The sequence below is a fragment of the Aeromonas sp. R2-3 genome (assembly GCF_040908375.1).
Lineage (GTDB): Bacteria > Pseudomonadota > Gammaproteobacteria > Enterobacterales > Aeromonadaceae > Aeromonas > Aeromonas veronii.
Window position 1 is genome coordinate 1 of sequence record NZ_JBFODP010000008.1, and the last position, 57,671, is coordinate 57,671.

Below are 57,671 nucleotides of genomic sequence, written 5' to 3' on the forward strand. Positions count from 1 at the left end.
AGCGGCTACTGAGGCGCAGATCACCTCGTTGTCAGCTGACAATCGCTGCCAGCCAGCAGCTTGGTTTCCATTTCTCGATACCGATAATGCGGTTTGCAGCGGCTACTGAGGCGCAGATCACCTCGTTGTCAGCTGACAATCGCTGCCAGCCAGCAGCTTGGTTTCCATTTCTCGATACCGATAATGCGGTTTCCAGCGACTACTGAGGCGCAGATCACCTCGTTGTCAACTGACAATCGCTGCCAGCCAGCAGCTTGGTTTCCATTTCACGATACTTATAATGCAGATGACTGCGGGCACTGATGTACTGATCACTCCGTTGTCAGCTGACAATCGCCATCGCTGGACAAGCCGAGTTCCATTTCACGCTACCGATAATCCATCTGCCAGAAAGCACCGAGCCAAAGATCGGCCAGCAGCCAGGCTGATAGCTATCTTAGCAGGCGTTACGCCGCAGTTCCCGATAGACAGTGGAACGATAACACCAATGGAGTGAGCCATGGCGGCAACGGATATCCTTTGCCGATATCTGGTATCGTTGCCCTTCAGTCACCTGCTGATAACTCATGGTGATACTGCTTCTACTTTGGCGAGCTGAAGCGTACCACCGTCAGCAGTTGACTACCTCTCACCGCTTAACCATGAGTGTCGCACTTATTATCTGAATTCCCGGGCTGCCTTGAAAAAATGCCTGAGGGTGGTAGAAATACCCGCTATCAGATCAAAATTTCTCTGTAACCGTTTTCGCCATCCGTACCGGTAAAATCAATTTAAATATGACCATTTATTGCGGTCAAAAAATGAGCAATCACGCCATTGATATAGCTATCATAAAAACTAAAATTACGAACCTAGAAATTTACTCATAAATAATTTTTTAGAAATCAATAATTATTTCATTGGGAGGGTTGATATCATTTTTATAATTTGCAATAATTAAAACAAGATTATTGATTTAGACTTTTCCTTGTGGCTTAACATCAATATTTATGACAGATTACATTTAAATTATTATGTTCTGGATAATTTTCCTTACCAGCTATATTTAGGTGGCTACTTATCTGGTCTTATTGATCACAGATAGGCACAAAAACACTAATAACAACTATAAGAAGGTGTTTATGATAAAAAGGCAAAAATGGGGTAGACCCCCAAAAATAGACTCGGACAAACGCATCCTGCGAGTTCGAGTTTCGTTTACAGCGGACGAATATCAGAAATTACAGGCACGATGCCATGCATCCGGGGTAGCTAAAATTAGCGAACTCGTTCGCGCAATTGCACTCAACGAGAAACACATAGACTCGGAACCAGCTATCCGTCATGTAGAATTGATCCATTGGTTAGCTCAGCTAAATAGGCTGACGGCAGATATCAACGAATTCATTTTGGAGTGTAGACTCCATTTACATTCTGATGAAGTCAAAAATAATCACTCCAAAAATGTTTTGATCCTCCAGAAAATCCAATCCGTCTATAAATTACTGATAAATATTTCAGGCGTAGCACATGCGGAGGGCAAACATGATCGGTGAGGTTTTTGATCTGACGCCAGGTTTTTCTGGGAGACTAAATTATATATTCAGGAATTCTCCATTTAAAAATCCTAACAACAAAAAGAAAGACCATAAAAAACAGGCCACAGCACAGATAAATTATCTTGGCGGAAATGTATTCAGCTACCCAGAGTTGGCGCTCACTGAAAGCGGTAAAAATTATAATGTCAGTGGGCTGCTCACAGAACTAGAGCAGCAGGCGAATTTGTATTTGGGTTCTGGAGAAATGAAATGTGCGCATTATTCAATTTCGTTACCTGCTGGTGATAGCCTCAGCCCATATCACTGGTTCGTGTCAGCTCGAATTTTCATGGATCGGATGGGATATGGAAATGACACGAAATGGACCTCTGTAATACACAATGACGCTCATTGCCAACATATCCATATCGTTGCATGTCGCGTAAAACTAGATCGCACTCTAGTCAATACCTACAACGATTATGACCGTTGCATACAGGCGGTGCGAGATATAGAAAAAATTCTTGGCCTCGTTGAACAAAAAAATCCCGATGAAAACTGGGGAATTGAATATTCTATCACAGACATGAAAACCGGCATTGGTAGAGGAACATTGTCAGCCCAGCAAGATCCAAAAAATCTTATAAGATCTGTTTTAGATAGAGTGTTTGAATGTAGACCGAGCACCATCTCAGGACTCGTAAAAAAATTGCGGGGCTATAATGTGATGGTTGCCGTGCGTAGAAAAAATGGTGTCCCAACAGGCATTATGTACAGTGTTGATGGACTGATATGGATTTCAGGAACGCATGTTAAACGCCGCCGTGCGGCTTGGGGCAGGCTACTAGAACAGGGTATTACATACTCACCAACTAGAGATGATAAAATTTTAGAGTTACGTACTCACAATTTAGAGGAACAAAAAATAAAAATTGAACTTCAAAAATACAATAAAATTTCACCAGAGCCAAATTTACATTTAAAACAAACCATCCCTATAGCATCAAAGGTTAGTTTAAATGAAAGAAAACATAACCAAAAATCACTAACATCTAAATGTGACACTTATATAGAAAATTTCATAGCATTGGTTCGCTGTACTCAAAAGCAATATAAGAAAATTATAGGTAGGGTTAAGTCATACATATACAGGGATAAACGATTTAACGCTCATAGCCTGCTACAACTGAATTTTTCATGTGAATGGAAAGAAAAACCTTCCGATTCAGTGATTGAGGAGTTCTTAGCCGCGATAACGGCTGCATTAAAACGTATATTCAAGAATGGTTTTGAGTCAGTTAATCACGGATTGGAACCAAATCTACCCGATGGGTACGTTATGGATGCAGAGACACAGGCGCCAAACATCGTTGTGATTACATCATCCAATCAGGAGAAGTTAGTCACGTCAATTCACAACGCTAACAAATGGATTGATGATTGGACTGGAAGAACCATCCCAAATGGCATTGAGTTATTAAAGATAAAATAATAAAAACAATAAATTATGAGGTTAGTTATATGGCAATAGCAAGATTGAATTCAAATTTAAAAACAATCACATTCAGTACAACAATCAGCATTCAAGAAAATTTAGAACTCAAGGACGGAACCATTAGGTCAATATATAAATCCAAACATGAGCACCTTGGCACTGTTGATATAAACTCTGATTACTCACTCATTTCAAGTCTAACACAGGATGAAGTGATAAAATTTACCGAATGGGCTAAACAGCAACAAAATGACGTTAAAAATTCCTATCTCGCGAATCATGCCAGAGGGTTTTGGGGTGGTTATCCCGTTATAAAAAGATCAGTTTCCGATGATGAAAAATATCGCGATGAATTTGGGTTTATTCAAAATAGACGTATAGGTGAGTTCATAGGTGTTATTGCTGATCCGATAAAAATAAACCACCTCCCCTCGACATCAGAACATGGTAATTCATTAAATTTCCACCTTATACGTAAGGATGGGACACTGGTCGACATGCTAAGTCCGTTGTGTGATGAAATTATCAGATCTCACAAAAAAACAAAATTAAACATTGAGGAAGCTAAGAATATTTTCCAGGGATTGAAACCCATTACCTACCTGATAACTGAGGTTATTGGATTTAAACAATCCGACCTAGAAAAAAAACTACCTCCTGGTTACAGAGCAAAAACTGTATCATTGTTAAAAAATAAAACTAACGGTAAGTTTGGATAGTAAATACCGATAACAGGTCTGTCTAAAAACTAAAAAAATGATGAACAACGGATTGTATGTACGCAGGCATATTAAAATAATAGTATTTTATTATACTGGCATCCTGCCGTTGACTAACGGCAATTTAAAAAATTCTACACTGTGGGCATAGCGTCAAAACTTGCCCACTATTCAGCTGACAGACGGCGATTGTTAGGGAAGGTGCGAACAAGTCCCTGATATGAGATCATGTTTGTCATCTGGAGCCATGAAAAAGGGTTCATCATGAGTCATCAGCTCACCTTCGCCGACAGTGAATTCAGCAGTAAGCGCCGTCAGACCAGAAAAGAGATTTTCTTGTCCCGCATGGAGCAGATTCTGCCATGGCAAAACATGGTGGAAGTCATCGAGCCGTTTTATCCCAAGGCTGGTAATGGCCGGCGACCTTATCCGCTGGAAACCATGCTACGCATTCACTGCATGCAGCATTGGTACAACCTGAGCGATGGCGCGATGGAAGATGCTCTGTACGAAATCGCCTCCATGCGTCTGTTTGCCCGGTTATCCCTGGATAGCGCCTTGCCGGACCGCACCACCATCATGAATTTCCGCCACCTGCTGGAGCAGCATCAACTGGCCCGCCAATTGTTCAAGACCATCAATCGCTGGCTGGCCGAAGCAGGCGTCATGATGACTCAAGGCACCTTGGTCGATGCCACCATCATTGAGGCACCCACCTTGGCTTCAATTCCAGAGCCTATTCAACGTGCTGTAGGGGGTTATCCTTGCACACCTTTCCCTGTTGGTCAGCCTGCTCCTATGCATCCTCTAAAGCCCAATGAGCTCGCCTGGGGAGTGGTCATATCTCTAAATCCGATTTAACTGAATAAACTGATGCGTTTTTATACATAGAACCATTTGTGGATAGGATAGAGATGGCAAGAATCCTGATGACTCCCGCCCTTGATGGCCACGGTCATATCTACGATTCTCGAGAATGTCAAACTGTCTCTGACCAAGTGGTTTCTGGGAAAGCCGCGTGAAAAGATTTAACGGTATCAACGTTATTTTAAGCCTAACCGTTTAGCCAGTTTATGTAAATTACTTGGGTCAAGAACTAACCGACGAGCCACATTAGCCCAATTGCCCTGACAGGCATCCAAAGTCTGACTTATAACCTTACGCTGATAACCATCCACGGCAATCTTTAGCGATACAGTCTGTTCATCATGCGAAACCTGTGACAACAGTATATGTTCGGTTTTTGTCGAACAAATCGCGTTGGCATCCAATGCCAGATGCTCTGGTTCCAATGTGACAATTTCTGTTCTGACAGCTCCCCGACTGAGTGCACGCAAAGCAGCCCGGCTGATCACATGCTCTAGTTCGCGTACATTGCCCGGCCAGTCATAAGTAAACAAAGCCTGTTCTGCTTCGCGTGATAATCGCAGGCTACGAAAACCAAGACGGGCACGGTTTAGCTCTAGAAAATTCCCTGCCAGTAATAACACATCGTTATCACGCTTCCGCAGTGGAGGGATCGGCACTGGATAAACCGACAACCGATGGTACAAATCAGCCCGGAATTGCCCTTCTCTTACCTGCTCATGCAACTGTCGATTGGTTGCCGCAATGATCCGAACATCGACTTTCTGCTGCTGATCTGTACCGAGTCGTTGGATCTCGCCATTCTGTAACGTGCGTAGCAATTTAGCCTGCACAGTCAGTGGTAATTCACCAACCTCATCGAGAAAAAGCGTACCGCCATGTGCTGCTTCAAATCGACCGGGGCGATCGCTTATCGCACCAGAAAATGCACCTTTAACATGACCAAACAGTTCACTTTCCGCGAGTGACTCTGGTAATGCCGCACAATTGACATGGATCAGCGGTGCAATATGTCGTGGTGATTTACTGTGTAAGCGGCGAGCAAATAGCTCTTTTCCTACACCAGTCTCGCCCAGCAACAACACGGGAAGTTCGGAATCTGCTACCACATCCAGCTCATGCAATAACTTCAGCAAAATCGCACTTTGCCCAATGATTTCACCATCACTAGTATTTTGTTCACCCAGCAATAACGCTTCTGATGCTCGATTACCAACTCGTAACGCTAGAATCTCTTCTTCTAAACGGCTCATACGTATCACCACTTCAGTCAGAGAAGCACTGTGCGTTAATTTATCAACTGCTTCATCGTCAAAAACAAAACCCTCAAAAGCATCTAGCGTTAATGCGCCCCACAATTGCCCTCCTAGATAGAGGCTGATCCCCATGCAATCATGTACGGGTAATGGCAGCCCACGTTGTGAGTCCAGTAAACCATCATATGGATCAGGTAACAGACTTTCCGGTTCAAATCGCACTGCTGAACGACTGGATAAAATAGTGGCCAGACGAGGGTGCTGTGCCACGACAAAACGGCGCCCCAATGTTTCATGCACTAAGCCATCCACTGCCACAGGACAAAGGCAATCACCATCCAATTTCAATAAACCAACTGCACTACAACCAAAATTAGTTCGAATCGCGGAAACCAGCCGCTCCTGTCGAACGGAACGCGGTAGTTCAGTAGTGAGATCAAGTAACAATGATGTTTCAAACATGGTATTTATTACCAGAAATGGTTTTTTTAACCCTATCAGGAGATGGTAAAAAACACCACAAAAATATATAATCCATATATTTCAATGTGTTAGATATGGCATGATTTATGCTTTTACTTATCGAGATAAAATTACTCTATTATTTATCAAGGAGCGCTTTCATGGTCTTACTCGAACAAACTATTGCCAATATTGCTTGTGAAATTCCTGGTGCAACACGAGTATTCCACAAATTTAAACTAGATTTTTGCTGCGGTGGTCAACAACCGTTAAAAGATGCCATCGCTCACCGTAACCTCGATGCCACGCTGGTTATTACTGAATTAGAGCAAGTACAACAGTTACCAAGCCACGAAATTGATTGGCGTACTGCAACACCTTCTGCGCTAATTGATTTTATCCTGGAACGCTTCCATGCTCAGCATCGAATTCAATTACCAGAACTGATCCGCCTTACAAATCGAGTGGAACATGTCCATGCGGATAAAATAGGCTGTCCGTTAGGTCTGGGGGCTCATCTGGTTGATATGCTGCGGGAGCTGGAAGGTCACATGCAGAAAGAAGAGCAGATCCTATTCCCTATGCTGAAAAAGGGTCTTAACAACTCAGTACAAGGCCCAATTGCTATGATGCGTATTGAACATGAACAGCATGGTGAATGTTTGGACGAAATAATGCACCTGACCAATGACATTACGCCTCCGGTAGACGCTTGCGTGACATGGCGTGCACTCTATACCGGCCTGACACAATTGCGAGAAGACCTGATGCAACATATTCATTTGGAAAATAATATTTTATTCGCAAACGCCACCACCAATTAATGACCAGTCATCTATTATTCTCGGGGATATCTGCATATCCCCGTGGATTTGGTAGTCGCGTATTTTGGTTATGTTGACTTTGTGAGAAAATAAGAGAAAGCATTTGTTCAATGCATGTTCATCCATAATATCGAACTTAAAAATAGGTTTAATCGGAAACGAGAATTAAGGTTGGCAGCAAGAATCTCTTGTGGTCTCTTGTGGTAGTTATTGTTCATAAAGTAGGTAATGTTTACGATCCATCTTTTTTATCTATCAGTATCGCTCATAAACACACTTGCTTATATTGTCAACAAAAATATATATCTAATCAACTAATATGTTTATCACATTTGAATCCGTGCTGTATTAAAAATCACCCTACCTGGGCGGCTTCTGGATAGGCTGGAACCCATTTTTATTGTTTAGAACGCGCATAAATCACTTCATTTTATCTACGTTCCATAGTTTAATTGGCAACGTGAATGTTTTTAAATGCGCATTATTTTATTCGAGGTAACTTATGTTTGGCTTAAAGCTTAAACAACAATATCAGATCTTATCTGATGAAAATCAGATGCTAAAAGAAGAGATAGAGCAGTTACAATCCAGCTATAAGATAGCATGCGAAGAAAGTCAAGAAATTCAGATAAGGCTAAGGAATACACAATCTAGAGAGCGATTTTTCCTTGGAATGTTTACCAATATTGCAAATTTTGGGCAATCACTACATGGGCTCGGTGATTCTTTTTTGGGCCTAGCTGTACAGCTGAATCAACAAAAAATAACTGCTATTTCATCCTCTCGGGAATCAGAAACAAATCGTCTTGCTTTTCAGCAAATGGCTAACAATCTGCACACGATGTTTGAACAAATTACGGCAGCCTCAGAAAATGTGGCCTCGCTACATGAGCGCGCTAGTCAAATCAATGGTATTGTTCAATTAATAAAAGGTATTGCCGATCAAACAAATTTATTAGCGTTAAATGCAGCAATTGAAGCCGCCCGCGCTGGCGAACAAGGGCGCGGATTTGCTGTAGTGGCTGATGAGGTTAGAAGTCTGGCGGAGCGGACCAGCAAAGCGACAACAGAAATTGCTGGGTTGGTGAGCGAAATCCAGTCCGATACCCAACAGGCCAAAAACGTTATGGAACAAGGCGCCATCAATGCTCGTCGTTACAGTGCAGATAGTCTTTCTGCAACTAATGGCATGTCGCAATTAACGGAGCTTTCGCAAAATTTAGAGCAATCAATTACAGGAGCTTCGCTGCTTTCCAATGCGGAATTAGCCAATCTGGAAGAACTCAGTCTTAAATTAGAAGTGTATAAAGTATTAATGGGATTATCCAACCTAACTGCGGAGCAGCTTCCTGATTACACTGAGTGTCGACTCGGCCAGTGGTATTACGCTGGTGAAGGTAAAGCCAGTTTCTCTAAATCATCAGGTTATCGCGAGATGGAAAAACCACATCAAGCTGTACATGACAATGCCAGAAATGCGGTAGCTCGTTTCCATAGTGGCGATTACGATGGGGCACTTTCTGCTTTAGCTGCAATGGAGCAGGCAAATATAACGGTCATGAAGGGTATGAGCCATTTTCTAAAATTATAACTCTAACAACGATTCCTGATTACCCATGATTAGCAGTCACTCCGAACGGCGTTGCTTCCCAAATCAGTCGTAAAAACGTAGCTTCCCCAGCCCCAAGTGACCGTTACACTTGGGCTTTCTGACCGGCAGGCCAAGGTCGTCAGTTTGTTTATCACACTCACATACGCCATCACTTCCCCCACTTGGTCGTTGTAGTTTCGTTGACTGATTCTTCCCACCATCAGCTGTTTGAACCGGGACATCGCCGTCTCTACCAACGAGCGACGGAGATCTCGCCTGGATGCTCAAGCACAAGCTGCTGCAAGCGATGAAGGAGTCTGACGACAAGCATCCCATCAGCGGTATCATTCAACTCGATGATGTCTACTGGGGCAGTGAACGCCGTGGTGGCAAGCGGGGTTGTGGTACCGTTTGCAAGACACCTTTGTGGCGGCAGTGTCCCTGAAGAAGGAAAGAAATCCAATCAAAATGTGGATGACGGTGGTTGATGGGTTCAAAACTAAGACCATTGGCAAGTGGGCTAAACGACATCTTGCTAACGGGAGTGCCGTGATATCTGATGAGTTATCCCGTTTCAGGGCAGTCAAGGAAGCCAACTGTGAGTGCCTGAGTGTCGTCACTGGAGGCAACCTGGATTTACTGGAGCATCTTGCGTTCAACTGGGTAAGCACGATAATAGGGAATGTGCAGAACTCGCTGCGGAGCAGTTGCCATACGCTTGGAACCAAGCCTCTACCAAATCATCTGACGGAATGATGCTTCCGATTTAAGCATCGTTTTGGCATCAAGAGCATGCTGGTTGAATTGAACCACACGATAGAGGAAATCCATCTGATACCATATCGGGAAGATCATGGGTAATCGGATAGGTGGTACCCCATATCTATAGCCACGTATGAATAATACATACCGATAAATTTGAGGAGCAACCTCTTATAGAAGAGTTAATAACTGTGCGATTTCAAAAACAAGCCTATCCGCTTCATCAGAATCAAAATCTGTTTTCTGAAGTTTTTTGACTCCATGCTCATTCAATAAGACATGATTTGTAGGAGTGAGATTGTGAATAGCCAAACAACTTTTGACACATTGTAAAGGACATCCATCGATAGCAATGATCGATCTACCAGACTTTGCTATACGGACTAAATGCTTTACGTTTCCACCAACACCTGCAATGCAGGACATTTCTGCATCACCTCGTTTATCTAGCTGAATAGCCATATAGTTTGCCATCTGCGCTGCACTTGAACAACCAGAGCATGAATAAACCAATGGTAAAGAACGTAAACATTCACTCATAAAACATCCTTTAAAAATCATAGTCCCATGAAGATGCCCTTAATAAATAGGGCATCTGCGAAATCAATTATCAAATTTAAAGTTTCTACCAATAGCGCTGGTAATTCCGTGGTAACTCCTGAAATTATAAATCAGAGGGCTCCACAAATCCGCGTCAATAACGTCATCTTTTTTAAGTAAAGATGCATCTGCATGCACATGAGTGGCTCGCAATTCAACGATAGCAAAATTATTGCGCTTTGTTATATGTTCAACTACACACTCGACCTGAATTAAACATTCTTGGATACGAGATGGTTTAACGGTACAGGACGCCAGCTCTGTAAATCCACCAAGAGCAAATTTATTACCACAATAACTGAAACCTATCTTTTCAGATGGGACAGGATCCTTTCCGGTCAATTTGGCAATAGATTCAATTCTATCCGAAAGGTTGTCTGATGCAACATTCAATACGACTTCTGGACAATTCTCAATGTTTTCGATAGCCTTTGAATTTAGACTGAGGCCGATGACAATATTATTCGAAAGAGACCAACTCGATGATATTGGTGTAATGTTAGTTGTATCAGTATCATCGATGGTACTCAGTAGAATTACGGTGTTTCCCCAATAAAGTGATTTTGGGTGAACTTGCTTATGCATTGCCATCTCCTTTGTAACAGAAACACTACAAATTATATATCACAATGTGATATAATTGAACTTATTGTATTTCACCTAAGAAGTCAACAACCGAGTAAGCTATGTTAACAAAAGCTCAATTTGAGGCACTTTCTGAGTTTCGCTATCAGTTAAAGCGTTTTCTTCACTTCAGTGAAACTGCGGCCAAGGAGCTCGGGCTCACACCATTACAGTATTTATCCCTCCTGCACATTCAAGGATACCCAGGGCGCAACTGGGCAAGCGTGGGTGAACTAGCGGAAAGGTTACAAATGAGTCATCACGCTACCGTAGCTTTACTTACGCGATGTGAGGAGTTGGATCTCGTTGAACGGCGGAAAAATGAAAATGACAAGCGCAAAGTAGATGTGCATCTAACAGATAAAGGGAGAGAATATTTACAGCAATTGGCACAGCAGCATAAAACAGAATTGCAATCGCTTCAAAATACTTTCCAAGTGGCACGTATTACAGCACTGAATGAAAACTATGATGCTGACCAATAAAAACCTTATTTACTAAAAGTATGAGCAAGTGAATTGCTCATACTTAATGGTCAGAATACTCTAGTCATAATTCACATTGAACTGTTTACAATAAAATATGACTTGTGAATATATTTTTTCGTGGTCTTCAAAAAGAATTAAGTCAATAGTTTCGTTATCAGGAAGTATATGTAGCACTCTAGAGCCAGGCTTGCTTTCAATTAACTTAATTAAAGATATTTGGCGCCATGAGAAAAAAAGGTGTTTTTTATGGCAATGAAACTCAATGCCACTGAAACTCAATTCTAATTTTACTTTTCTTGCGATATAAATGTATCTTATATCTATTGCCGCCGTAATAATGAATATTAGCAATGAGAATAAAATTGTATTGCGATATAACTCTTCGGTTATTGGTAAACCAGTAACTTCAGATGCCAACAACAGCAGAGTTGGCCAGAAAATTGCAACAAAGAAAGGTTCGACTAACTTAGTCACAAACTGCTTATTTGATACGTGATATACCATACTACACCTGATAAATAGTAGTCGCAGTTTACACTGCGACTACTACCCTAATCATGTTACCGACGAGACCTTACGATCTGGATGCGTCTAGTTAAATATTCGAGCGGTACACTCCAAACGTGTACCAATCGACAGAATGGAAAGACAACAAACAAAGTCATACCTAAAATCATATGAATTTTGTAGATAAACGATACCCCTTCTAAATTTTTAGATGCCCCTGTTTGGAACGTTACAACATCTTGTGCCCAACTTACGAGCTTCATCATGACACTTCCATCAAGATGGAAAGCAGAAAATGGAATTGTCAGAAGACCAAGCGCTGCCTGGGAAACTAATAGCACTAAAATCAAAATATCCGCAGTCGATGATGTTGCTCTGATCCTTACGTTTGTCAGACGCCGCTTTAAGAGCAGATAACCACCGTACAACGTCATTGCACCAAAGATACCGCCAGCACACATCGCTATGAGTTGTTTTGATTGCAATGATAAGAATGACTCATATACCCAGTGAGGTGTCAGCAAGCCAAAAAAGTGGCCGAAGATGATACCAAGAATGCCAATGTGGAACAGTCCAGATGCCAGCCTCATATTCGAGTTATCAAGTAACTGGCTTGATCCTGCTCGCCAAGTGTACTGCCCATAATCGTAACGAACCCAACTACCAAGTAGAAAAATGGTAACTGCAATATATGGGTATATATCAAAGAAGAAGCTATGAATATAGTTCATTTGTTTGCCTCACCAATTTCAAGGTACTGTGGTACGACTGCATTCTTAAATCGGTTGCTATGAATCGATTGAATTGAACTGGGACATGATTCTCCTCCTAAAAACTTCACCTGCTCTTCCTCCCAAACAGCATCTAACGCAGCGGGTGTTGCATCATCAGCCTCTTTCATAACTTGTGTGCTTATAAGAGCGCTATCGTACTCTGTCATGGATAGATCAATTAGAACCCCAAATAGAACATGATATTTGCTTTCTCTTTTGAGTAGCCTCTCTTTAAGCAACCCCAAGATCGGAGTGATAAAACACAACCCCTCTATAATTTCAGCGTTATTTCTTGTTGAAAGGTATTCCAAGTAAACAGGAAGAAAATCCGGTAATTCTCTTTTGTTAAGAGAAAATCCTGCATCTTCATATTGCTTAAGCAGGTCTACCATTGCTTGTCCGCGATCACGCGACTCACCATGAACATGCTCAAAAAGAAGCAGAGAGGTGGAACGGCCACGGTCGAAGATATCACAATATATTTCTTGGAATGAAAGTAGAGAACGATCAAACGCATATGTTACAAAATCACATATTGATGATTTTTGTGCCGATGTCAGCTCATTACATTCAGCTATGCAATCAAAGATTTCATCCTTGTTTTCCCACAGATCAATATCTGGGTAGTCCAAGAGGATTGATATGATCTTTAAAGATTTCATTTTTTATCCTCACTTGGATTTGTAGATACATTAATGGCATTAATTCTCTGGCTATTAAACAGGTTGTACTTAGTGTCGCTACCTTTACAACCATCACCAAAGCTAAAGCCACACCCTTTAGCTTCAGGAAATGCTTCTCGTGCTAGCTCGCGATGACTGGAAGGAACTACAAAGCGGTCTTCATAGTTAGCTATAGCCAAATAACGATACATTTCCTGCGCTTGGTGTTCAGTTAAACCAACCTGCTCTAATGCGCTGGTATCCACCTTTTTATCTACAGTTTCAGCTCGCTTATAATGACGCATTGCCAACATACGATTCAGTGCACTCTTAACAGGTGCTATATCGCCAGCGGTCAACAGATTCGCCAAATACTGTAAAGGAATTCGCAAGCTAGAAATATCTGGTAGAACACCATCATCACCTAAATAGCCTGCATCTTTGGCTGATTGGATAGGGGAAAGAGGTGGTACATACCATACCATCGGTAACGTGCGATACTCTGGGTGTAATGGGAGTGCAAGCTTCCATTCCATCGCCATCTTGTACACAGGTGACTTCTGAGCAGCATCTAGAACATTTTGAGTGATGCCTTGCTTTAAGGCTTCTTCAATGATAGCAGGATCATGTGGATTTAAGAAAATCTCCAACTGCTTGTTGTATAAATCCTTGTCATTTTCAGTTGATGCTGCTTGCTCAATACGATCTGCATCATAAAGGATTACTCCCAGATATCTAATTCGTCCTACACATGTTTCAGAGCAGACGGTTGGTTGACCAGACTCAATTCTGGGGTAGCAGAAGATACATTTTTCAGATTTACCACTTTTCCAGTTAAAGTAAATCTTCTTGTAGGGGCAACCAGTAAGACACATACGCCAACCACGACATTTGTCTTGGTCAATAAGGACAATGCCATCTTCTTCACGTTTATATATTGCCCCACTAGGGCAAGTAGCCACACATGCAGGATTCAAGCAATGCTCACAAAGCCGAGGGAGATACATCATGAACGTATTTTCAAACTGTCCATACATCTCCTTTTGGATGTGGTTGAAATTGTAGTCTTGTGAACGCTTAGTGAATTCCCCGCCCAAGATTTCTTCCCAGTTTGGGCCATTGTTGATCTTGTCCATACGTTGACCAGTGATCAGTGAACGTGGACGTGCTATTGGCTGATGCGCACCTTGTTTAGCATTATGTAAATGCTCATAGTCAAAGGTGAAAGGCTCATAATAGTCATCAATAGTCGGCATGTCAGGGTTGTTAAAAATCTTGGCTAAAACGCCAATCCGGTTACCCATTCTTGGAACGATTTTTCCATTGATATTTCGAACCCAGCCACCCTTCCATTTATCCTGGTTTTCCCAATCGTTTGGATAGCCCACGCCTGGCTTGCTTTCTACGTTATTAAACCAGGCGTATTCCATTCCCTCGCGACTTGTCCATACGTTCTTACAAGTAACAGAGCAAGTATGACATCCGATGCATTTATCGAGGTTTAGCACCATTCCAATTTGCGCACGAATTTTCATTTTTACTTCTCCCCTGCCTTGTTACTGTACATATTGTCAGCCTGTGTATAGTCATTATTTTCGTCATCAAGCCATTTAACCTGATTCATGCGGCGGACGACAACAAACTCATCACGGTTAGAGCCCACTGTGCCATAATAGTTGAACCCATAAGCCTGATGTGCATATCCGCCAATCATATGAGTTGGTTTAGGGCAGACACGAGTAACGGAGTTATGAATCCCACCACGTTGTCCTGTTATTTCGGAGCCTGGAATATTCACCAGGCGCTCTTGAGCGTGATACATCATTACCATTCCAGCAGGGACGCGCTGACTCACCACTGCACGAGCAGTTAATGAACCATTGATATTAAATGCCTCTATCCAGTCGTTATCCTCAATTTTTAGATCTTTAGCATCATCTTCACTTATCCAAACAATTGGCCCACCCCGAGACAGTGTAAGCATCAACAAGTTTTCGCTGTATGTTGAGTGGATACCCCATTTCTGGTGCGGAGTGATCCAGTTCAGAGCTTTCTCTTTGTTACCGTTACCCTTCTTACCCATAATATTTTTAATAGTCTGGGTATTGATTGGTGGTCGATATGAAATGAGACTTTCGCCAAAATCACGCATCCATTGGTGATCCTGATACAGCTGTTGACGACCAGTAATGGTTCGCCATGGAATTAGCTCATGAACGTTTGTATAACCTGCGTTATACGAGACATGCTCGTCTTCCAAACCAGACCATGTTGGGCTAGATATGATTTTTCTCGGCTGAGCCTGAATGTCACGGAAACGAATTTTTTCCTCTTCCTTGTTGATAGCAAGATGTGCATGTTCTCGGCCAGTCAGCTTACTTAATGCATTCCAAGCCTTAACAGCCACATGACCATTAGTCTCTGGGGCTAAAGTAAGAATTACTTCAGCCGCATCAATTGCAGTGTCAATCTTTGGCCGCCCAGCATTCGCGCCATCATGGTGTGTGTAGTTAAGTTTTTTAAGAAGGTCTACTTCGGTTTCTGTGTTCCAATTAATACCCTTGCCACCATTTCCTTGCTTATCAAGGAGTGGACCTAACGATGTAAATCTTGCGTAGGTGTTAGGATAATCGCGCTCAACGGTCATTATATGTGGTGCAGTTTTTCCTGGAATGAGATCACATTCACCCAATTTCCAGTCTTTTACTTCAAACGCTTGGGCTATTTCTGCTGGAGAGTCATGCTGCATTGGCAATGTAACCACATCGGTTTCAACGCCAAGATGTCCTTTACAGAGCTCAGAAAACGCTTTTGCAATTGCCTTATAAATTTCCCAGTCGGATTTTGCTTCCCAGGCTGGATCTACAGCTGCTGACAATGGATGGATGAATGGATGCATATCCGAGGTATTCATATCATCTTTTTCATACCAGGTTGCAGTAGGCAACACGATGTCTGAAAACAGACAGGTACTCGACATCCGAAAATCTAGAGTCACAACGAGATCAAGCTTGCCTTGGGTTGGGGTATCTTTCCAATCAACTTCAGATGGTTTGCTATCACTGAATGAGCCGAGATCTTTTCCTTGAATGCCATGTTCTGTGCCCAACAGGTACTTGAGCATGTATTCATGACCTTTACCTGAAGACCCAAGAAGATTTGATCTCCAAATAAACATATTGCGTGGATAATGATCTTCGGGACACTCAGCAGCAAAACGAATACTGCCGTCCTTCAGCGAGTTAACCGTGAACTCTACAGGGCTTACCCCAAGCGCTTTTGCCTGTTCAGCAATACTCAGTGGATTAGTATTCAGCTGAGGGCTTGAAGGAAGCCAACCCAGCCGCTCTGCTTTCACGTTCATATCAATGAGATGCTTACTATATTTACTTGCATCAGCTAAAGGTGAAAGCAATTCTTGGGCATCTAACTTCTCATATCGCCATTGACTAGAGTGGTTATAGAAGAAAGACGTCCCATTCATGTGGCGTGGAGGCTTTTGCCAATCTAGGCCAAATGCCAACGGTTGCCAGCCCGTCTGGGGACGAAGCTTCTCTTGCCCTACGTAGTGAGCCCATCCACCACCGCTCTGTCCTACGCAACCACAGAATACCAGCATGTTAATCAAACCACGGTAATTCATATCCATGTGATACCAGTGGTTCATGCCTGCACCAACGATGATCATTGAGCGCCCATGTGTTTTGGCTGCATTGTCAGCAAACTCACGAGCGATGCGGATAATCTCATCTTGTGGTACACCCGTTATTTTTTCTGCCCAAGCGGGTGAATATGCCTTCACTTCCTTATAGGTATGTGCGCTGCTAGGGTCATCAAACCCTCTTTCTACACCATAGTTAGCCACGGTGAGATCGTAGACGGTGGTCACAAATTCTTGGCTTCCATCTGCCAACACGATGGATTTAGCTGGAATTTTTCTTCTGATAACTTCTTCTAATTCAACAGGTGTGAAATGCTCACTTTCCAATCCACCAAAATATGGGAAAGCCACCTCAACTAAATGTTGAGGTTCCTTTATTCCAACAGACAAAGTGACTGGTGTCTTGGACTGCCCAGCGGTCTCTTCAAGATTCCACTTTCCATCCTCTCCCCATCTATAGCCAATCGACCCTTGTGGCGCGACCAGATCACCAGAAACCTCATCAATCGCTATGGTCTTCCATTCAGGGTTGTTCTGTTCACCTATGTTATTGACCAAATCTGATGCTCTCAGGAAGCGTCCTGCTTCATAGCTACCATCTGGTCGTTTGGTCAATCTGACCAACATCGGAAAATCGGTATATTTCCTTGCGTAACTAACAAAATATTCATTTTTATGTTGAACGTGGAACTCGTTCAAAATGACATGGCCCATAGCCAATGCTAACGCGCTGTCTGTACCTTGTTTGGGGTTAAGCCAGTGATCACAAAGCTTAGCTACTTCAGCATAATCTGGAGTTATGGCGACAGTTTTGGTGCCTTTGTATCTAACTTCAGTAAAGAAGTGAGCATCAGGAGTACGAGTCTGAGGAATATTTGAGCCCCAGGCTATGATGTATGAGGAGTTGTACCAATCTGCTGACTCTGGTACGTCTGTTTGCTCTCCCCAAGTCATCGGTGATGCGGGAGGAAGATCACAATACCAGTCATAGAAGCTAAGGCAAGAGCCACCGATGAGCGATAAATATCTTGCACCTGCGGCATAGGAAACCATAGACATCGCTGGAATTGGTGAGAAGCCAACAACGCGATCTGGGCCGTGCTCTTTTACGGTGTAAACGTTTGCCGCTCCAATGATCTCATTAACTTCATTCCAGGTGCTACGAACAAAACCGCCTCTACCTCGGGCAGCCTTATACTTTTTGGATACATTCTGATCGGAAGCAATCGCACCCCATGCTAGAACAGGGTCTTTGTGCTTACTTTTTGCGTCTCGCCAAAGCTCAATCAACGCTTTCCTGACCATTGGGTACTTCAGTCGATTGGCGCTGTACAGATACCACGAGTAGCTTGCCCCTCTTGGGCAGCCGCGAGGCTCATGGTTTGGGAGATCTGGCCTTGTCCTAGGGTAATCAGTTTGCTGCGTTTCCCATGTAACCAAGCCGTTTTTTACATAGATTTTCCAACTACATGAACCAGTACAGTTCACGCCATGTGTTGAGCGTACAATTTTGTCATGTTGCCAGCGGTCTCTGTAACCATCTTCCCAATCTCTGTTCGTATTGTACGTTTGGCCGTGTTCACCAGAAAACTTTTCACCTAATGTCTTTAAATAGTTAAACCTGTCAAGAAACTTGCTCATTTTACTGCTCCATATGCATATGCATTAATAGTAACATTCTATTTATTGAGTTCTTTTCCATATACAAACCATGTTATTAGCCCACAAATAACATAGAAGACTAAAAAAGCTTTCATCGCATTAATTGGTGTTCCGCTGAGAGCTATTGATAAGCCGAATGCGTTTGGAATAAAGAAACCACCAATTGCACCTATTGCTGAGATGAACCCTAATGCTGTTGCTGTATCATTTGCTGATTTTTTTAAGGCTTGAGCTTCTGAATCATATCGCTGTAGATTCCTTTTTATCATCATCCCCCTAAACAAAACGGCGATCATTTGAAATGTAGAACCACTCCCAACTCCTGCGCATGAGAACAAAGCCATAAAGACAGCTAGAAAATAGGTGAAGTTGCCATGCCCTGCATCTGATGGAAGAGTTGAAAACAAAACCGCAACTAACGTAGCCATTAAGCAAAAGCTAACAAAGGTGACTTTAACACCGCCAAGCTTATCTGATAAAACGCCACCAACTGGCCTCATCAATGCGCCGAATAATGGCCCTATGAAAGCATATTTCATTATTTCAATATCAGGGAATTGAGTTTTAGCGAGCATTGCAAACCCCGCAGAGAATCCAATGAATGAACCAAAGGCAGCCAAATATAAAACACTCATAATCCAAAGATGTTTTTGTTTTAACACTACCCATTGCTCTTTAAACGAGGCTTTGGGTGCTGCAATATCATTCATAAAATGCCACGCTGCAATACTCAATATCAATATTACTGGCATCCATATTAAGGGTGCATTGCTGAGCCATATTGATGCATCAGGATTTCCTTGACCTAAACCGAAAGGGCCAAAGATATTTACAGAAATTACGATAGGTACAAGCATCTGCATGACACTGACACCCAAGTTACCTAGCCCCCCATTTAAACCAAGAGCCTTTCCTTGTTGAGTTTTTGGATAAAACAAGCTGATGTTAGCCATACTAGATGCAAAGTTGGCACCACCAAACCCACATAACAAAGAGATTATTAGAAATGTTGAATACGGCGTTGTGGTGTCTTGCACTGCAATGGTCAACCATGACATAGGTATCATAAGCAACAAGGTACTGAATGCTGTCCATCTCCGGCCACCAAAAACTGGGATCACAAATGAGTAAGGAATCCGTCCTAAAGCTCCAGTAAGTGACGGGAGTGCAGTCAGCAGAAACAGCTGGTCTGTTGTAAAGGTGAAACCAGCTAAAGGCAAGTTCATTGCTACTACGCTGAATATCATCCACACAGAGAATGAGATCAGTAGACAAGGGATAGATATCAGTAGGTTTCTTCTGGCAATATGAGAACCATTCTCAATCCAAAAGCACTTGTCATCAGGATTCCAGTCAACGAGCGTTTTGCTGTTATTTCTTTTATTTGTGTGACTGTCTTCACATCCATCTTTGTATTTTTGATATATGGACATTTTGCTCACCGGTTAGTGTTGGGGTACACAATTTCCAATAAACAATTTAAATGGATATTTTTTATTGACTTAGATCAACTGAACATATGTATTACAAATGATGAATATTTCGATAACTACCTACTACAGGGGGGGGCGGGTTGAAATTAACCACAACAAAATCATGCACTTAGCTTCAACAAGACTTTCTTTATCATGAGCTGGCTAATGTCTGGAATATTGTAGGTATTTACTTTGAGGTATTTTTATTAGGGTATCTAAAAGGTATAAACATCAGTAGTGACAATCTTAGGAAGTGTCAAATTCGTGAACATACTATTGAAGTATTGGAAGAAACTGTCTATTACAATTTCTATAACGTCAATTATATGTACACTATGCCTCATATCTATATTTAATATGAGTGCATCGATTTATTTGTCATCAAGCATCCAAGGGAATGCATATGTGATAAATAGTATTGGTTCAATTAGAATGAAAGTCTATGCACTCCTCTCAGGAACACTGTCTGTTGATGAAAAAGTGCAAGCGGTTAATAGCGTTGAATCAATTCTGCATGATCCTTTTTTTATTAACACGGCTGAAAAGCACAACCTTAATAAAGAATACATACAACTCAACAGTTTGTGGGATCCAAAATTAAAAAACATTCTTTCCCACTTAAAATCTGGTGATGTAGCAACACCATTAAGCATTAACCGCTCTAAAGAGTTTATTAGTTTGCTACAGAAGATAATCAAAAGCATTGAGAACAAAACAGAATCTAAGATCGTAGTGATTAATGGCCTTCAAAAAGCATCTTCTTTAATTGTTATATTGTTTTCCTTCATCGCAATTTATAGCTTAAATAAGCGTTTCTTTAGACCGTGGTCAAAATTATTGTTAATGGCTAAAAACATTCAGCATGGTGATTTTAGTTCAAAATTTGATTCTGAATCACATGATTACCGCGATGAGATGTGGCAGCTTGGCAATGCATTAAACAATATGTCAGAGGTTGTTAAGCATACCTACAGCGATCTGGAACAGATGGTAGCTGAAAAAACGCATAAACTTAACTTGCAGAATTTGCATTTAGAATTCCTTTATCGCAGTTGTAGATTATTTCAAAATCAAGAATTCAACTGCAAAGTTTTAGCTCCTTTCATGAAAGAATTAATCGGATACACTGGGGCTGGAAAAATAAAAGTATATATTCATGATCCACATAAAAATTCGGTCAAACATTTATACACCTTTGGTGAGAACGTGAGGCCATTACATTGTGCCTCTATGCGTTGCTCACTATGTATTAATAATGCAGATGTCACATCCCCTATTGAGAGTGAATATAATAATAGGTTATGGAACATTGGAGATGCGCATAATGATTATGGTTACATAGAATTTTTCTTTTCAAATGAAGTCACTATATTACATGATACAGAACAATTAATATTTGCATTTTGCAACTTGCTGTCTCAATCCTTATCTCTTTACTACAAAGAGCAACAACAACAACAACTATTATTATTTAAAGAAAGAAACACAATTGCTCAAACACTTCATGATTCGATAGCACAGTCTTTATCATACTTAAAGATAAAGATTAGCCTTCTTCAAAGGGATCCAATCATCATTAGTTCTTCTCAGGTTGATAATGTTTCAGAGATGAGGTGTGAGTTAAATGAAGCTTACTCAAACATCAGAAAACTAATTTCTACTTTTAGAATTCCATATAAGAAAATCGAAACGTTAATTTTATTAAAAGATGCGATAGCAATATTTAATGACACATATGGTTTTAACATTAGGTTGGAATATAAAGATTTTTATGAAGACTATTCGCATGAGCAGGAAATACTCATACTGAACTTCTTCAATAAATTATTCGAATGTTTAAGGATAAGTATGCCTCCATCACGGATTGAGCTGCATATAAAATCCCTAGCTGAATATGTCATTATCATCCTGAAGGGTGAAGCTGAGTTCGAGGATTCAATATCGAGCTTAGTTGTTTTTCTAAAATCAGAAAATATTTCATTCATTAATGAACGGACGCAAGTGAAAATTGATCTTCACGTAGTTTGAGGAACACACATGGAAAAAGCTTTAACAACCAACGCAGATGTTTTTTCAATTTTACTAATTGATGATCATCCTGTCCTACGGAGCGGGATTAAGCAACTTTTACGTACAAATCCCTTTTTAACTATTGTAGCTGAAGCCAGTACAGGACAAGATGGTGTTCAGCTAGCATTAGATTATGAACCTGACTTAATTTTGTTAGATCTTAATATGCCTGAGTTTAGTGGTATAGACACATTAAAGTCATTACGAGCGCATAATGTATCTAGCAGAATCGTAATCTTCACAGTATCAGATTATGAAGATGATGTTTCGGATGCTATCCTTGCTGGAGCAGATGGTTATCTACTCAAAGACATGGAACCTGAAGACCTGATTAGCTCGATTGAACAGGCGTGCATGGGAAAGCTTGTGATAAGCCCAAAACTAACTGCAATCCTTATTGAAAGTATGCAGTCAAGAAGAAAAAACCGCCTTAAAGACAAAAATCTCCAAGTGTTAAGCCATCGCGAAATAGATGTTTTGAAATTTATTGCTCAAGGCTTGCCTAATAAGGTTATATCAAGACGTTTATTTATTTCTGAAGGAACAGTTAAAGTTCATGTAAAAAACATTCTTAAAAAATTAAATCTTCATTCAAGAATTGAAGTTGCAGTGTGGGTTCATAATGAGAAGATTATTTTCGACTAGTAGTGATAACTACTGCGTTATTTAATCATTTGCAGAAATAAAGCGTCACCGAAAAGTGGCGCTTTAATAGCTATCACTCTAATGTGAAAGGCCAGGAAGGATTCCCAATAGATAACGGCGCTGTTCTAATGGTGTGTTGCTTGTCCAAAAATCGAAAATCACATGAGCTAGCAATGGCATTAAGAGAAGTAAAACACACAACATTGCAAGCAGTTTCTTTGCTGAAACCTTTTTATTCGCAGTGCCAAAATGAATAGCATTAGCTTGTTTTGGGCATGCAGAGATACAAGTTAAACAGTTTGTACACTCAAGATTTCTGACTGATATAAGTTCATGAACCTGTATTCTTGATGGACATGCTCTACTGCATTTATCACAATCGTATCCCTTGCTTCGTAAACAGCTGCTGGAAGACCTGCGAATACGCAATGGTGTCAGAAGCCCCAGCAAGGAAAGCCATCCACCATAAGGGCATAGGTATCTACAGAAGCCTTGCTTGAAAAACATCGTGATACTTAATACCCAAACAAAAAAAATACCTGATATAAAGTTCAAGTTGAAAAAGAAGGCTCCCATTTTCATGTCAGCAGCTTGGTGATACTGGCTCATCAAGTACCCTGGCAGTGCAACATTTGGAACAGCAAGAATAACTATGAACATCAGAAATGATAGAACTAGAAATTTTTGAGATTTGAGCAGTAGGTCTAGCCATTTTGGCGGAGCCCACTCACCTGGTAGCAGCAAATTTCGAAAATGATGCAGCCATTCACCGACAACCCCAAGAGGGCAAAACCATGAGCAGAAGGCACGACCTAAAATGAGTCCAGATAAGGAAATAACCAAGACTGTGATTGTTGCAGCTGGATGGTGGTAATCAGTAATGCCCAAACTCAACAACGCCCGCAAGCCAAGACCGCCCGCTATAGGTAGAAAGCCATCTACGATATCAGGTCTAGACAGCCAAGGTAGGTCACCCTGGTGGAGTTGAAAAATATAAACACCATACTGTATTGTTACAAATCCCCACGATGTAACTAAGAAATATCTAACTAAACTACGAAGTTGTTGATCTCTTGAATCATAAAATGCGGATATTAATTTATATCTATAAAGCATGACAATAGCGACAGCAAACACGATTAAACTACTTAGTGGTGGCTTGGCTGCTACCGTCAACCATACAGCAGCGGTTAGCATCATGAACAGCTGCCAAGACCAGCCTGAACGCTCATGCCACTGGAACAACAACAGATACACCAAGCCACTCAGCATGGTTATGGTTTCAATCCCACTCATCTAGCCAACCCCCATCGCAAAAACAGCCAATCATAAACAACATTACAGTTGTTTATTTTGATCTGGATGGGCAGTTGGCCTAGTTTGTGGCGATGACAAGATTGTAATTTATTCTCTTGTCTTAATGAGTGGGGTGTCTGAGCTTACGTTTTCAGCCCAAAAATGGATATTGAATCTAGCATCTTCAGACAGTTCAACCCTGTGCCAATACTGAGGTGGGCTGGTTGCAAACTCTCCGGCTCGGATTACAAGCGTAATTTCAGGTATCTTCGCTGTTTCATCAGCAAAACCGTAATATGTTACCGTCCCCTCCATTACACATAACTGACCGAATACGCCAGCAGCTGTATTGTGATGGGTTAATAGAGCCTGTGGTACGTTTTCATTTGTAAAGAATGGGGTTGAACGGCGAACAACCCAATGAGCTGGTATACTATGCAGTAGCGACATGTTTTATCCTTAATAATCTATGAAATTAAGTAAGGCTGAGCATATGCTCAGCCAGCAATTATTCATCTAGAAAGAAGGCGTAGAAGTGGGAATGCAGCTCCCATTTGGTCTCCACCTACGACAAAGCCGCACATTTCACCATCCTCGCTGCGAGCTTCTGCGACCATTCCATTTTTATTCCATCTAAACTGCCATGAAAGGTCTGTACCTTTTGTTCTACCAGCTAACTGCAAAGGATATTGAAGTGTTTTTACCTTCACTAGCATTGGAGGAAGCGTTAGTGGTGTTGGCTTACCAATCAGAGTTTTAGATAATGCATTGGCACCGAGAACAATTGGCTGCAAAAAGGGGCGTAATTCACCTTTCCACTCAACGCAATCACCAAGCGCATAAATGTGCTCACTCGATGTTCTCAGGTATTCATCCACTACAATTCCACGCCTTACAGCCAGTCCCGCATTCATCGCTAAGGATAGATTCGGTTGTAGACCTATAGCTGAAATGACAAGATCCTGTTCACTGAAACTGCTGTCAGTGAGCTCTATCGTAAAGGATTCGTTGGCATCTCCTCTTTGTATCGACTTGATACCTCGACCAAGTTTTAGGTCAACCCCCTGCTCCCGTAAGGCTTGCAGTAACGGTTGACTCAATGCAGCTGGCATTAATGTACTTAGGGGGCTGTCCGCCAGATCTACAAGCGTCACAATTCGGTCTTGGCCCACCATATCCATAGCCAACTCACAGCCGATCAAACCTGCTCCGAGTACCATAATGCGTTTTGCATTCTTAATTAATTGTTCGGCATTGGCATAATCATTTTGGCTATTGAGGGTTACCATTTTATCCGAGTTGGGAACGGGAGGCAGTATAGAACTGGCCCCAGTTGCCAGCACTAGCTGGCCATAAGAAAAATCGCCATTATTTGTGTGTACCATTTTGTTATTCGGACTAATGCTATGCACAATCGTATTAGGTGACAGAATGATACGTTGCTGTTCAGCAAATTGAGCCCCCGTCAACTTTGTCATTGCGCTGGCGGTGTAACCACGACTGACCACATGACTCAAGTCCGGTTTGTTATATTCATTGCCATTATCAGCGGTAATAAGACGGATCGGTCTTTCACCATCTAATTTACGCAAGCTTTTTACCAACTGCTGAGCGGCAAAGCCGCTACCGATGATGACTATATCCTGGCTGGAACCAGCATAATGCTCATTTAATGCGCTCATACACATGCCTCCACTGCGCATGGTTCGAATACCTCCTTGCCGATGCCGCAACCAGGGCAAAGGAAACTCTCCGGTACAAGGCTCCAGGGAGTGCCAACCGCAACCAATTGATCCGGTTCACCTAAGGCGGGGTCATAAACCCACTGGCAGACTGTGCAAAGCATTGCTTGCTCATCGTCTACTCCGGCTACAACTGACTGTGTGGTCTCCTCTACAGGGGAGATATCAACAGTGAATGGCACTTGATGGGCTGCTTTTTCTGGGCGAGGCACCTCAATAGGATGTAACGCCCATTGACGAGCGAGCTGGCGTCCATGCTCTCGGCACTCTGCCAGTGCAGAACCATCTGGTCGCCATTTGACTTTCAGAGAAATGCTGATATCAAAGCCTGCATCCATCAATCGGGTCTGGATACGATCTACTGCACCACCAGTCCAGCCGTAACTGCCGAATGCAGAAGCACGCTTGTTTCTAAAGCGCAGGCCAGTTATCTCCTCCAGCATGCCTGCCACCTTAGGCATCATGACGTTGTTCATTGTGGATGAGCCCACGAGTATTCCCTTGGAGCGGAACACTTGTGTCAGGATCTCGTTCTTATCGTGGCGGGCTACGTTGTAGATCTTGACTGCGACCCCAGGGTCAACTTCGTGAATACCCTGTGCGATGGCATCGGCCATCATACGGGTGTTGTTTGACATCGAGTCATAGAACAGGGTGATACGATCTTCTTGGTAGTGGTCTGCCCACTCCAGATACTTGAGAATAATTTGGGTCGGATCCTCACGCCAGACAATACCGTGGGAGGTTGCCACCATGCTTACTGGCAGGTTGAATCCAAGCACCTCTTTGATTTTAGCTGTCACAAGTGGGCTGAATGGGGTGAGGATATTTGCGTAGTACCGTTGGCACTGCTCCATCAATTCGGTTTGATCTACTTCGTCATTGAACAGATGCTCATCACAATAGTGTTGACCGAAGGCATCGTTAGAAAACAACACTGCGTCCTCAGTCATGTAGGTCATCATGCTGTCGGGCCAGTGCAGCATAGGTGTTTCAATGAACACCAGCTGCTTGCCATTACCGATGTCGAGACTGTCGCCTGTTTTGACTGGATGGAAGTTCCATTCAGGATGATGATGGTGTCCCGTGATTGAGTCGATAGCGTTGTGAGTGCAGTAAATCGGAGTGCCTGGGATACGAGCCATCAATTCGGTCAGTGCCCCTGCGTGATCTTCCTCAGCATGGTTGATCACCACATAATCGATAAGGTTAAGGTCGATCTCTGCTGCAAGGTTTTGAACGAACTCTCGGCTGAACTTATGATCGACTGTATCAATCAGCACGTTCTTCCCTTCACGGATGAGATAGCTGTTGTAGCTCGTCCCCTTGTTTGTCTTGTACTCAGTACCATGAAAATCTCGAACTTCCCAGTCCCGTTGGCCGACCCAGTGAATGTTGTTTTTGACATGAATGGTCATCTGGCAATTCCTCAGTATGTAATAGTTGGTATTTCTTGATATCAACTATTGCAGCTAACATGCCAACTCATAACTCATTGTTTTTATGAGGCTTAGTTTATTTTCTTGTTAAAATGACATAGTATTGATATTGTTTAAATGACAGCATTAATGTCATTTGGACACTAACAATGATTTCGACAGACAGTTTGGCTCGTATTGCTATAGACATACAGCTGGGGATTTCACATCAAGACAGATTCCACCGCCTTATCCAGAGTATTCGCAGCCTACTGAACTCAGATGCGTCAGCCTTGCTACGATACGAAGGAGGCCAGTTCATCCCGCTCGCCATCGATGGCTTAATGCAGGACGTATTAGGACGCCGTTTCGCCATCAAGGAGCACCCACGCATGGAGGCAATTGCCCGTGCTGGTGACGTAGTACGCTTTCCGGCAGATAGTAGCTTGCCAGACCCCTATGATGGCTTGATCCCTGATCATGCAGAATTTAAGGTGCATGCTTGTGTTGGTTTGCCTCTGTTCTCCGATCAAGTCTTGATTGGTGCATTGACCATAGATGGAATGAATCCTGCCCAGTTTGATGACATTAGCGATGAAGAGTTGCGTTTAGTTGGTGCACTAGCGGCAGCGGCGTTAAGTAACTCATTACTACTAGAGCGTTTAGCTCGCCAGAGCAGTGAGCCATTAATACCTTCAACACCAACAGGTGCAGATAGATTCGAGATAATCGGGCATTCTCGGGCGATGCAGCAGCTAAAGCATGAAGTAGATATAGTTGCTAATACTGATTTAAACGTCCTAATTTTGGGCGAAACGGGTGTAGGTAAGGAGTTAATAGCAAAAGCTGTACATCTTGGCTCGCCACGGGCAGATCGCAAATTGGTATATCTCAATTGCGCAGCTCTACCGGAATCCGTAGCAGAGAGTGAACTATTTGGACATGTGAAGGGAGCGTTTACAGGCGCTATTCATAACCGTGCGGGTAAATTTGAACTAGCGGATAAGGGCACATTGTTCCTGGATGAAATTGGTGAATTATCCTTATCATTGCAGGCAAAATTGCTACGTGTCATTCAATATGGAGACTTGCAGCGGATTGGTGATGACACTCCACTAAAAGTCAATGTACGTGTGCTTGCTGCAACGAATCGAGACTTGAAGAAAGCGGTCATCGATGGCGAGTTTCGAGCAGACCTCTATCATCGCCTGAGTGTTTTCCCTATACATGTACCAGCCTTGAGAGACAGAGAGGATGATATCTCCTTGCTGGCTGGTTACTTTTGCGAGTGCTGTCGAGTGAGTATGGGGTTAGAGCAACTGCGGATCCAACCTCAAGCACTGCATCTTTTGAAGGGCTATGACTGGCCTGGTAATGTGCGCGAACTGGAGCATGCCATTCATCGTGGTGCCGTATTGGCTAGAGCAGAGCAACGAAGTCCGGTTCTGACGCTTGCAACCCATCATTTCAGTATAGCTATACCACCAATGCCTCAATCTGGCATAAGTCCTACCGAAAATATGGATGACTTCGCTAGTAACCAAATGGGTTTGAGAGCATCAACTGATGCATTTCAGTCTGCGTTAATTAAAAAGGTACTAGCAGATCATAATGATAATTGGGCTGCAACAGCACGAGCCTTAGACATTGATTGTGGTAACTTACATCGTCTAGCCAAACGACTGGGGTTAAAATGATAAAGATACATAGCTATGGGCCATTATAGAGTTGCATCCTGAATATTGGTTAACGTGTTGATTTATAGTGTTTTTTTATGCACGTATGGTGTAATGTGACGCTAGCATGGTATTGAGAATGTAGTTATGGATAACAAAGTTTCAATCGAAGAAATGCAAGCATTAAAAGTATTGCTTGTAGATGACCACGCTATATTGCGGGCAGGAGTCAAAGCTACACTCTCAACAGATCACCTTATGAAGGTGATTGCAGAGGCTGGCAATGGTAAAGAAGGATTAGATCTGGCAGTAGAATATGAACCAGATTTAATATTGCTTGACCTTCAAATGCCAGTGCTTAATGGATTAGAAACGCTGAAGAGAATCAGAGCAAAGAAAATAAAAAGCAAGGTCGTTATCTTCACCGAGTCAGATTTGGAAATTGATGTTGTAGAAGCGTTTAGGTTCGGAGCAAATGGATATCTTTTAAAAGATATTGAACCGCTTGATTTAATCAGCTGCATTAAGAGTATATGTGCAGATGCATCAGTTGAAAGCCCTCAGCCAAAAAATAAACTCATGTTAAGTTTATCATCAGAAATAAATGTTGGCATTATCGAATCATTAAGCCATAGGGAAATTGATGTAGTAAAGCTTCTTGCTGAGGGCCACTCGAATAAAGTTATATCCAAACTTTTATTCATATCACCAGGGACTGTAAAAATACATGTGAAAAATATTTTAAGAAAACTTAATCTAAAATCAAGAGTCGCCGTCACTATATGGGCGCACAACAGAACTATTAAGTAGATTTAATAATCTGAATGAGCACAGATAAAAAAGTTCATGTTGCTCTTATCATTGTAACTAATTAATCTCCTGCTGAGAACACATAATTAATTTACCCATGGCTAGCATCTAATTTATCCATCTTGCTTGCAACGATACATTTCGTCATCTGCTAATCGAAGTAACATGTTTAGATCTGGTGGAGTCGTGGGATTATAGCTCACTATACCTACTGAGCAAGATAGGGTGTAGGCTTTACCGCTGTGTAAGTTGAATTCATCAAATGAGATATTTATCCTACTACGCATATATTGTAAATACTCATAGTTTGTCTCAGGAACTAAAACTACATATTCATCACCACCTAATCTTGCACAAATATCAGAGTTTCTAAAAACCATATTTATTAGTCTGGCAGCTTGGCACAATGCATCATCTCCCACATCATGACCAAAGCGATCGTTTATCGATTTAAAATTATTCAAATCGATAAACAATAATGAAAGACTTCTCTTTGTTCTAAATGCATGCTGCAAATATTTCTCAGCTAAAAGAATAAACCCTCGTCTATTAGTGATCCCAGTAAGTTCATCTATTGTAGCCATTTGTACAGCACGTAACTCGCTCTCAACTGTAGATGCTAAGTCAGTAAATAAACGTCTCTCTTTGTCACCAAAAACCCTTGGCTTCCGATCTATAATGCACAAGGAACCAATGTGCAGTCCATTCGTTATGACTAATGAGTGTCCAGCATAGAAGCGAATATATGGCTCCCCAATAACCATCGGATTCTCAGCATATAGGGGATCTTGAGTTGTATCCTCTATAACAAGCATGCTCTTTGTGAGAAACCCTTTTTTACAAAAGGAGATATTCGGAAGTGGTTCATGCATGTTTAAACCATAACAAGGTTTAGCCCATCCATGCTCATTATCTTCAAAGGATATTAGGGCAATAGGCACGTCAAAAATATTACGAGCCATCCTTGTTATACGAATGAAACGTTCCTCTGTAGGGGAATCAAGTGCTTGAAGACGGCGTAACGCATCTAGGCGTAGAAAGTCGGGATCTGAGGTTTCATGAAGAGGTTGCATCCTTGCTTCCTTTTTTCATATCGGTTTTAAACGCAAATAGTATGGCATTCTTTGAGATGCAACAGAATGGAATGTAGCATTACATATGACGGATTTTAGTTGTAGTGTGATCGTTAACACATTAGCTTCTCGCATGGGATTCAACTCGACAGGAGACCAAGCCAGCATCACATCATGAGCGGCCTCAATGGAAGCCTTGCGGCTAAGGGGAGACCATGGAGGATGATATTACAATGCGCGGCAAAAAATATTTCTAGTTAATCATGGTAGCAATATTTATCTTTCAACTGTTCAATCTTATTTTCCACTTTCATCATGTTTAGCGTAGAGGCTAATCTTTGTGCTAGCGTAAAATGCCTATTATTAAGATAGGCATAGCCTTCTAATTTATCTACAACGCCAGCCGAATGTACTTTTTCGTATTCTGGTGAGCTTTCAAGTAGGTCTTTTTTGTTTTTATCAAATACAAGGGTTTGCTCAATAAATATATCTGTACGCCCTTTTATCAGTTTTTTCAATCCCTGTTCTGTCGTATTCACATCAGTAAGTAAAGATGGTTTAATCAACTTTGAGAGAACCTCTCCTGCGCGCTTAGAACCTCTTCTAAACTCAATCTTTAAACCATCTTTGTTTAAGTCATCCCAAGAATTAAATTCTAACTTTTTATCATATACATATGCCTCGATAGTCACATAAAAATGTGACTCGTTCACTCTAATCATATTTTTTGTTTGTTGCTGATATTCTAATGGTCGATGTATCTCTCCATCGACACTTCCATTCTCAGCCAGAATTGGGGCTCGTCCACCAGGAACGCCACGATAAATTAGTTTATATCCTAGTCTGGAGAATGCCTCGCTGTAAATATTATGAAGCCAACATCCATACCTTGATTTGAAGGTGTCATCTGAACTCACCAAAACTATAGTGTTTTCAACAGCACTTACACCTAGCGAGAATATAATGAAAAAAATATAAAATATGTTTTTTATAAGGTTTTGTGAAAACATATAGATCTCACATTGACATATCATACGCTCAATATAGCTCAAAATTAAACTTTCTTCATTTTTAAATGAAAAATATATGATGACTACTGGATTGCTTTGTAATATTTACATATTTAACTTTAAAGATTACTCGCACGCCCTGTATCTAGAGTTACAACGCCGAACGACATAGAATGAATCGATGCCTATTATGAACGCAGCCCTTTGCATACATACATCTCCTCATCTGCTTGCCGGAGTAGTTGATCTAAATCAGGTGGAATACTAGCATCGTAAATAACAATTCCTAAGGAGCATGACAACTGGTATGGCTTACCACTATGACTATTGAAGTCATCTATTGCATGATTCAGCCGCTCTTTAATTCTCTGACAATGTTCACTACCAGTGCCAGGTAAAAGGACAACGAATTCATCCCCACCAAGGCGAGCGAATATATCAGCATCGCGGAATACTCGGCATAACAACTCGGCAATATGTCGCAACGCGTCATCGCCAATGTCATGACCAAACTTATCGTTAATTAGTTTGAAGTGATTTAGATCTAAAAAAAGTAAGGCCGCTGGGTGTTTTACACGAAATGCATATTTCAAACTTTTTTCGGCGAGCAGCATGAATCCTCTACGGTTAGTTATCCCCGTCAATTCATCTATGGTTGCTCTCTGAACGGCTTGTAACTCACTCTCAACCATGGATGCCAAATCAGCTAACAGCGCTTGGTCTCGTGGGCTAAAACCCCTGGGTTTAGAGTCTATGATGCACAATGTACCCAGCTTCAAACCGTTCCCAACTTCTAGTGGATGGCCTGCATAGAAGCGAATGTGTGGTTCCCCCGTGACTAAGGGGTTGTCAGAAAATCGTGGATCTTGGGCCGCGTCTTCAACTACAAACAGTTCTTCACCGAGAATTGCATGACCACAAAAAGAAATGTCTCGCGGTGTCTCCAATACCGGCAACCCACAACATGACTTGAACCACTGTCTGTTTTCATCCACCAATGAAACCAATGCGATGGGCACATCAAACATGTTGCGAGCCATCCTGGTAATCCGGTCAAAACGCTCCTCTGCGGGGCTATCAAGTATCGCTAAACGGCGCAATGCGTCTAAGCGAAGCGGTTCGTTATCCGGTACTACAGGGCTTTGCATCAACATCTCCTTGTTGTGTGGGCACTGTACGCTGCCAACATATACTGTGCATCTGTAGATCTGATGTACTGACAGTATATTACAGTAGGTAGACCTATGATTTCGAGCCATCTCATCTTTGATGACAGGAGCAGTGTTTGCACTCTTGGTAGCGTGGTTGTCGCTCGCTCGACAAACAAGAGCTCGCCTAGAATCCCCCTAGTTTTATTCGACCATCCTAGCAAAAAGCCATTCCGCAGTTAACTTGTTTGTCATTAATGAACTAACCTCATATCATCAAGTCTCCCAGTTTTTGCATCTGGATGTTTCACGATGGTCAGAGTCATTTTTCAAGCCAAGGTACATACCTCCGTTGACTCAGGCGGGTGGGTCGAAGTCCCACATTTATGCTTGCAACACTGCGTTATAGAGGACTTTAAGGCTCACCCTCGCTGGAGAAGATCCATCTCATCTTTAGAGCTGGATGAGATTCTCGAACAGCACACCACTAGGTTGTTTGGGGAGGCCAGGCGATTAGATCTGAACACTGTGCCTGAAGGTGTCTCTGTAGATGTGTTCGGGGCTTTGGCTATTGTTACTATAAATTTGATGCAGTGTGACACATACCATTGAAAATATAATATATTCAGACGCTTATGACTTTAAAGCTCAGGCCATCGTCTTCATCGTAGACAAACCTTAACGTTCAGATTGTATGAACGGTAGTAAGTAGTTATCGAGCAAGTCGTCCTGAGGGGGCTCGTTCAGGTTCGAGGAGGGTGATCACAATGATGGGCTCATTTAAAGCTTTCTGGTATGGTTAGCCCATCAGATTTTTTCAGACAGGATGTCTGTGTAATGAGTGATAAAACCCAGTGGAAAACATGGTCATTGATTTCCCGCATGCGTCTTGGGTTAGTTCTGCTTTTCGTCCCCATATTAATTCTCGGGGCCATTTATTACTATCATATGACCGTCACTCTGCAACGTGATTTACAGCAACAGTTAGTATCCAAGAATGATCAACTTCATAATGTTTTGATTAAGCCATATCTTGATACCCTCACAACACAGTTTGAGCTTATCTATCGCAAGGTTGATTATAAAGACTTTATAAATAATAAGATCACGCATCAATCTGAATACTTACACGACTGGCGGCGTTATCAGGAAACTGCTGGGCTACAATACATCTATGTTGGCACAGAGCATCGACAATTGCTTGTTCATCCTGAATGGCAACCAGACTCAAATTTTAACCCACGCATAAGGCCATGGTATCAACTTGCCGTTAAAAATAAAGGCAAGATGGTTTGGACTGAACCATATTATGACTACATTTACGGAACGCTATCCCTCTCATTAGCTAAAACAATTGAAGACCCGACAGGGAAGTTAGTTGGTGTCTTTTCAATTGATACATTACTTCAACCTATATCAAAGTGGCTTAATTATAAGCAAGATGCTGGGTATCAGATGTTGGTGAATGGGGCTGGTAAGATGCTAGTTCATCCTGATAAAGAACTAATGTTTACTCCCATGAAAGATATGACCTGGCTTTCAAAGTTCACAAAAGAAAAAGGCGTATTCCATGATAAAGAATCTGGGATGTTTGTGGCATATAACAAAGTCGATGGTCAAGACTGGATCTTGGTTAGTGTTGTTCCAGAATCTACATTACAAGGTGTCATTGAGAGTGTGTCGCTTAATGTTCAAGGTGTCATCGCGCTAACATGCATCCTTTATTTGTTACTCGCATTGTCATGGTCTCGTTATTTTCAACGCATGCTCAATGAGCTATACAATGTTATAAGGTCAAGTCGTAACAATTCATTAAAATCACCTAAGAATAGAATGGTTGAGTTATCACATGTGTATGACGAAGTGGCAAAATCGACACATGAATTATCAGAAGCTCGCTTACAGGCTAATGTTGACCAACTGACAGGTTTATACAACCGTAGATTTTTTGACATAAAGCTTTCTCAGCTATTAAAAAAGCAAGAGCCATTTTATTTAGCACTGTTAGATTTAGATGACTTTAAAAAAGTGAACGATACGTTCGGACACCAAACTGGTGACTCTGTATTAAAAAGAGTAGCGAAACTTGGAAATTCAATTTTTTATGAGCATGGCTGGTTCTGTCGATATGGTGGAGAAGAATTAGCTGTATTGTTTGAAGTGGGCTCTGGGAACTTGGCGATATCTTTACTGGAGGCATTAAGGCATGGTGTTGAGCATCTGGACTGGCGTGAAGATGCTCTTCGAGTAACACTCAGTGGTGGGGTTGCTGTTAGTAAAAAAGATATTAGTGCAAAAGAGCTTATAAATGCAGCTGACATTCAGGTTTACAACGCTAAACGCGATGGTAAGAATCGAATTTACGAGTGCATATCAATAACCACTGTTCATGACACCAAGTAGCGTGAATCCCGTATGATTGATATATGTGCAAGAATTAAATTGAAGTTTTACTATTCAGTGCCTTAGGCACTAATTTAACCAGTTATTGTAAGGGTATCTCCTTCGATAGAATTCGTTGTTAGATTGTTATGACATTCAATTATGAGTGTTTGTTGATGAAATAATAGCCGTGGGTGTACAAAACTGGTTTATCTTCGCTGCGTAGCAGCGGAATAATGGTGAGCTGCTTAAATTTCATTGAAGCTCTCATAATTAGTAAATGGACAGTTTTCCGAATTTTTCAAGTGGGGTAAATGAAATAAATTTCAAAAAATGATGGGGTTGATTGTTTTTTAAGCATTCCGTGGGGATTCGCCTATCAGAACCCTCGATTTAGTTGCACACCCCATGCTGAATCCGTCCCACCAAATTCACAACAGCCTGAACCCCCATCGGTGTATTCAGCAATGTGGCTGGAGCCACGCCACCGAGGCCCCAGGCTGGTCTGTTTAGCCATGACAACGCCTTGGCAGTATCGTTCTTGTTGAGGGATAGTGCCGCATCGAGGACCTGCACAACGCCGTATACCCTGGCGCCCTGAGCGGTTGATAGAAGAGCTCCAATCCTAAGCTTGTGAGCAACAGTACTCCGGTTCATGCCTGCTAAGCGGCATATCAAACCTATGTCTGCACTCATCAATTCAGCCAGTCGATGAATGCTGCCAGGAGCTACGCCAGCCACGATCCATAGATGTGCTCCTAGTGGGTCACGAGGAATACCAAGACCTTCTAGGAGACGGTTCGGAGTAACTGCATCACTACTAGGATGATAGGTTGCATAGGGCATCATGTAGCACTCCTCATTGTACAAACACGACCTCTCATGAGCTATCCTACCCCAAACTGTCGTTTTGAGTGGAAAATTAACAACCAAATGCCCCTACATTGAGGAGGGCTGATGACCGAGTTGGTCTGTACTGAACCAGGTTTAGGCATTGAGCTGGGGACTACTTTTCAGGTTCTATCGGAGAACGGCTCTGAATGGGAAATCCTGTTGGGGAATGAATACCGAAGGGTCAACAAACGCAGCGGGCGCGTTACAGGTTGGAAAACACCTCCAAAATTTGAGTGCAAAGGCATCCAAAAATAACATATCAAATAAGTGCTCAATGCTGGTTATGCCAGTAATAATGTTGACTAGCGGCTTCACCTTTCATAGAATCAAGGCACAGGGAGATTCGCTACCCTAAGTGCGAAGTTGAAACAAGGGAGAGTCGCTACCCTGAGTGCGAAGTTGAAAAAATGCTGAAACCCTGCCTCGTTGCGGGGTTTTTTGCTTTCTGGAGACATGGATGTGTAGTGGCCTAGTCATCCAAGACTTCCTCTTAAGTTAAGAGGGGCGAAGTGTCTGGATCCTCAAGGGGCAAATCTAAAATTTCTTATCATCGACTCATTCTGTGAGCCAATGATATTGTCCTATCGGCTCATTTCGTGAGCCGAACAAGATCCTTCATCGGCTCATCTGGTGAGGTGGTCTCAACGCTCACTACCACTTGGATTTAATTTTTAGCTACATATTTTCATAGCAGATTGGAGCTAGGCCAATAAGTAGATCCAAACGCAATTTAGCTCAGGATTTTTAAATGATGCTTTTTCGAATCATCTTGGTGCCAAAAACAGTGGAGCTGATGCTGGGATTGAGAGATAATTTTCCTGATATAAAAATGTGATACATGAGGATAAAAATGAACGATTTTTTGAAAATACTGATGAATATTCGTAGTCTGCGAGCTGCATTGCGCGAGCTATCTTTCGAGCAGCTGGTCGAAATCAGAGAAAAATTCGAAGAGATTTTTGCTGAGCGTGAGCAGCAAGAGAGCAAATTGAGAGAGGAATCTGCCGAGCGCCTGCAAAAACTGGCTGAGTTTACCGAGATGTTGAAAGAGGCTGGCATCGATCCGAGCGAGCTGGTTGGTACTGCGGCTCCGGCGAAAGCTGAAGGTTCAGCTAAAGCGAAACGCGCACCTCGTCCTGCAAAATACAAGTACACCGAAGACGGTCAGGAGAAAACCTGGACTGGCCAAGGTCGCATGCCCAAGACCATCGCAGAAGCAGTGGCTAATGGTCGTGCATTGGAAGAGTTTTTGATTTAGTGCTGAGAGCCCATGCCAGCTCGGCGTGGGCCTTTAATTCTATCTGTAGTAGGAGCACCGTATGGGGAGGACATTGGAGGATATGATTTCATCCGAATCACCCGAGGTTGTCCAGAGGGCCAAGGCTCTTGCCGAAGAGCAACTGGTACGTCTCAGTGTGACCAAACTGCTTTCAAATCTCGGGCCTGGTGATGTTCCTGCAATAGATCCCGATGTTCTCGATAGTTTGTTATCACTCAAAAGATTAGTTGAGAGCCATGACTGTCGGTTGAGTTTATTTGTTCATATGCCTGACGGCACACATCATGGCGTCAACATTTAACTAAATAGCGTCATTTGTACACCAATCGCAGCTCTCATCTACCAGATGAAATTAACGCCCCATGGCGATGCTTTTTCAAACTCCCTCGGTGTGCAAGCGGATCTGATAGCGTGTATTGCGTCCGCCACCAGGTAATTTCTCAATGCACCCCCTACCCACCAATTCGGCCAGATGGCGTGTAGCCGTCGCCTTGCTGACTCCGGCGACTTTTTGATATTGGCTGGCGTTGATGCCATTTTCAAAACCTTGTTGGCCGCCATCCAATAAACGGTTAATAACCTTGGTTTGCTCTGGACTCAGACCATCATGACAGTGCTGCAACCAGAAATGTTTTTTGGCAAGAGAACGGTCAATAACCTGTAATGCCAGCTCTAAGGTGTAATCCAGTGTGTCGAGGAACCAACAGAGCCAGGATGTGATATCCAGCGTGCCCCTCTGCGCTGACTCAAGCCCCCGATAGTAGTCACCCCGCCGATCTAGCATAGCAACTGACATGGTATATAAACGGATGCTTTGGCTGTCAGCCTGTGACAGCGCAAGATCGGTCAGTGCCCGCGCTAACCGCCCATTGCCATCATCAACGGGGTGCAGCGTCAGAAACCAGAGATGGCAGATCGCCGCACGAAGCAGTGGATCCATCGTGGGGTCATGCCGAGTCTGGTTAAACCAGCGGATGAAATCGGCCAGTTGATCGTCCAGAGCTGCTCTGGGCGGTGCCTCAAAATGCACGGTGGGGCGATCTACACGTCCAGAGACAACCAGCATCGGCGCATCTCCTCGCAACTGCCCTACATTCAGCCGCTTCACCGACCATTCGTTGACGGGGAACAACCAACGATGCCATTGGTAAAGGCGTTCTATACTCAGCGGCTGTTCATGATTGTCGATGGCATCCAGCATCATGGCCGCGAGCCCCTCTGAGCGCTCCGATACTGGATAGGACTGAGTTTGTGAACCTCCTAACCGCCTATCCAGAGAGGAACGCACGGATTGTGCATTGAGGCGTTCGCCTTCGATAGCGGACGAGGCGATGATGTTAGCCAATAACGTGTCCAACGTTTGGTCGGGGTTCCCCAACCTGGAATGACGACCGATTAGAATTCCCTGTCTGCGTTGAACCTGCCGTAATCTGGGCAATATCTCGCTATCCCGCCAACGAAAATGGGGCCAGTCGGCTTGTTGCCAAATCCAAAATGGTTCCATTATTTCCTCATCCAACGTGCTAGGGTCTCAATAATGAGCCGATCCAGCCCATCATTCGGCTCAACATCTGAGCCGAATATAACACATGCAGCAGACCAGCAGAGCTGGAAATGAGGTGCCTCTCCAGGCTGAAAAACCTCAGGCCGGATTTATTGCTGCTGGATTGCTCTACAGTAATCCGTCGAGATGGGCTCTCTAGCGGGTGCTCATTTTCTTTTTGGAAGGATCTTGTGATTTTGCAGCATGTGCTGCATAGGGCCCATAGTGTCGTCTATTGATTTCGAATCCACGAGTTAACCCTTTCCAAATAGCTTATCCGCTGTCAGTCACGATGAACTGATGAATCAGGATGACCCTCTATAGATAGCAGCTGATATGTCCCCATATTGTTTTGCGATCTTCCTCTCTGCTCGCGGTTGTGCACCTTAAATCAACTCAGCAAAGCGGTGTGCGTGGCTGGCAGCTTGGTTTGGTGGTAAAATCTTGACGTGTTGGGAGCCCCCAACTACACACGACTATACACACAAAGAAAAGTGCGTTAAGTTATTGTTTATTAGACTCTATTAGGTAGAGTCGTCCTGATTTGCAATCAGATATAAAGAGTCCACCATGTTTAAACCAGAATTGCTCTCCCCCGCAGGTTCCCTCAAGAACATGCGTTACGCCTACGCCTATGGCGCCGATGCCGTCTATGCCGGTCAGCCCCGCTACAGCCTGCGGGTGCGCAACAACGAATTCGATCACGAAAACCTGCAGCTCGGCATCAACGAAGCCCATGCGCTGGGCAAGCAGTTCTATGTGGTGGCCAACATCCAGCCCCACAACTCCAAGCTCAAGACCTTTATCCGCGATATGCGCCCAGTGGTGGAGATGAAGCCGGATGCGCTGATCATGTCCGACCCCGGTCTTATCATGATGATGCGTGAAGCCTTCCCGGATATGCCCATTCACCTCTCGGTGCAGGCCAACGCGGTCAACTGGGCCACGGTGAAGTTCTGGCATCAAATGGGCCTGACCCGCGCCATCCTCTCCCGCGAGCTGTCGCTGGACGAGATTGAGGAGATCCGCATGCAGGTGCCGGAGATGGAGCTGGAAGTGTTCGTTCACGGCGCGCTGTGCATGGCCTACTCCGGCCGCTGCCTGCTCTCCGGCTATATCAACAAGCGTGACCCCAACCAAGGCACCTGCACCAACTCCTGCCGCTGGGAGTACAAGGTACACGAAGGTAAAGAAGATGACGTGGGCCAGATCGTCCACCGTCAGGAGCCCATCGCAGTGCGTCCGGACAACACGCTAGGCCTTGGCAAGCCGACTGATGCCCTTGTGCTGCTGGAAGAGTCCAACCGCCCGGGCGAGTACATGAGCGCGTTTGAGGACGAGCACGGCACCTACATCATGAACTCCAAGGACTTGCGTGCCGTCGAGCACGTCGAGCGACTTACCAAGATGGGCGTTCACTCCCTGAAAATCGAAGGGCGTACCAAGTCCTTCTATTACTGCGCTCGCACCGCTCAGGTTTACCGCAAGGCCATCGACGATGCGGTGGCGGGTCGTCCGTTCGACCGCAGTCTGATGGGCACCCTCGAAAATCTGGCCCACCGCGGCTACACCGAGGGCTTCCTGCGCCGTCACAACCACAGCGAATACCAGAACTACGACTACGGCTACTCCGTCTCCGACACTCAGCAGTTTGTCGGCGAGATCACCGGTCGCAAAGGTGACATGGTCGAGGTCGAGGTGAAGAACAAGTTCCTGGTGGGCAACAACCTGGAGCTGATGACCCCGCAGGGCAACGTCCGTTTCAATCTGGAGCAGATGGAGAACCGAAAGGGCGAGCTTATCGATACCGCGCCGGGCAACGGTCACGTAGTCTATGTGCCGGTCCCGAAAGATCTGGATGTGAACTACGGCATTTTGCTGCGCAATCTGGGCGACAGTCAGGATACCCGCAACCCGCACACGGCGGCCTGAGATGGCGCTGCTCATCACCGACAAGTGCATCAACTGTGACATGTGCGATCCCGAGTGCCCCAACCAGGCTATCAGCCTGGGTGAGGAGATCTACGAGATCGACCCCAGTCGCTGCACCGAGTGCGTCGGTCACTATGAGAAGCCGACCTGCATCAGTGTCTGCCCTATCGACTGCATCATCTGGGATCCCGCTCATGTGGAGACCGAAGATCAGCTGATGGAGAAGTTTGTGCGGATGCACAGGCAATAAAACGAAAAAAGGCCGAGCAATCGGCCTTTTTTGATCCTGCGTTCAGCGGCTGGCCATCACTTGCCGACCAGCCGGATCAGTTTGTCCAGCTCCCGCTGGGCCTCCAGCATCCGGGTCTGGGACTCCTCCAGCCTGGCCTGCCGCTTGGCAATCTTCTCCGGTTTGCCACTGACTCTCGCCTCCTGCAACTCAAGCAGACGCTCATCCACCTCGCCGCGCAGTTTGTTAACCCGCTCTTTCTGCTCCTTGAGCAGACCTTCATCAGTACAGTTGGCCTTGATATTGCGCGCTGCCTGTTCGAGCCCGGCAATCTGCCCGGCATTGTTGTGTGCTTTGGCAAACACCAGCTGGTCATTGACGGCCTGCAGGCGGGCCTTGCAACCGACCGCCTCACTGCCAAAGGCCTGACCCGCCAATAGCAGCAAGCCGGCTCCCAATACTTTCCACATCTCGATTCATCCGGTCTTGTTTGCGAGCTGACCATAAAAACCTCGATCGGCAGCAGGGTCAAGCAAGTGGGAAAAAGGTGCGACAGAAGTTGTGCAACATCACGCAATTGCCACCCCGTTGGCTCTACAATGGCGCTCTTTCCAATCGGGAGTCTGTTATGAATCAACAAATTGTGGTCATTGCCAACGGTGCCCCCTATGGCAGCGAATCCCTGTTCAACGCCCTACGTCTCGCTATCGCCCTCAAGGAGCAGGGTGGAGCCAGCCTCAAGCTGTTCCTGATGTCAGATGCGGTGAGTGCAGCGCTGGCCGGTCAGGCACCGGCCGAGGGGTACAACCTGCGCCAGATGCTGGAGATCCTGCTGGCACAAGGCGTCACCATTCGCCTGTGCAAGACCTGCACCGATGCCCGTGGCATTACCGCCCTGCCGCTTATTGAGGGTATCGAGGTCGGCACCCTGCCGATGCTGGCCCAATGGACCCTGGCTGCCGACAAGGTGCTGACGTTCTGATCTCCCCCTCCGGATCTCTTGCCCCTTTAGCCTTCACCTGACCCTCCATAGCCCCCGCCACGCGGGGGCATTGCGCGCGCCCCAGCCTCACTGACTACACTATCAATTGCCACGCCTGCTTGTTTGTCCCACCTCACGGACAGCGTAACGCCCAGTAATAAACCGAGGACGACGATGAATCCGACCGAACAGACCCTGCTTGAGCAGATGAGGATCACCGACTTTGAAATTGCCCATCGCAAGGAGTTATTGCTGCTCAATGAACAGGATGTGGCGCGGCTGGCAAGTTATTGCAGCAAGATAGAACCACGGATCGACGCCCTGGTGGATCGCTTCTACCAGCAGCAGACAGCCATCACCGAGATCGCCCTGTTGATCGGGGATGCTGATACCCTCATACGGTTGCGCACCGCGCAACGGCGCTATGTGCTCGATCTCTTCAGCGGCCATTACGATCTGGAGTACGTCAACAACCGGCTGCGGATCGGGCTGGTTCACAAGCGGATCGGGGTCGAACCCAAGCTCTATCTGGCCGCCATCAACACCCTCAAAGCCCTGCTGATCGAGGATATGTTCGAGCAGATCCACGATGAACCGGAGCGCCTCGTCATGCTGGCCGCACTGGACAAACTCTTTCTGTTCGACATCACTCTGGTCTTCGAAACCTACATTCGCAGTCTGGTGTCGGAAATAGAGTCATCCAGAGAGAAGTCGGAGAACTATGCCAAGAGCCTGGAGCAGAAAGTACGGGAGCGTACCAAACAACTGGAGGAGCTGAACCGCACCGATGCCCTGACCGGATTACTCAACGTTCGCCACCTCAACGAGCTGTTGCTGCTAAGCCTGCGCACCTGTCAGCGCCGTGCCGAACCCATGGCCATCGCCTATCTCGATATCGACAACTTCAAGCAAATCAACGATACCGAAGGTCACCAGCGCGGAGACGAGATCCTGCGCATCGTTGGCCACTGCATCCGTCAGGTTTTTCGCGCCGAAGACAGCTGCTTTCGTTATGGGGGAGATGAATTCTGCCTGATCCTGCCCAACTGCAACGAGAGTCAGGCGCGGGATATCTATCTCAAACGATTGATCAACACCGTCAAGGAGCAGCTGGGCGATCTCACCCTCAGTATCGGCATAGTGCAGACCGGGCCGGAGCACTACGACGACGGGCTAAACCTGATCCGGCTCGCCGACGAGAGGATGTACGCAGCCAAGAAGGCGCTCAAAGAGAAGACGCCGGGTAGCACGCACTGAACATTCAGCATCACAGATCCCCGCATTAACCGGGTCAGCTCCGCTCAACCACAGAAGAGGCCACTGCGGGACGCTGTACTCTGGCCCCCCACTCATAGAGCGCAAAAATCGCCACACAAAGCAGCGCCATCAGCACATAGAGCAACTGCCCGCTCCACTGCTCGAGGATCCAGCCTCCCAGCAGGGCGCCGGCGGCTCCTCCCAACCCGGCCAGTGCGCTGGCACCAAAGTAGCTCCCCTTGAGATGAGCCGGGGACATCTGATCGATCAGCACGTTGAGCAGGGGGAAGAGGATGGTCTCGCCGATGCTGAGCAGCAGCACGGCGCCAAACCAGTGGCTGCGCACCGTCGGGTCCCCCAGCGCGAAGAGCAGCTGGGCCGCCAGAAAGAGCGCCATGCCGATATGAAGGCGTACCCGCACCGGCCAGCGTGACAACAACCGCAGCAGCGGAAACTGCAGCAGCACCACGGTCAGGGCGTTGGTCGCCACCAGCAGAGCAACCAGCTCGGCCACCTGCGGCATACCGGCTCGGGTCAGGTATTGCACCAGCGGCGAGTGAAACTGGGAGTAGACCAGCACCATCAGCAGATTGGCCATCACCAGCAGCAGGAAGGCGCGATCCGCCAGCAACACCTTGATGGCATCCCGCAGTCCGGGGCCTGCCGCCCCCGGCTTGCCTGTGCTGCCAGCCCGGCGAAATCCCCAGCCAAAGGCCAGCGCCAGCAGCAGATAGCTTACCACCAGAAACAGGAAGGTCTCCTGCTGGGCGTTGATCCCGAGGGTCACCCCCAGTAGCGGCCCCAGCGCCGCCCCCAGGTTGAGCAGAAAATAGCGCAGGTGCAGTGCCAGCTCCCGCGCCTTGGCCGAGGCCAGACTGTCGGCCATCAGCGCCTTGCCGGGGGCATCGATGAGCCCCGACGAGAGGCCGCTGCCCATCACCCCGACCCCGAGCCAGAATACCTCGTGCGAAAAACCGAGCAGGCCGAAACAGATCATCGCCACCAGACAACCGGCCAGCAGTATGCTGCGCCGCCCGAAGCGATCAGAGAGCCAGCCGCCGTAAAAACTGACCAGGGTAGAGAGGGCCATCGAGCCACCCAGCAACAGGCCGATGAAGGTGGCCGAAAGGTCATACTCCCGATAGAGCAGAATGGAGAGGAAGGGCCACACCATGTAGTAGCTGGTACGCACCATGAAGGTACCCAGAATGACGATCCAGACCAGCGGGGTAAATTGCCTGAAGGTGCTCCATGACATCGCTATGCTCCATGCCCCGCAGCTCTTACCACAAGATCCTGTCATAAACGGGGAAAGCATTCAGTTGTAACAGAGGGCCTCAATAGAAACAACCTTTGCTCACCAGCAAGATGCAACCGGATGCAAAAAAGCCAGCCGATGGGCTCGGCTGGCCTTTTTATCACGGGATTTCCCTCGGGCTAGCGCCAGGGGCTCTGCTGCCACAGCCGCCCCAGTCCGGCTTCCAGCGCCTGCGCGCCCTGCTGCCCCAGCTTCTGGGTCAGGCTTTTTGGCTTGCGATAGCTAATGCCGATCACCTTGTGGTGGCTTGCCTGCGCCAGCAGGTAATCATCGCTGGTGCAGAGGGTATCCACCAACCCCAGCCCCTTTGCCTGACTTGCCAGCCAGTGCTCACCGGTCGTGACCTGATCGATATCGAGTTGCGGGCGGTGTTCGGCCACAAAGGCCTTGAAGCGCTCGTGGATCGCCGCCAGCTCCTCGCGAAACTTCTCGCGCCCCAGATCGTCGTTCTCGCCAAACATGGTGATGGTGCGCTTGTATTGACCGGCGGTGTGCATCTCGAATTCGATGTCGTGCTTTTTCAACAACTTGTTGAAGTTCGGCATCTGGGCGATCACCCCGATGGAGCCGACGATGGCAAAGGGGGCAGCCAGGATCTTGTCCGCCACGCAGGCCATCATGTAGCCGCCACTCGCCGCCACCTTGTCGATAGCCACGGTGAGCTTGATGTCACGATCGCGCAGCCGCTGCAGCTGGGAAGCGGCCAAGCCGTAACCATGCACTACGCCACCACCGGATTCGAGCCGCAGCAGCACCTCGTCGCCGGGCTGGGCGACGCCAATCACCGCGCTCACCTCCTCGCGCAGGGAGGCCACCTCTTTGGCATCCATGCTGCCGTTGAAATCGAGCACGAACAGGCGGCTTCGCTCATCACCGGCCTTGGTGCGTTTTTTCTGCTCTTCCTTCTGCTGCTTTTCCATCACCTTGCGCTCAGCCTTGCTGGCCAACGCGCTCTTGAGGGCAAATTGCCCCTGTTCCAGCTCGCTCGAGAGATCGGTCACCACCAGCTCACCCTTGCGCGCTTTCGGCTGGCGAGTGCTGACGATCATCAGGATGATGGCGCCGATGGCCAGCAGAAAGGTCACTGTCTTGGCCAGAAACAGGCCATATTCGGTCAGAAATGTCACGATGGACTCCAGAATGGATCGGTTTTCGTCACATTCTAGGGAGTTTGGTGAATGCGCGCAAAAAATCGCAGCCAGTGCCCGGAAAAACCAACCAGAGCATCACAACCTCTCTATTTTCTTCACATTTTTCTTGCCGCTGGCTGGTCAAACAGGCGCGCGGATCAGTACACTTGGCGCCGATTGCCATGCACTTATGGCCGGAATTTGTTAACAGGAGTTGTCATGCTCGATTATCAGGCACCCCGCGATCTGCTCAAGGATAAAGTCATTCTGGTCACCGGTGCCGGCGACGGGATCGGCCGCGAAGCCGCCCTCACCTACGCCGCCCACGGTGCCACCGTGATCCTGCTCGGCCGCACCAGCGCCAAACTCGAAGCCGTGTATGACCAGATTGAAGCGGCCGGTTATCCGCTGCCCGCCATCGTGCCGGTGGATCTGAAAGGGGCCACCGCCGCCCACTACCGCGGCATGGCCGAAACCTTCGCCCAGCAGTTTGGCCGCCTCGACGGCGTGCTGTTCAACGCCGGTCTGCTCGGTACCCTCTCTCCGTTTGAACATATTCAGGAGAAGGAGTGGGACGAGGTGATGCAGGTCAACGTCAAATCGGAATTCCTGCTGACCCAGGCGCTGCTGCCGCTGCTGCGCCAGACCGCCAAGGCGCAGGGCGATGCCTCCATCGTCTACACCTCCTCCAGCGTGGGACGCAAAGGGCGCGCCTACTGGGGCACCTATGCCATCTCCAAATTTGCCATCGAGGGGATGATGGAAGTGCTGGCCGACGAGCTGGAGAACACAGGCGTGCGGGTCAACACCCTCAATCCGGGCGGTACCCGCACCAAGATGCGCGCCAGCGCCTTCCCGGCGGAAGATCCCATGAACCTCAAGACCCCGGCCGACCTGATGCCGCTCTACCTCTACCTGATGGGGTCGGACAGCCGCGGCAAAACCGGCCAGACCTTTGTGGCTCAGCCAAAATAAACAGGCGTATCAGCCCAAATAAATCAATAAAATACCCAGAGTGTTGTGCGGCAAGGGTTAAATTGAATAGGGGGCACAGGCTCCCTGTTCGAACCACTGACCATCCTATCTCCAATCAGGTTGAACTATGTTTCGTCCCAAGAGCACGTTTGAGCAATGGCGGATCTTTCAGGCGGTGGTCGACTGCGGCGGCTACGCCCAGGCGGCCGAGGCGCTGAACAAGAGCCAGTCCTCCCTCAATCATGCGGTTGCGAAGTTGCAGCAGAGTCTGGGGGTGCCCTTGCTGGAGGTGCGCGGCCGCAAGGCAGTGCTGACACCGGCGGGCGAGATCTTCCTCAAGCGGGCCCGTCAGTTGAGCCAGCAGGTGGAAGAGCTGGAGAATCTGGCCAACAACCTGGAGCGGCAGTGGGAGCCGCAGATCAACCTCTATGTCTCGGCGCTGCAGCCAAGGGATCGCCTCTATCGGGCGCTGGCCAGCTTCTATCCTCGCAGTCGGGGTTGCCGGGTCAACCTGCACGAACGCATTCACTGCCACTTCAACGCCCTGCAACCGGGGGATCTGATGCTCTCCGAGCACCTGCCCGGCGATCGCACCGGCCTGTTGCTGGACGAGGTGTGCCTGCTGCCCCTCTGCGCCGCCAGTCATCCGCTGGCACAGGAGGAGGGGGCGATCCGCAACGATGTATTGACCAGCCACAACCAGATCAGCCTTCACCCCCCCATTCACCGCTCGGTGGACTGGAACGATGCAGATGATACCGGCTGGAAGGCGACCCACTACCACGAAGTGCTCGCCATGCTGCGCCTTGGCCTCGGCTATGCCTGGATGCCGCGCCATCTGGTAGAGCGGGAGCTGGCGGAAGGTTCACTCATACAGCTGGATCTGGAGAGCGGCAACGAGCGCCACCTCTACACCTATCTGCTGACCCTCTCCCCCGAATCTCTCGGCCCAGCGACCGAGCTGCTGCTGCGCTGCCTGCGCAACGAATATCAGGGCGAATCAGCGCCGCTTCCGCACGCCCAGTCCCAGCACGATAAATAACAGCCAGATCCCCCGTCAGACGTTGGGCACCCGCCAGCTGGCGGCCAGTGCCACCAGCGCCAATCCCAGCGCCACCATAAAGACCCCGTGGAAACTCCACACCTCCGCCACCACTCCGGCGATGGCCCCTGCCATGATGGAGCCGGTGCGGATGCTGTTGGCAAACAGGGTGGTCGCTACCCCGGCCCGCCCCGGCATCAGATCCTGAAAATAAGACATGCCGATCCCCGCCACGATACCAATGAAGATGGCGTTGAACAGCTGCAAGGCGATCAGGGCGTATTGGTCGGTGAGGGTCACCAGACCTGTGTAAAAGGCCGCGCCAGCCAGCACCGCCAACAACATCATGGGGCGCTTGCCAAAACGGGCCGTGTAATAACCCGCCAGCAGCATGAAGGGGATCTCCAGCGCCGCCGCTGTGCCCATCAGGATACCGGCAAGCTTCTCATCCATCCCAAGCTCCCGGGTGATATAGAGCGGCATATTGATGAGGTACATGCTGTTGCAGGTCCACATCAGGGTGGAGGCGATAAACAGCGCCCGTACCGCCGGATCCCGCCAACTGCTGACCCGCTCGGTCTCTTCAGCCATCTTGGGCAAAGGCAGAGAGGGCAGCCAGCGCCACACCACCAGGGCACAGAGCAGATAGGCCAGTGCCGAGGCCAGGTACATCAGCTCGAAACCGTAGCCGATGGCCAGCGCGAAGGCGATAGGTGGGCCTATGACCCAGGCCAGCGAAAATTGGGCCCGCATCACCGAGCTGAACATATCCGCCCGCCGGTTGCGGCTGTCGGAATACTCCCGCGCCAGCGCAAATAGCTGGGGACTGGCCGTGGCCGCCAGCGCCGCCAGCATCACCCCCAGGCTCGCCAGCAGCCAGTAGTTGCGGTTCCAGGCAAACAGCAAGGAGAGCGCCACCCCGGCAAAACAGCAGCGCAGGATCAGTCGCTTGCGATCCCCCTTGTTGTCGGAGCGGTGGCCCAGCCACTGGCTGACCAGAATGCCCACCACGGCGTTGATGGTATAGAAGAGCCCGACCAGAAAGGGGCGCACCTGCACCTCCTCGGCCAGAAACAGACTTAAGGTAGGCACCTGCAGTGCCACCGCGACGCCGGTCATAAAAGTCACGGCAAGAAATGAAAGAGAGACGGGGTCCGGGCGTTTGACCGCCGCTATCGACAAGCTCATAGGGTTACCACTGATTGGAAGGACGATACGGGCTAACGGGCGGCAGCCGTATGAAAATTCGGCGCCTATCTTATGTCACTATCAAGAGCGGGCTCAAGGATGGCATAAGCAGGTGTGCGCCTTGCGAGGGAGGCCGCGACCCCGTAGAGTGAAAGCCCATCCTGCCAGCACAAGGAGTTCGCATGTTTGATTTTGATCAGGAAGTAGACCGCAGTGGCACCATGAGCCTGAAATGGGACAAGTACAAGGGTCAGGATGTGCTGCCCATGTGGGTTGCCGATACCGACTTTGTCTCCCCCCCGTCCGTGATTGAGGCGTTGACCAAACGGGTCGCCCACGGCATTTTCGGCTATTCACGCCCCTCGCCGCGCCTGATCGAACTCATTATCGAACGGATGGCGACCCGCTATGGCTGGGCCATCGAGCCCGAATGGCTGGTATTCCTGCCCGGCGTGGTGCCGGGGCTCAACCTTGCCTGCAAGGCGTGGAGCCAGCATGGCCGCGGCATCATCACCCCCAAGCCGGTCTACTACCCCTTCCTGCAGGCGCCGGGCTTCAATGATCGTCCCCTGCTCACCGTGCCGATGGTTGAAGAGGCGGGTCGCTGGGTGCTGGATCTGGCAGAGCTGGAGCGTCAGGCCCCCGCCGCAGATCTGCTGCTGCTCTGCAACCCCCACAACCCGGGCGGCACCATCTTCACCCGTGACGAGCTGCTGGCCATCGATGCCATTGCTGCGCGCCACAATCTGGTGATCTGTTCCGATGAAATCCACTGCGATCTGCTGCTGGATAAAAACGCCCGCCACATTCCCTACGGCGCCATCAGTGCGCAAGCGGCCGAGCGCTGTGCGGTGATGATGGCCCCGAGCAAGACCTTCAATATCGCCGGTCTCTGCTGCTCCTTCGCTATTATCCCCAACGCCCGTCTGCGCTTCAGGCTGCAGCAGGCGATGCGCGGCATCAGCGCCGACGTCAACCTGCTGGGCTTTGTCGCCGCCGAAGCGGCCTATGAGGGTGGCGAACAGTGGCTGACCGAGCAACTCGACTATCTGACAGCCAATCTGGCCCTGATCCAGCAAGCGGTTGCCCGCTGGCCCGGCGTCAAGCTGGCCAGTCATCAGGCGACGTATCTGGCCTGGATCGATGTGAGCGCCCTTGGCCTTGCCGATCCCATCGCCTTCTTCGAGCAGGCAGGCGTTGGTCTCTCCCCCGGCGCCCAGTTTGGCGACGGTCAGTTCGTGCGGCTCAACTTCGGCTGCACCAGGGCACGGCTGACCGACGCGCTGGCGCGGATGGAGCGGGCAATCCTCAACCACAGCAAGCCCTGATCAGCCAGCAACGGGATGGGCAAGCCCCATCCCTTTTTCCCTGTGTCATCAGCCAGCGGTCAACTCAGTCAACGGTCAATTATGTCTCTACGGATCTTGCATCACCTTCTGCTCCCCCTCTGTGCACTCTCTGCGCTGCTCCCCTTTGGCAGCCAGGCGCTGACTATCGGAACGGGCCCGCTCAATGGGGTCTACTACCCGACCGGTGGCGCCATCTGTCGGGTGCTCAATGCCGGCCATGCCCTGCATGGGGACAGCTGCACCGTGCAGAGCACCCGTGGCTCGATGGCCAACCTCAAGGCACTCGACAAGGGGGACGTACAGCTGGCGCTGGTGCAGTCCGATGTGTTGCACCACGCCCTGCACGGCACCGGCCCCTTCAGCGGGCAGGGGGCCAACAATGAGCTGCGCAGCCTGTTTCGCCTCTATCAGGAGTCGCTGACCCTGCTGGCCGCCCCCAATAGCGGCATCACCACCCTGGCAGATATCGAAGGGAAGCGGGTCTATCCGGGCAACAAGGGCGCCGGTGAGCAGATCACCAGCCAGGCCCTGATGGCAGCCATGGGATGGCAACCCGGGCAGTTTGCTGCCTATCAGCTCAAATCGGACAGCGAACCGCTGGAAGGGCTGTGCGATGGCTCGCTGGATGCCGCTTTTGTGGTAGCCGGTCACCCCAGTCTGGCGGTCGGCGACCTGATCAGCCGCTGCAAGGTGCGCCTCATCCCCATCGAAGGGGAGCAGATCGACACGCTGCTCAAGCAGCACCCCTACTACCAGCGCAGCCGCATCGCCGCCAACCTCTATCCGGGGCAGACTACAGCTATCAACAACATCGGGATGAGTGCCGAACTGGTGGCGCTGGCCAGCCTGCCGGACCCCATCGTCCGAACCGTGCGCGATACCCTGCTGGCCCGGGTCAAACAGTTCAGTCGGCTGCATCCTGCCCTGAGCAAGGTGACCCCCGAGCAGTTGCAGGCGCAAACCGAGCTACCCCTCCATGCGGGGATGTCGGATCAACCGCCAGCCCCCTTGCCACTGACCCCCGAGAAGTTAACCGCGGAACAGCTGATGCCGGAGCCGTTAGCACCAGCGCCATCGGCCTCGGAGGCGGCGCCCACGACAGGGCCGGTGAGTGCCGCCGACGGGGCGACTGCGCCCTCTGACGCGACCGCCACCAGCAGTGCCGCAGTGGCAACAGAAGCAACAGAGGTTAATCCCTTGCCCGAAGAGGCGCTCGAGGTCACCCCCGAACTCACTGCTACGCCGACCACCGAGGGGGAAAGAGTGGCTCCCTCTGCCGCAGCGTCAACGGTTCCATCACCATCGGCTGCCGTTTCGACTCAGTTGCCACAGAGCGCCTCTGCGGCAACTTCGCAGCAAGAGCAGGCAACCCAGCCTGCCAGCAGCGCGGTTGCTGACGAAACCCCACCGCAGGATAAAACCGATATACTTCCCTCCCCTGCCACCAGTGCAGCCACACCGCCGCAGCACTGAGTGGTCAGCACCCACAAACGCATCAGGGCAGCCTCGGCTGCCCTGATTATTGATATGCGTTCGATAGTGGCGCAGTCGATTGGCCTGTTCACCTTGCCGTACAGCTATGGCTCTATCACCCGGGTCAGATAGGGGTTGGGCTTCTGGATCTCCTCCTCCACCCAGTGCAGCAACTGCTTGATGGCCCGCGACAACACCTGATTCTGGCGCACTACGTAGCCCAGACTGGTACCGGGAAAGTCGCCGAGGCTGGTGACCGGCGCGGTGAGGTTGAGTCGCGGATGCAGGGAAAAGTCCGGCACGATGGCGACACCAAAGCCCGCCTCGGCCCAATCCAGCTGGGCGTCCACGCTGCCCACCTCCATGATGCGGCAGGGGGGCAAGGCCAGCAGCGGCAGGGACGGGTCGATCAGCGCCCGAGTACGGGTGTCGTGACCGAGCAGGATCAGGGTCGGCTCGTCGAGGGGATCGCTCTCCCCCGCCACCGCCCGCGCCTGCCAGCGGGCAAGGCCGTGGCCCAGCGCGCACCAGGTCACCTGTTGCAGCTCGGTATAGAAGAGCGGTTCGCTGCGCTTTTGCGCCATGACAAAACCCAGATCCGCCTTGCCCGCCTTGACCAGCTCGGCGGCCTGATCCGAAGTGGTGTTGAACAGAGTGAGGTCGATGCCGGGAAACTCCCGTTTGAAGCGCTGGAACGGCTGGATCAGCAGCAGGCGGGAGATGATGTCGCTGGCGGCGATGGCCAGCGTCCCCTGACTCAGCTGGTTGAGGGCATTGAGATCGGACTGGCAGAGCTGCAACTCGGCAATGGTGCGCTCGGCGCTTTGCAGCAGCCGCTCCCCCGCCTGCGTCAGGCGAAACGGGCTGCGCTCGATCAGCCGCACCCGGGTCGCCTGCTCCAGCCGCTTGATATGCAGGCTGACATTGGGCTGGGTCATGTGCAGCTCGGTGGCTGTCTGGCCAAAATGTTGCAATCGGGCCAGGGTGACAAAGGTTTGCAACCAGTGAATATCCAGCATAAGAGTCCCTCAACCCGCAATGTGCGGGGCTTGCCAGGCAAAATCGGACGGTTTGCCGCTAAATTGGCCATAATTATATGGTTCTCTTATCGGAATTATAAAGATAATTAATTTTTCTAATCCGCATCAGGCTCCTAGGATGGACGCCTAACGTCTTAGGAGAAAGAGTCATGTCGTCTATCGTAGTCGTAGGTGCTAACTGGGGTGATGAAGGCAAAGGCCGCATCGTGGATTATCTGGCAGGTCAAGCTGGCGCCAGCATTCGCTTCCAGGGCGGCAACAACGCTGGCCACACCGTGGTCAACGACCTTGGCACCTTCAAGCTGCACCAGGTTCCGAGTGGCGTATTCAACCCGGATTGCCTGGTTGTCCTCGGCCCGGGCATGGTGATCAGCCCCGAGAAACTGACCGTCGAGCTCGACGAAGTCAAAGCCTCCGGCGTGACTCCGAAGCTGGCCATCTCTGACCGCGCGACCCTGTGCCTACCGCTGCACGCACTGGAAGATACCCTGGAAGAGCAACGTCTGGGTGATGGCGCCTATGGCTCCACCCGTCAGGGCATCGCCCCTGCCTACGGCGATCGCGTGATGAAGAAAGCGATCCTGGTCGGCTGGCTGAAACAGCCGGACGTGCTGGTCGAGCGCATCCAGTTCATGCTGGACTGGAAACTGCCGCAGATGAAGGCTATCTACCCCTCCTTCGAATTCACCCAGACTGCCCAGGAGATGGCTGACTGGCTGCTGGAAGTCTCTGCACCCTGGATCGACGCCGTGTGCAACGTCAGCATGCCGCTCAAAGCGCTGCAGGCCGAAGGCAAGACCCTGCTGTTCGAAGCGCAGCTGGGCGCTGGCCGTGACCTGATCTACGGCGAATACCCCTGGGTGACCTCCTCCCACGTATCTGGCGCCTACGCCGGTATCGGTGGCGGTCTGCCGGGTCTGCGTCCGGAGCGCGTCATCGCTGTGGCCAAGGCATTCAGCTCCTCTGTCGGTACCGGCACCCTGCTGACCGCCATGGAGAACCAGGACGAGTTCCGCAAGATCACCAACGAGTTCGGCGCTACCACTGGCCGTCCCCGTGATGTCGGTTACTTCGACGCCGTCGCCACCAAGAACGGTGTCGAGCTGCAAGCCGCCACCGAAGTGGCACTGACCAAGCTGGACTGCCTGACCGGTCTGCCGGATTTGAAGATCTGCGTGGCCTACGAAGGTGCCCACACCGAGAACCCGATTTGGCCGCAAACCGCTGCCCTGAAGCCGGTTTACGAGCAGATGGAAAGCTGGAGCGAAGACATCACAGGTTGCCGCACCTTCGAAGATCTGCCGCGCGCTGCCCAGCAGTACGTGCTGCGTATCGAAGAGCTGCTCGGCGTACCGGTTCCGATGGTTTCCGTCGGCCCGGGCCGTGACGAGATGATCCTGCGCTAAGCCGCACCTCTCATCGTCAAACAAAAAACCGGCATCCCTGATGTCGGTTTTTTTATGGCTGCCGTTTACCCTCTTGCCATAAAACCACCAAAAGGCTCAATTAACTCACCAATTGACCTCACATTGAGCCGTTCTGCAATAACATTCTACCCTGCCCTCGTTAAAGTGAACCCGTTACCACACGAGGAGTCACCCGATGAAATTGCTCAAACAGAGTGCCCTGTTGCCACTGCTCTGCCTGACGGCCATGCCAGCCTTTGCCATGACCCTGAAGAGCACGGACATTCACGAAGGCCAGTTGATGGACAAACAGTTCAGCTTCAACGGCTTTGGCTGCAGCGGCGACAACCACTCGCCCCAACTTAGCTGGCAGGATCTGCCGGCAGGCACCAAGAGTGTTGCCATCACCGCCTATGACCCCGATGCCCCTACCGGCAGCGGTTGGTGGCACTGGCTGGTGGTTAACCTGCCTGCTACCCAGAGCGAGCTGGCCAGCAATGCCTCCGGCAAGCTCAAGCAGGGATTGGAGATCCGCACCGACTTTGGCAGCCAGGGTTATGGAGGCCCCTGCCCGCCCGCTGGTCACGGCATGCACCGCTATCAGTTCACCGCCTGGGCCCTGCCCCATGATCTCGAGGTAAAGGCCGATACCCCACCCGCTATGGTAGGCTACATGCTCAACAGCATGGCGCTCGGCAAGGCCACCCTGACCGCCACCTTCGTCACCCCCTAGGAGCCAACCGGATGAGCACTCCCCTGCTGCAACAGAGCCACTATCTCGGGATCCGCCAGCAGCCCCTGCACCGGGTGCTCATCTACGCCCCGACCCTCATCTGGGTCACCCAGGGGAGCAAGCAACTGTGGTGGCGCGAGCAGCGTCTGTCGTTTGACAGGGAGCGGTGGCTGCTGATCCCGGCAGGCCACCAGCTCACCTTCGTCAATCAGCCGGAGAAGAGCAAGTTTCGCTCCCACGCCATCACGCTGCTGACCCCACCACCGCCGGAGTGGCTGGCCGCGTCAGCCCCTTCCCACGCCGATCTGGAGGAACCCGCCGTCAAGGTCACCCCCGGGCTCGCCTTCTGCTTTGAACTCATCAGCACCATGGCCGAACGGGGACTAAGCGAAGCAACCCAGGCCGAACTGCTGCGCGGCTTCTATGCCGAGCTGCGGGCAGCCAACGCCCTCGGGTTACTTTTTCCCGCCAGCACCATGACCCTCGCAGAGCGGTTGGCACGCTACCTGGCGGTGGAACCCGGCATGGACCACACCCTGGAGGCAGTGGCCCCCCACTTCTCCATGAGCCGCGCCTCCATGGTGCGCAAGCTGGCCGCCGAAGGTCGCAGCTTTCGCCAGTTGCTGGCTCAGGTGCGCATGAGCCACGCCCTCAACCTGTTGCAACAGGGCCTGACCCCGCTGGAGGTCGCCCTCGCCTGCGGTTATGACTCCCCAAGTCGCTTTGCCGCCCGCTTCAAACAGGAGTTCGGCCTGACGCCTCACCAATACCTGCACACCTGCCCTGCCAGATTGGCGAGCAACGACAAGTAAAACATTACTTAAAACCAACCTTATGTAACCTGATGTAACCCAGTGATCCCGCTCACATTGCCGCCTCTTCAGAGTGTGATCTCGCGCCAGCGCCCCCCTTTCCCCTTGCCATACAATGGCTACCGAACACCTTTTCACTAAAAATAAGCGTAAAAAATCTTCCTTTTAACCTACATAAACGGAATTGGAGCGAGAAATGTTTCGTAAAACTTTACTCTCGATAGCCCTAGGCACCGCCCTGTTCGGACTGACCGCCTGCAACGATAACCAGACAGAGAGCAGCACAGTCGCCAAACCGGAGCAGGCCATCCAGTACAAGGACGTGATCGACCGTCGGGGAACTCCGACCCAATTCCGCGACTTTGACAGCTACTCCAACCTCAAATACAACCCACTGCTCGATCTGGGGGCATGGCACGGTTTCCTGCTGCCTGCCAGCGACAAGGAGTGGGGGGGCTTTACCGGCCCCATGGTCATCTCCGAGGAGTACAGCCTCTTCTTTGCCAGCGAGCTGGACAAGCTTACCCTCAGCGATGCGAGCGGGCGCCCGTTCCCGCTCACCAGCGCCCGCAAGCAGGAGGTGTACGCCATTCCCGGTGCACTGGTGCAACGCTTCGAGTTCGAGCCCTTTACGCTGGAGCTGGAGCTGCGTTATGGCGATGCCCGTACCGCTCTTATCCGCACCCGACTCATCAACCAGACCGATGCACCGCTCACCCTCAACCTCAACTGGCAGGGCGAGTTGCTCAATCAATGGGATGCCAAGGATACGATTGCCAGCAAATATCCAGGCTGGACACGCACCATCAGCGAGAGCGACAAAGGAATCGAATTCCAGTTCGGTAAACTGCGCAGCACCTGGAACATCATGCAGAGCGGCAGCGCCCGCTATCGAATCGACCGCACCCTGCCAAGTCGCACCACCCTCGACCAGAAGACACTGGGCTACCAAAGCGACGCCAGCATTACCCTGGCCGCCAAGGGGAGCGAGGATATCTACACCCTGCAGAGCTATCTCCACTCCGCAGATGACGCCAGCCGCTATCAGCAGAGCCGTCAAGCCCTGCTGGCCAACCCGGCCAGCTATTTTGCCGACTCCATCCGCCGCTGGGAGGACTACCTTGCCAAGGGTCTCTCCAATCAGGGTATCCCCGAGTCGGAGCGCCGCATCGCCGTCAAGGCGATGGAGACCCTCAATGGCAACTGGCGCTCCCCGGCTGGCGCCATCCTCCACGACGGGGTAACCCCCTCCAATACCGCCCGCTGGTTCGACGGCGTCTGGGCTTGGGACAGCTGGAAGCACGCCTATGCCATGGCGCACTTCAACCCTGAGGTGGCCAAGAACAACGTGCGCGCCATGTATGACTATCAGGTGCAGCCGGATGACCCGGTGCGACCGCAAGATGCGGGCATGGTGATCGACGCCGTCTTCTACAACAAGCTGGCGGATCGCGGTGGCGATGGCGGCAACTGGAACGAGCGCGACACCAAGCCGCCCCTCTCCGCCTGGGCTATCTGGGAAATCTACAGCGCCACCAAGGACAAGGCCTTTATCGCCGAGATGTATCCCAAGCTGCAGGCCTACCACGACTGGTGGTACCGCGCGCGGGACAACAACCGCAACGGCATCATCGAATATGGCGCCACCAAGCATGTGGAGCACAATGACGAGTACGGCAATATCACCTTCAAGGTGCAGTACTCCAACGGTATTCCCGCCGGGCTGGATCTCTCAAGCTGTACCAGTGAGGGGGATGGCTGGTATGCCTGCGCCGGAATGCCGCTCTATCAACAGGTGTTGAACGTGGGCGGTTACAGCGACATGGATATCGGTGCCCAGCACGGCGCCGGTTGGGAGTCCGGCATGGACAACG

Annotated in this window: 48 protein-coding genes and 5 pseudogenes (1 of these 53 running past the window's edge); 28 read left to right on the top strand and 25 right to left on the bottom strand. The window is 48.3% G+C overall.

Annotated features, from left to right (window positions below):
* Nucleotides 1–442: 442 nt before the first annotated feature.
* A pseudogene (locus AB5Z02_RS03140) lies at nt 443–568 on the bottom strand (IS30 family transposase); the annotation flags it as partial.
* 956 nt (nt 569–1,524) lie between these two features.
* Between AB5Z02_RS03140 and AB5Z02_RS03145 the strand changes: the two are divergent.
* The 3 genes and pseudogenes from AB5Z02_RS03145 to AB5Z02_RS03155 form a co-directional block, all read left to right on the top strand.
* Nucleotides 1,525–3,009 carry a relaxase/mobilization nuclease domain-containing protein gene (locus AB5Z02_RS03145; protein ID WP_157666808.1) on the top strand — a complete coding sequence of 495 codons (1,485 nt, stop codon included), beginning with the start codon at nt 1,525–1,527 and terminating at the stop codon, nt 3,007–3,009.
* 29 nt (nt 3,010–3,038) lie between these two features.
* On the top strand, nt 3,039–3,731 hold the full coding sequence (locus tag AB5Z02_RS03150; protein WP_152985410.1) for a hypothetical protein: 693 nt from the start codon (nt 3,039–3,041) through the stop codon (nt 3,729–3,731).
* Between the two features lie 264 nt (nt 3,732–3,995).
* Nucleotides 3,996–4,448: pseudogene (locus AB5Z02_RS03155) on the top strand (IS5-like element IS5B family transposase); the annotation flags it as partial.
* Nucleotides 4,449–4,774: 326 nt separating this feature from the next.
* On the opposite strand, the gene norR (AB5Z02_RS03160) reads toward AB5Z02_RS03155, so the two are convergent.
* A complete protein-coding gene (gene norR, locus AB5Z02_RS03160) occupies nt 4,775–6,316 on the bottom strand; it encodes a nitric oxide reductase transcriptional regulator NorR (protein ID WP_042655827.1) in 1,542 nt (513 codons plus the stop codon).
* Between the two features lie 161 nt (nt 6,317–6,477).
* On the opposite strand from norR (AB5Z02_RS03160), the gene ytfE reads away from it, so the two are divergent.
* The 3 genes and pseudogenes from ytfE to AB5Z02_RS03175 all read left to right on the top strand — a co-directional run bounded on the left by ytfE (nt 6,478) and on the right by AB5Z02_RS03175 (nt 8,731).
* Nucleotides 6,478–7,140: an iron-sulfur cluster repair protein YtfE gene (ytfE, locus tag AB5Z02_RS03165; protein WP_017408664.1), complete on the top strand. Its 663-nt coding sequence runs from the start codon at nt 6,478–6,480 to the stop codon at nt 7,138–7,140.
* An 820-nt stretch (nt 7,141–7,960) separates the two neighbouring features.
* A pseudogene (locus tag AB5Z02_RS03170) lies at nt 7,961–8,377 on the top strand (methyl-accepting chemotaxis protein); the annotation flags it as partial.
* A 63-nt stretch (nt 8,378–8,440) separates the two neighbouring features.
* Complete coding sequence (locus AB5Z02_RS03175) at nt 8,441–8,731, top strand: CZB domain-containing protein (RefSeq protein ID WP_227656876.1); 291 nt, start codon at nt 8,441–8,443, stop codon at nt 8,729–8,731.
* Nucleotides 8,732–8,862: 131 nt separating this feature from the next.
* Here the strand turns inward: AB5Z02_RS03175 and AB5Z02_RS03180 are convergent.
* A pseudogene (locus AB5Z02_RS03180) lies at nt 8,863–8,997 on the bottom strand (IS5/IS1182 family transposase); the annotation flags it as partial.
* A 2-nt stretch (nt 8,998–8,999) separates the two neighbouring features.
* Here AB5Z02_RS03180 and AB5Z02_RS03185 point away from each other — a divergent pair.
* Nucleotides 9,000–9,592: pseudogene (locus tag AB5Z02_RS03185) on the top strand (IS1595 family transposase); the annotation flags it as partial.
* Between the two features lie 72 nt (nt 9,593–9,664).
* Here AB5Z02_RS03185 and AB5Z02_RS03190 read toward each other — a convergent pair.
* Together AB5Z02_RS03190 and AB5Z02_RS03195 are read right to left on the bottom strand one after the other, a co-directional pair.
* Complete coding sequence (locus AB5Z02_RS03190) at nt 9,665–10,033, bottom strand: putative zinc-binding protein (RefSeq protein WP_050555278.1); 369 nt, start codon at nt 10,031–10,033, stop codon at nt 9,665–9,667.
* A 63-nt stretch (nt 10,034–10,096) separates the two neighbouring features.
* Entirely contained in the window at nt 10,097–10,678 is a 582-nt protein-coding gene (locus AB5Z02_RS03195) for a flavin reductase family protein (RefSeq protein WP_160320685.1), read from the bottom strand.
* A gap of 101 nt (nt 10,679–10,779) precedes the next feature.
* On the opposite strand from AB5Z02_RS03195, the gene AB5Z02_RS03200 reads away from it, so the two are divergent.
* On the top strand, nt 10,780–11,202 hold the full coding sequence (locus tag AB5Z02_RS03200) for a MarR family winged helix-turn-helix transcriptional regulator (protein WP_050555279.1): 423 nt from the start codon (nt 10,780–10,782) through the stop codon (nt 11,200–11,202).
* A 60-nt stretch (nt 11,203–11,262) separates the two neighbouring features.
* Here the strand turns inward: AB5Z02_RS03200 and AB5Z02_RS03205 are convergent, their stop codons facing one another.
* From AB5Z02_RS03205 to AB5Z02_RS03230, 6 genes are all read right to left on the bottom strand, one after another.
* Nucleotides 11,263–11,679 carry a hypothetical protein gene (locus AB5Z02_RS03205; RefSeq protein WP_127908189.1) on the bottom strand — a complete coding sequence of 139 codons (417 nt, stop codon included), beginning with the start codon at nt 11,677–11,679 and terminating at the stop codon, nt 11,263–11,265.
* Between the two features lie 86 nt (nt 11,680–11,765).
* Complete coding sequence (gene narI, locus AB5Z02_RS03210; RefSeq protein ID WP_042084594.1) at nt 11,766–12,443, bottom strand: respiratory nitrate reductase subunit gamma; 678 nt, start codon at nt 12,441–12,443, stop codon at nt 11,766–11,768.
* Complete coding sequence (gene narJ / locus AB5Z02_RS03215; protein WP_042024867.1) at nt 12,440–13,147, bottom strand: nitrate reductase molybdenum cofactor assembly chaperone; 708 nt, start codon at nt 13,145–13,147, stop codon at nt 12,440–12,442. The genes narI and narJ overlap by 4 nt, the downstream gene beginning before the upstream one ends.
* A complete protein-coding gene (gene narH / locus AB5Z02_RS03220) occupies nt 13,144–14,682 on the bottom strand; it encodes a nitrate reductase subunit beta (RefSeq protein WP_042084597.1) in 1,539 nt (512 codons plus the stop codon). The genes narJ and narH overlap by 4 nt, the downstream gene beginning before the upstream one ends.
* A gap of 2 nt (nt 14,683–14,684) precedes the next feature.
* Nucleotides 14,685–18,449 carry a nitrate reductase subunit alpha gene (locus tag AB5Z02_RS03225; protein ID WP_042024866.1) on the bottom strand — a complete coding sequence of 1,255 codons (3,765 nt, stop codon included), beginning with the start codon at nt 18,447–18,449 and terminating at the stop codon, nt 14,685–14,687.
* A gap of 38 nt (nt 18,450–18,487) precedes the next feature.
* The gene (locus AB5Z02_RS03230) at nt 18,488–19,903 is read right to left on the bottom strand and encodes a NarK family nitrate/nitrite MFS transporter (protein WP_058055685.1); all 1,416 of its coding nucleotides are present in this window, start codon (nt 19,901–19,903) and stop codon (nt 18,488–18,490) included.
* A 447-nt stretch (nt 19,904–20,350) separates the two neighbouring features.
* Between AB5Z02_RS03230 and AB5Z02_RS03235 the strand changes: the two genes are divergently transcribed.
* Nucleotides 20,351–21,973 (top strand): histidine kinase, encoded by a 1,623-nt coding sequence (locus AB5Z02_RS03235; protein ID WP_159143394.1) that lies wholly within the window; start codon nt 20,351–20,353, stop codon nt 21,971–21,973.
* A 9-nt stretch (nt 21,974–21,982) separates the two neighbouring features.
* Nucleotides 21,983–22,660: a two-component system response regulator NarL gene (gene narL / locus AB5Z02_RS03240; RefSeq protein ID WP_017408671.1), complete on the top strand. Its 678-nt coding sequence runs from the start codon at nt 21,983–21,985 to the stop codon at nt 22,658–22,660.
* A 78-nt stretch (nt 22,661–22,738) separates the two neighbouring features.
* Here the strand turns inward: narL and AB5Z02_RS03245 are convergent, their stop codons facing one another.
* From AB5Z02_RS03245 to norV, 4 genes are all read right to left on the bottom strand, one after another.
* Nucleotides 22,739–23,956 (bottom strand): 4Fe-4S binding protein, encoded by a 1,218-nt coding sequence (locus tag AB5Z02_RS03245; protein WP_081043424.1) that lies wholly within the window; start codon nt 23,954–23,956, stop codon nt 22,739–22,741.
* A gap of 108 nt (nt 23,957–24,064) precedes the next feature.
* Nucleotides 24,065–24,406, bottom strand: a complete 342-nt coding sequence (locus tag AB5Z02_RS03250; protein WP_081043423.1) for a DUF1971 domain-containing protein — start codon at nt 24,404–24,406, stop codon at nt 24,065–24,067.
* Between the two features lie 62 nt (nt 24,407–24,468).
* Nucleotides 24,469–25,638, bottom strand: coding sequence for an NADH:flavorubredoxin reductase NorW (gene norW, locus AB5Z02_RS03255; protein WP_058055684.1), 1,170 nt, complete (start codon nt 25,636–25,638; stop codon nt 24,469–24,471).
* Nucleotides 25,635–27,116 (bottom strand): anaerobic nitric oxide reductase flavorubredoxin, encoded by a 1,482-nt coding sequence (gene norV / locus AB5Z02_RS03260; RefSeq protein WP_058055683.1) that lies wholly within the window; start codon nt 27,114–27,116, stop codon nt 25,635–25,637. Before norV ends, norW begins: the two co-directional genes overlap by 4 nt.
* A 170-nt stretch (nt 27,117–27,286) precedes the next feature.
* Here norV and norR (AB5Z02_RS03265) point away from each other — a divergent pair, with 170 nt between their 5' ends.
* Together norR (AB5Z02_RS03265) and AB5Z02_RS03270 are read left to right on the top strand one after the other, a co-directional pair.
* Nucleotides 27,287–28,813, top strand: a complete 1,527-nt coding sequence (gene norR, locus AB5Z02_RS03265) for a nitric oxide reductase transcriptional regulator NorR (protein WP_081043422.1) — start codon at nt 27,287–27,289, stop codon at nt 28,811–28,813.
* Between the two features lie 126 nt (nt 28,814–28,939).
* Entirely contained in the window at nt 28,940–29,602 is a 663-nt protein-coding gene (locus AB5Z02_RS03270) for a response regulator (protein ID WP_058055682.1), read from the top strand.
* Between the two features lie 113 nt (nt 29,603–29,715).
* Here the strand turns inward: AB5Z02_RS03270 and AB5Z02_RS03275 are convergent, their stop codons facing one another.
* The 3 genes from AB5Z02_RS03275 to AB5Z02_RS03285 all read right to left on the bottom strand — a co-directional run bounded on the left by AB5Z02_RS03275 (nt 29,716) and on the right by AB5Z02_RS03285 (nt 32,833).
* On the bottom strand, nt 29,716–30,675 hold the full coding sequence (locus AB5Z02_RS03275; protein WP_081043421.1) for a sensor domain-containing diguanylate cyclase: 960 nt from the start codon (nt 30,673–30,675) through the stop codon (nt 29,716–29,718).
* 257 nt (nt 30,676–30,932) lie between these two features.
* Nucleotides 30,933–31,685, bottom strand: a complete 753-nt coding sequence (locus tag AB5Z02_RS03280; RefSeq protein ID WP_107683372.1) for a hypothetical protein — start codon at nt 31,683–31,685, stop codon at nt 30,933–30,935.
* Nucleotides 31,686–31,873: 188 nt separating this feature from the next.
* Nucleotides 31,874–32,833, bottom strand: coding sequence for a diguanylate cyclase (locus AB5Z02_RS03285; protein ID WP_058055680.1), 960 nt, complete (start codon nt 32,831–32,833; stop codon nt 31,874–31,876).
* Between the two features lie 837 nt (nt 32,834–33,670).
* Here AB5Z02_RS03285 and AB5Z02_RS03290 point away from each other — a divergent pair.
* A complete protein-coding gene (locus AB5Z02_RS03290; protein WP_058055679.1) occupies nt 33,671–35,236 on the top strand; it encodes a sensor domain-containing diguanylate cyclase in 1,566 nt (521 codons plus the stop codon).
* Between the two features lie 372 nt (nt 35,237–35,608).
* Here AB5Z02_RS03290 and AB5Z02_RS03295 read toward each other — a convergent pair whose 3' ends face one another.
* Nucleotides 35,609–36,064: an antitoxin Xre/MbcA/ParS toxin-binding domain-containing protein gene (locus tag AB5Z02_RS03295; RefSeq protein WP_338390631.1), complete on the bottom strand. Its 456-nt coding sequence runs from the start codon at nt 36,062–36,064 to the stop codon at nt 35,609–35,611.
* A gap of 108 nt (nt 36,065–36,172) precedes the next feature.
* On the opposite strand from AB5Z02_RS03295, the gene AB5Z02_RS03300 reads away from it, so the two are divergent.
* The 3 genes from AB5Z02_RS03300 to AB5Z02_RS03310 all read left to right on the top strand — a co-directional run bounded on the left by AB5Z02_RS03300 (nt 36,173) and on the right by AB5Z02_RS03310 (nt 37,689).
* The gene (locus AB5Z02_RS03300; protein WP_042083548.1) at nt 36,173–36,364 is read left to right on the top strand and encodes a hypothetical protein; all 192 of its coding nucleotides are present in this window, start codon (nt 36,173–36,175) and stop codon (nt 36,362–36,364) included.
* A gap of 595 nt (nt 36,365–36,959) precedes the next feature.
* Nucleotides 36,960–37,367, top strand: coding sequence for an H-NS family nucleoid-associated regulatory protein (locus AB5Z02_RS03305; protein WP_058055678.1), 408 nt, complete (start codon nt 36,960–36,962; stop codon nt 37,365–37,367).
* Nucleotides 37,368–37,449: 82 nt separating this feature from the next.
* A complete protein-coding gene (locus AB5Z02_RS03310; protein WP_230848137.1) occupies nt 37,450–37,689 on the top strand; it encodes a hypothetical protein in 240 nt (79 codons plus the stop codon).
* Nucleotides 37,690–37,764: 75 nt separating this feature from the next.
* Here the strand turns inward: AB5Z02_RS03310 and AB5Z02_RS03315 are convergent, their stop codons facing one another.
* Nucleotides 37,765–38,892: a Fic family protein gene (locus AB5Z02_RS03315; RefSeq protein WP_058055677.1), complete on the bottom strand. Its 1,128-nt coding sequence runs from the start codon at nt 38,890–38,892 to the stop codon at nt 37,765–37,767.
* Nucleotides 38,893–39,501: 609 nt separating this feature from the next.
* Between AB5Z02_RS03315 and yegQ the strand changes: the two genes are divergently transcribed.
* Both yegQ and AB5Z02_RS03325 read left to right on the top strand, forming a co-directional pair.
* Nucleotides 39,502–40,863, top strand: coding sequence for a tRNA 5-hydroxyuridine modification protein YegQ (yegQ, locus tag AB5Z02_RS03320; protein WP_005334895.1), 1,362 nt, complete (start codon nt 39,502–39,504; stop codon nt 40,861–40,863).
* Between the two features lies 1 nt (nt 40,864).
* Nucleotides 40,865–41,113 carry a YfhL family 4Fe-4S dicluster ferredoxin gene (locus AB5Z02_RS03325; RefSeq protein ID WP_005334896.1) on the top strand — a complete coding sequence of 83 codons (249 nt, stop codon included), beginning with the start codon at nt 40,865–40,867 and terminating at the stop codon, nt 41,111–41,113.
* Nucleotides 41,114–41,169: 56 nt separating this feature from the next.
* On the opposite strand, the gene AB5Z02_RS03330 is transcribed toward AB5Z02_RS03325, so the two are convergent.
* On the bottom strand, nt 41,170–41,562 hold the full coding sequence (locus AB5Z02_RS03330; RefSeq protein ID WP_005334898.1) for a DUF1090 domain-containing protein: 393 nt from the start codon (nt 41,560–41,562) through the stop codon (nt 41,170–41,172).
* Between the two features lie 158 nt (nt 41,563–41,720).
* On the opposite strand from AB5Z02_RS03330, the gene AB5Z02_RS03335 reads away from it, so the two are divergent.
* On the top strand, nt 41,721–42,074 hold the full coding sequence (locus AB5Z02_RS03335; protein ID WP_368215263.1) for a DsrE/DsrF/TusD sulfur relay family protein: 354 nt from the start codon (nt 41,721–41,723) through the stop codon (nt 42,072–42,074).
* A gap of 174 nt (nt 42,075–42,248) precedes the next feature.
* On the top strand, nt 42,249–43,331 hold the full coding sequence (locus AB5Z02_RS03340) for a diguanylate cyclase (RefSeq protein WP_123172560.1): 1,083 nt from the start codon (nt 42,249–42,251) through the stop codon (nt 43,329–43,331).
* 34 nt (nt 43,332–43,365) lie between these two features.
* Here AB5Z02_RS03340 and AB5Z02_RS03345 read toward each other — a convergent pair whose 3' ends face one another.
* Together AB5Z02_RS03345 and sohB are read right to left on the bottom strand one after the other, a co-directional pair.
* Nucleotides 43,366–44,589, bottom strand: coding sequence for an MFS transporter (locus tag AB5Z02_RS03345; protein ID WP_368215264.1), 1,224 nt, complete (start codon nt 44,587–44,589; stop codon nt 43,366–43,368).
* A 179-nt stretch (nt 44,590–44,768) separates the two neighbouring features.
* Nucleotides 44,769–45,776: a protease SohB gene (gene sohB, locus AB5Z02_RS03350; RefSeq protein WP_064340872.1), complete on the bottom strand. Its 1,008-nt coding sequence runs from the start codon at nt 45,774–45,776 to the stop codon at nt 44,769–44,771.
* Nucleotides 45,777–45,998: 222 nt separating this feature from the next.
* Between sohB and AB5Z02_RS03355 the strand changes: the two genes are divergently transcribed.
* Together AB5Z02_RS03355 and AB5Z02_RS03360 are read left to right on the top strand one after the other, a co-directional pair.
* On the top strand, nt 45,999–46,754 hold the full coding sequence (locus AB5Z02_RS03355; RefSeq protein WP_005334909.1) for a YciK family oxidoreductase: 756 nt from the start codon (nt 45,999–46,001) through the stop codon (nt 46,752–46,754).
* 127 nt (nt 46,755–46,881) lie between these two features.
* Nucleotides 46,882–47,796 (top strand): LysR family transcriptional regulator, encoded by a 915-nt coding sequence (locus AB5Z02_RS03360; RefSeq protein ID WP_368215266.1) that lies wholly within the window; start codon nt 46,882–46,884, stop codon nt 47,794–47,796.
* A 15-nt stretch (nt 47,797–47,811) separates the two neighbouring features.
* Here AB5Z02_RS03360 and AB5Z02_RS03365 read toward each other — a convergent pair whose 3' ends face one another.
* The gene (locus AB5Z02_RS03365) at nt 47,812–48,984 is read right to left on the bottom strand and encodes an MFS transporter (protein ID WP_005334914.1); all 1,173 of its coding nucleotides are present in this window, start codon (nt 48,982–48,984) and stop codon (nt 47,812–47,814) included.
* Nucleotides 48,985–49,166: 182 nt separating this feature from the next.
* Between AB5Z02_RS03365 and AB5Z02_RS03370 the strand changes: the two genes are divergently transcribed.
* Nucleotides 49,167–50,312 (top strand): MalY/PatB family protein, encoded by a 1,146-nt coding sequence (locus AB5Z02_RS03370; RefSeq protein WP_368215268.1) that lies wholly within the window; start codon nt 49,167–49,169, stop codon nt 50,310–50,312.
* Between the two features lie 81 nt (nt 50,313–50,393).
* The gene (locus AB5Z02_RS03375) at nt 50,394–51,806 is read left to right on the top strand and encodes a TAXI family TRAP transporter solute-binding subunit (protein WP_368215270.1); all 1,413 of its coding nucleotides are present in this window, start codon (nt 50,394–50,396) and stop codon (nt 51,804–51,806) included.
* 104 nt (nt 51,807–51,910) lie between these two features.
* Here AB5Z02_RS03375 and AB5Z02_RS03380 read toward each other — a convergent pair whose 3' ends face one another.
* A complete protein-coding gene (locus AB5Z02_RS03380; protein WP_042658174.1) occupies nt 51,911–52,825 on the bottom strand; it encodes a LysR family transcriptional regulator in 915 nt (304 codons plus the stop codon).
* Between the two features lie 170 nt (nt 52,826–52,995).
* On the opposite strand from AB5Z02_RS03380, the gene AB5Z02_RS03385 reads away from it, so the two are divergent.
* From AB5Z02_RS03385 to ygjK, 4 genes are all read left to right on the top strand, one after another.
* Nucleotides 52,996–54,252, top strand: a complete 1,257-nt coding sequence (locus tag AB5Z02_RS03385; protein ID WP_368215271.1) for an adenylosuccinate synthetase — start codon at nt 52,996–52,998, stop codon at nt 54,250–54,252.
* A gap of 196 nt (nt 54,253–54,448) precedes the next feature.
* Complete coding sequence (locus AB5Z02_RS03390; RefSeq protein WP_005353872.1) at nt 54,449–54,985, top strand: YbhB/YbcL family Raf kinase inhibitor-like protein; 537 nt, start codon at nt 54,449–54,451, stop codon at nt 54,983–54,985.
* Nucleotides 54,986–54,996: 11 nt separating this feature from the next.
* Nucleotides 54,997–55,797, top strand: coding sequence for a helix-turn-helix transcriptional regulator (locus AB5Z02_RS03395; RefSeq protein ID WP_368215273.1), 801 nt, complete (start codon nt 54,997–54,999; stop codon nt 55,795–55,797).
* Nucleotides 55,798–55,993: 196 nt separating this feature from the next.
* Nucleotides 55,994–57,671, top strand: partial view of an alpha-glucosidase gene (gene ygjK, locus AB5Z02_RS03400; protein ID WP_368215275.1) — the 5' portion only. Its footprint extends 803 nt past the window's final position; only the first 1,678 of its 2,481 coding nucleotides appear in the window; it begins with the start codon at nt 55,994–55,996; the stop codon falls past the right edge of the window.

What these genes read in the sequence shown, in the direction of transcription:
- AB5Z02_RS03390 (WP_005353872.1), top strand. Translation starts at nt 54,449, where the DNA reads ATGAAATTGCTCAAACAGAGTGCCCTGTTGCCACTGCTCTGCCTGACG.
- AB5Z02_RS03305 (WP_058055678.1), top strand. Translation starts at nt 36,960, where the DNA reads ATGAACGATTTTTTGAAAATACTGATGAATATTCGTAGTCTGCGAGCT.
- norR (WP_042655827.1), bottom strand. Translation starts at nt 6,316, where the DNA reads ATGTTTGAAACATCATTGTTACTTGATCTCACTACTGAACTACCGCGT.
- AB5Z02_RS03280 (WP_107683372.1), bottom strand. Translation starts at nt 31,685, where the DNA reads ATGTTTTCACAAAACCTTATAAAAAACATATTTTATATTTTTTTCATT.
- AB5Z02_RS03340 (WP_123172560.1), top strand. Translation starts at nt 42,249, where the DNA reads ATGAATCCGACCGAACAGACCCTGCTTGAGCAGATGAGGATCACCGAC.
- ytfE (WP_017408664.1), top strand. Translation starts at nt 6,478, where the DNA reads ATGGTCTTACTCGAACAAACTATTGCCAATATTGCTTGTGAAATTCCT.
- AB5Z02_RS03360 (WP_368215266.1), top strand. Translation starts at nt 46,882, where the DNA reads ATGTTTCGTCCCAAGAGCACGTTTGAGCAATGGCGGATCTTTCAGGCG.
- AB5Z02_RS03200 (WP_050555279.1), top strand. Translation starts at nt 10,780, where the DNA reads ATGTTAACAAAAGCTCAATTTGAGGCACTTTCTGAGTTTCGCTATCAG.
- AB5Z02_RS03285 (WP_058055680.1), bottom strand. Translation starts at nt 32,833, where the DNA reads ATGCAAAGCCCTGTAGTACCGGATAACGAACCGCTTCGCTTAGACGCA.
- AB5Z02_RS03290 (WP_058055679.1), top strand. Translation starts at nt 33,671, where the DNA reads ATGAGTGATAAAACCCAGTGGAAAACATGGTCATTGATTTCCCGCATG.
- AB5Z02_RS03145 (WP_157666808.1), top strand. Translation starts at nt 1,525, where the DNA reads ATGATCGGTGAGGTTTTTGATCTGACGCCAGGTTTTTCTGGGAGACTA.
- AB5Z02_RS03230 (WP_058055685.1), bottom strand. Translation starts at nt 19,903, where the DNA reads ATGTCCATATATCAAAAATACAAAGATGGATGTGAAGACAGTCACACA.
- AB5Z02_RS03310 (WP_230848137.1), top strand. Translation starts at nt 37,450, where the DNA reads ATGATTTCATCCGAATCACCCGAGGTTGTCCAGAGGGCCAAGGCTCTT.
- yegQ (WP_005334895.1), top strand. Translation starts at nt 39,502, where the DNA reads ATGTTTAAACCAGAATTGCTCTCCCCCGCAGGTTCCCTCAAGAACATG.
- AB5Z02_RS03245 (WP_081043424.1), bottom strand. Translation starts at nt 23,956, where the DNA reads ATGAGTGGGATTGAAACCATAACCATGCTGAGTGGCTTGGTGTATCTG.
- AB5Z02_RS03300 (WP_042083548.1), top strand. Translation starts at nt 36,173, where the DNA reads ATGACCGAGTTGGTCTGTACTGAACCAGGTTTAGGCATTGAGCTGGGG.
- AB5Z02_RS03365 (WP_005334914.1), bottom strand. Translation starts at nt 48,984, where the DNA reads ATGAGCTTGTCGATAGCGGCGGTCAAACGCCCGGACCCCGTCTCTCTT.
- AB5Z02_RS03275 (WP_081043421.1), bottom strand. Translation starts at nt 30,675, where the DNA reads ATGCAACCTCTTCATGAAACCTCAGATCCCGACTTTCTACGCCTAGAT.
- AB5Z02_RS03250 (WP_081043423.1), bottom strand. Translation starts at nt 24,406, where the DNA reads ATGTCGCTACTGCATAGTATACCAGCTCATTGGGTTGTTCGCCGTTCA.
- AB5Z02_RS03395 (WP_368215273.1), top strand. Translation starts at nt 54,997, where the DNA reads ATGAGCACTCCCCTGCTGCAACAGAGCCACTATCTCGGGATCCGCCAG.
- AB5Z02_RS03315 (WP_058055677.1), bottom strand. Translation starts at nt 38,892, where the DNA reads ATGGAACCATTTTGGATTTGGCAACAAGCCGACTGGCCCCATTTTCGT.
- AB5Z02_RS03270 (WP_058055682.1), top strand. Translation starts at nt 28,940, where the DNA reads ATGGATAACAAAGTTTCAATCGAAGAAATGCAAGCATTAAAAGTATTG.
- AB5Z02_RS03375 (WP_368215270.1), top strand. Translation starts at nt 50,394, where the DNA reads ATGTCTCTACGGATCTTGCATCACCTTCTGCTCCCCCTCTGTGCACTC.
- narH (WP_042084597.1), bottom strand. Translation starts at nt 14,682, where the DNA reads ATGAAAATTCGTGCGCAAATTGGAATGGTGCTAAACCTCGATAAATGC.
- AB5Z02_RS03355 (WP_005334909.1), top strand. Translation starts at nt 45,999, where the DNA reads ATGCTCGATTATCAGGCACCCCGCGATCTGCTCAAGGATAAAGTCATT.
- narJ (WP_042024867.1), bottom strand. Translation starts at nt 13,147, where the DNA reads ATGAAATCTTTAAAGATCATATCAATCCTCTTGGACTACCCAGATATT.
- narI (WP_042084594.1), bottom strand. Translation starts at nt 12,443, where the DNA reads ATGAACTATATTCATAGCTTCTTCTTTGATATATACCCATATATTGCA.
- AB5Z02_RS03295 (WP_338390631.1), bottom strand. Translation starts at nt 36,064, where the DNA reads ATGATGCCCTATGCAACCTATCATCCTAGTAGTGATGCAGTTACTCCG.
- AB5Z02_RS03330 (WP_005334898.1), bottom strand. Translation starts at nt 41,562, where the DNA reads ATGTGGAAAGTATTGGGAGCCGGCTTGCTGCTATTGGCGGGTCAGGCC.
- AB5Z02_RS03150 (WP_152985410.1), top strand. Translation starts at nt 3,039, where the DNA reads ATGGCAATAGCAAGATTGAATTCAAATTTAAAAACAATCACATTCAGT.
- AB5Z02_RS03190 (WP_050555278.1), bottom strand. Translation starts at nt 10,033, where the DNA reads ATGAGTGAATGTTTACGTTCTTTACCATTGGTTTATTCATGCTCTGGT.
- AB5Z02_RS03195 (WP_160320685.1), bottom strand. Translation starts at nt 10,678, where the DNA reads ATGCATAAGCAAGTTCACCCAAAATCACTTTATTGGGGAAACACCGTA.
- narL (WP_017408671.1), top strand. Translation starts at nt 21,983, where the DNA reads ATGGAAAAAGCTTTAACAACCAACGCAGATGTTTTTTCAATTTTACTA.
- AB5Z02_RS03345 (WP_368215264.1), bottom strand. Translation starts at nt 44,589, where the DNA reads ATGTCATGGAGCACCTTCAGGCAATTTACCCCGCTGGTCTGGATCGTC.
- AB5Z02_RS03370 (WP_368215268.1), top strand. Translation starts at nt 49,167, where the DNA reads ATGTTTGATTTTGATCAGGAAGTAGACCGCAGTGGCACCATGAGCCTG.
- AB5Z02_RS03385 (WP_368215271.1), top strand. Translation starts at nt 52,996, where the DNA reads ATGTCGTCTATCGTAGTCGTAGGTGCTAACTGGGGTGATGAAGGCAAA.
- AB5Z02_RS03225 (WP_042024866.1), bottom strand. Translation starts at nt 18,449, where the DNA reads ATGAGCAAGTTTCTTGACAGGTTTAACTATTTAAAGACATTAGGTGAA.
- norW (WP_058055684.1), bottom strand. Translation starts at nt 25,638, where the DNA reads ATGAGCGCATTAAATGAGCATTATGCTGGTTCCAGCCAGGATATAGTC.
- AB5Z02_RS03335 (WP_368215263.1), top strand. Translation starts at nt 41,721, where the DNA reads ATGAATCAACAAATTGTGGTCATTGCCAACGGTGCCCCCTATGGCAGC.
- norV (WP_058055683.1), bottom strand. Translation starts at nt 27,116, where the DNA reads ATGACCATTCATGTCAAAAACAACATTCACTGGGTCGGCCAACGGGAC.
- AB5Z02_RS03380 (WP_042658174.1), bottom strand. Translation starts at nt 52,825, where the DNA reads ATGCTGGATATTCACTGGTTGCAAACCTTTGTCACCCTGGCCCGATTG.
- AB5Z02_RS03325 (WP_005334896.1), top strand. Translation starts at nt 40,865, where the DNA reads ATGGCGCTGCTCATCACCGACAAGTGCATCAACTGTGACATGTGCGAT.
- norR (WP_081043422.1), top strand. Translation starts at nt 27,287, where the DNA reads ATGATTTCGACAGACAGTTTGGCTCGTATTGCTATAGACATACAGCTG.